This is a genomic window from Sporosarcina sp. D27, assembly GCF_000586555.1.
Taxonomy (GTDB): domain Bacteria; phylum Bacillota; class Bacilli; order Bacillales_A; family Planococcaceae; genus Sporosarcina.
The window spans coordinates 115,344-157,225 of record NZ_AZUC01000056.1 but is presented as its reverse complement, the minus strand read 5'-3'; the positions used below and the strand labels follow the sequence as shown (position 1 = coordinate 157,225).

The following is a 41,882-nucleotide window of genomic DNA, read 5'->3' as shown; positions in this document are numbered from 1 at the left end:
GCAGCTTTTTCTTTCGCTTTTCTTTCGTTCTCCGCTGCTTTTTCCTGTTCTTTCTTCGCTTGCTCTGCGGCTTTGTCTTTCACTTTTTGTTCTTTCCCTGCAGTTTTATCTTGCTCTTTCTTTTCTTTTTCTGCAGCTTTCTCTTTAGCCTTTTGTTGTTTCTCTTCACTCTTCTTAGTCTTCTCTACTGCCTTTTCTTCAGCTTTTTGCTCTTTCTTCACTTTTTTAGCTTCGTCTTTTTCAGCATTTTGTTGGCTCTTATCTATATTTTCTTTAGAAGTCAGTGAATTTTCGTTTTTATCTCCATTTGAACCGGCATATTTTTTGTCTTGATTCATTTGTATTTTTTGTTTGATCCAGTCTGCTTTTTCTTGGGGAATCAGTCCGGCGTCCGCTTTTTGTTGGATTATCGCGAGCTTCCTATCCACACCTCTGAAGTTTTGGCTATCTGATTTATCAATCCCTAAGGCAATTTGCTCATTGGAAATCCCATCTATCGTTTTTCCGATCCGATCGATATCCGATTGGTTGCCAGATAAGACTGCGTTCTCGTAAGCTTTTTCTGCAACTCTTGCTTTTTCAAGGTTTACCTTCTTCCAGATGTCACCTTGTTGGATATTTAATGTTTTTGCAATCGTGCCGAACTTCTGGTGTTTTTCTTGTAGCAACTCGATAATTTCACTTTCACTCTTACCACTTTCTTCTGCAAATGCGATTACTTTGACGATTTCCCCAAAATGCAATCCTTGTTCACGCATTGCCTTAACCTTCTCAAGATCAATATTTTTCATCATATTAGCAACAAGATATCCTTCTTGTTTCTTGTTTTCCAAAGAAGTTCGCTGTTTTTTGTCTAACGAGGACTCTACAGAATCACTTGTAATAATAGTAGTCACTTTTTCTAATTTAGTGGCTAATCGATTTTTCACATCACTTGCAACCTTCTCGTCCACGATGACTTCAGCAATCTTTTCTTGCGCTTTTTGTAGATTAGCAACATAGGCAGTCACTAAATCCTTTGTATACTTGTCCTTTGCATCATCAGTCAATTTAGCTGACTCTGCCAAACGTTCTTCTGCATAGTTTAGATAGAGCTTGGATTTCTTTTCTGCATTATTCGTAAACAACAAGTGGAACTTCTCTCCAAACTTGTCTAGAAAGTAAAAAGTGTTTTCAGGAGTCATCCCAGGATCCTGTAGAGCCTGGTCCACTACTGAATTTTCTTTTTCTGTGCTTTCTTCTGCAGCAAAAGCTGGTGTTGTGAGTAAAGCAGTAGCACCAACAATTCCCATTACAACTAAAGTCTTTGCAAATTTCTTCATCGAACTCTCTCCTTTTTTGAATCTTTTCCTGTAGAGAAATCAGGAGTGAAAAAATGCATTTCGACAACTGGCTGACATAGGAAGTATCCCTTAGTCCCTTCAGTTTTGCGTCACCACTTTTCAATGGCTTTGCCTTTTTCATCGACTCTTATTAATTGAGGGAAACATTTCTTTAGGCTCACTCAATCTATTTTTAGTGTACTCCTAAAGTTTCGTTATTGGTAGTCCTCTATGCTATATATCTCAAATTTACTTTTAAGCCCTTTCACCCAAACCTTGCAACTACATATTATCCCGTCACTTATCAGTAGTGAACAGACAAAAACGAGTGCAGCGATTCACAAAGCTACACTCGTTTTTATTTTGAACCACTCATTCCATCTTCTTACTCAATAATATCGACCCTACATTTTCATCTCGATACATCACCCGAACCTGATAGTCACCAAATTCATAAGATAGAACATCGCCAATATCATAATTGGTTCCTACTAACCATTCATCTTCTTCAGATACTGGATCATTTTTAGAATCATGAAGTGGTTCTCCCAACATCTCTTTCAACTCAGAAACAGTTTCTTTATAGTTTCCACCAGATAATTCAACCGCTTGAATGGCATCGTCTTCGCGATCGAAATAGAACGATTGACCGTCAGGATAGGCATAATACCAGCCACCTTCTGTGTCATACTCACCGAGATGATTCGGGTTTTGTTCTAAATACTTTTTAAGGGAAGAACCTACCGTCCCCTGTTCATCTAACAAATATCCTTTTCCTAATCGACTTGGTAAATCCTCTGGGTAAGTTAGATGAGGAAATGGATACGTGTACTCCTCAATCCGATTCCAATTATCAATCATATGTTGATAGTACTCCCGAATATCCGCTTCCATTTTGTCATAGTGGAACGGCCCTTTTACCAATAATTCGGTTTCATCGAAGAGTGTCAATTCCACTTTCTTAGGATCCCATTCATATGTTCGGAAAGCCCAGCCATTTGGATTCGTAGTGAAATAATCATAGGTCTGGATATAACGATCATCGACACTCTTCAAGTCACTTGTTGACGTTGAAATAGCCGTCTGTCCATCCACAGATATCGGAACAAGTTTACCCGATTGTACTGTCCAAAGCGATAACTCTTTAGATGTAGAAGTGACAGACTCCGACAGCTGAACTATCGCTAAATCGCTCCATTCACGAGCGACGATCGGCTCCTGGCTTACATTCAACATAACATCCTGCGACGCGACATCTTGCAAATATCCTTCTTCCCCATCCGTTTCCGCTAAGTAAAATTCCACCTTTCCTTTGTACAGTTCTTCTCCTTCCTGACCCGTGAAATTGGCATCGTTTTTAGAAATCACAGTCGTTTCACCACTATCCGTAGGCAATACGAACAGCTTTAACTGCTTGCTCTCAGAAGTAAGTGTTGTCGTATATAGAGCTTGCTTTTTCAAATCTTCTACGGGCAATGCTGTGTTTGTCGCCTTCACGTAAGTGTTCGTTGTTTTCTGTAAACTAGTATTGTCCCGCTTTCCATCCGCAGATCCAATCTTTTCGACCTGCTCCTTTTCGGATGGTTCCTCTTGCGCTACACATCCACTTGCTCCAAGGATTGCGACAAACGCGACCATCACGAACAGTGAACGTTTAATAGCAATCTTCTTCCTAGCCCGCTGAAGTCCTATCAACATCTCTTTAAGCTCTTTCCTATCGTTCATATACTTTCCGACCCCCATGTTAGCCCTATCATTCATATAAAATTCCTATTACCCTTAATTCTACCATTTTAGTATAATCAATGACATCATGCATTTGACTCATAACCTTTAGTTTCCAGGCTATATGGCTAATAAAAGAGAAAACCATTCATATACGTACGAGAAAAAACGAATTGGGGTGGATCAGACTGCGGTAACCGTCTGCGTCTACACATTTGAAGTTCATATTAGGCTTCTGCTTGTATGAATACTTTAATTACGCAACCATGGGGCGTATGCTAATTACTACAGCATGTAATTTTATGTAATGGCAAAGCACGGGTCACTCAAGAATTCGAATACCTCGCGCATTCACTTTTTCATTTATATCATTTTGTTAACTTCTTCAAATACCATGCATCCATTGCGCCATGCTCAGACCCTTCCAGAGGTCCTTCAAGGAGTTCAAATCCTAATTTTCTATACAACTGATTCGCTACCGACATTTTCTTTGACGTCTCCAAATAACAGAATTTATAATGTTCCTCTGCAAATTCGAGTGCAGTTCCCATCAATCCTTTCGACACGCCCAAACCTTGAGCTACAGGAGCAATATACAACTTCTGCAGTTCACAAATTCTCTTCTTTTGGTTATAAGGTGCAATGCCTACACCACCCACAACGTTCTCTTTTTCATCCACGACTACCCAGTATTTTGCTTTCTGTTGTAGACTATAAAATTGCGCGAGTTCCCCCAATTGAGGATCATAGTAAGCCGTTCCGGGAATATCCAACCCTACAGATTCCAATGAAACCTTTATGATTTGCTCCATGTCTCTATTATCTTTTGCTTCCATTTCACGAATGCGCATCTCTAATCTCCCTTTTCAGTTTATCGTTCTAACAATTCAATCTGCATATTTTTATTCAGTATCTCTCATATACTATTAGACAAAAACAAACCTAAACAACTGTTCATATTCACAAATACCCAGCAAATTAAAAGGACCCTTAGCCAACTAACAGATAAGGGACCTACTCTTTATGAAAACTTAGCACAGCTCACTCCACATTTACTCCTCTGAATAGTTCAATCCTTTTCCATTTTTCTTAATAACATAAGACTGCGTGTACTTTTCACGAACCTTCATTGCCTGATCAGTATTCATTTCAATTCGGTACTGTAACTTGCATGTACGCAGATATCGATTCTCGAAAATATTACAACTGATTGGCAAGTCCACTCGACTGCCGTTATTTAAGGTAACAGATACTTGGCCGTCATCATTTTTCACGTATTCTTTCACATGTTCAATCGCCACCCAAGTACACTCCTGGTCTTTTGGAGAACAAGTAGGTGTCATGTAAATACCATGTTTCTTGCTAATCGCAACCGGCGAATAGGTGCTACTTCCCAAGATCTCATTCGCGCCTTCAATGGCTCCTTTTAAGCTGGAACCCGCTCTACGCAAGTTAAAATCGACGATTTCCGTTGGCGTACTATTGACGATTAAAATCTGGTCTCCTTCTAAAATCATCGAGAGCAAACGCCCACACTCATTAAAGTATGGAAAAATTACGCATGTTTCCGTTGTAATGATGTACTTGTGATTAGTTTTCAACATACTATCCCCTTTTTTTGGATTTCACTTTATTTTTCGTTAAAAAAGGGTATACTAGCATAGATGCTGGTACACCCAGCTGCACTGCCTTAAGTGATTGGGTCTAGCCGGACTATTATCACTTAAGGCTTTTTTGTGCTCCATTCTCACCTGCTCCTCACCTCCTTAAATGAGCACCTCTTTGAATCCCTTCCTTTATGATACGGTCATATGATTACCGAGTTTTCAAAACTTCTAGCTGCTGTTGTTGCCCCATAATTTTCTATTCAAGCTATACTCAGCGTGTTGATCGTGCTAACCCGTAGTCTATTTAAGTCTGCCATGGCAAATAATCGATACATTTTAACAACAATTAACAGAATTCACTTAATTAATTTTATTATATTATAAACTGAGTGAATAGCAATATAAAATTTGCAATATATAGGAGTATTTGTAGTATTATTGACTATTTTAGTCGAATGAAACCTAAATAGTTCCTAATCCATACACAAATCGTTTGTTTTCACATTAAAATAACTATATGGCACAGGAAAAGTACTACAGGACTCCATGAATTCTTTTATTCCTTACATCAATACTTCTTTTCTTCAAAGACTCCTAGGTAAAACTCGAATTCCCCTGTACAGTTCTTCTAGATTTACCTATTCAAAACTTCAAAAACTATGATTCGTTTTCTTCTTCCTCCCCCTCTATGATGAAGTCACCCAGGGAATACAACGCGTCGTGCACGGCCTTAAAAGGCTGATTGAATTGAAATTTTTTCAAGAAGTACTCGAACAATATACACCTATGCTATCTGCAGTTATTCGAAAATTGCACATCTATCGGGATTTTGAACACTTCCGCCAAGCTGGGCGAGTTGCCCTTTGGCAAGCGTGGCAGCGGTTCGATGAAACGAAAGGAGACTTTGCGCCATATGCCTACCGCTCCATTTATGGAGCGATGCTCGATGAGCTGAAACGTGAAGCCCGTTTCAGTGACATGCATATGCCTGCGGAAGATGACCTTTTGGAATATGTAGGGGCTGATCCTCGAAGTGAGAGGGATTATGGAGGATTGGAAGATTTGCTTTCTGAACTTACGCTTCAAGAACGTGAATTACTGAGTCTATTATTCGTGGATCGTTTTTCCCAAGCAGCATGCGCCACTCATTTTGGAATTTCTGTGCCAGGTATAAAAAAAAGAAAAGAGAAACTCCTACTAAAATTGAGAAAACAGCTAACTAAAAGGAACTCGATGGTTACTTAGAAGTGAACTCTAACAGCGCCCTCTATGTATTGCAGATAGAAAGCGCTGTTTAACTTGTTTGACGTGACCGCGCTATTCTGTTTTTCTTGCAGACAAAAAATATAAAACTGACTGTCAACTTCCCCTTACCTATTTCTATATAGGGCTAAAAGGGGGAGTGACACATGACACACTATCTTTCTCGCTATGCCAATTTCAACACAGTAGAGGTAATGGACACGGCTGCCCACCACATGACGACACCCACTGAAATTCTCTGAACAAAACAGATCGTGTCGTATTGTATATGATTCGCTGTTACTCAGTTAAGTATTTGTAGGCACATTTGAAGCACCAGAAAAATCGAAACAGAGCTTGGGATTTCAAACTCCATAGTGAGACGCGCACTCCTAAAATTAGGGAGGTTCGAAATCATCGATCGCATCCCACATGCGACCTGTGATGAACGATTGTGGGGCAAATGTTTATGTTATTTTGCCTGTTGTTGACCAGAGGAAAGTGCACGATGGAACAACCGATCAGGAAGTTGATGAGAACAAGTTTTCGCTACCACATGCCACTACCTAACCTTTTTTAACTCTCAAGAACCTAAAGAACTAAAGATGTCTCAGCTTCCTGAATAGTTCAAAGAAGTCCTCAACAACTCCTGTTGGAAGAATTGTTCTCAGACCTCTATCAAGAATACAGTGTTTCGGTTGATGAATTTTCCATGCCTAATGTGTGTGTTAATGAATTCCTCTTACTATTCAGTGAAGCCAAACAAATACAAGCCCTTCATCCGAGTTACAGACAAAAGGCTTGTTGCACAATGACTCTATTATATTACTGTTTCGGCGCCCGGTAGCCAGCCTTCTCTGCTTCAGCGGTGCTGCAGAACCAGCGTGCCACATTTTTGGTCCGGCTGTAATACGTACTTCCTGGCACATGGTATATCCCTGAATTGCTTCCTTTAATATCGCATTGACCTTGACTCGATACAGCGGCCGCAGATTGACTGCTCGCCTGTCCGCCAGTGGAACTTTGTGAAGTAGTGCTGGAAGGAGCGGTCTTAGAGGCGGCCGCCTGCTCTTTCATCTGCTGAATGGCTTTATCCTTTTCTCCAACAGAAGCCAGCAGTTCTGTGTTTTTTGTCTTTAATGAAGTAATCGATTCAGTGAGAGCTGTATTCTCTTTTTGCAGAGTCTGTACGGTTTCTTGAATTTTTGACTGTTCATCCGTTTGCCCCTGAAAATCACTTTTCAGCTTGTCCATTTCTTTCTGAAGCGCTGATAATTCCGTTTTAAGAGACTGATTCGCTTCCAAAACAGAGGCATTTTTAGTTTCCAATTTCTCATACAGCTGTGCCTGCTCTTGATCGGCACCACACCCAGCCAGTAGAAGACCTGAAAAACCAATAGCCACAAAAGCTACCATACTATGTTTCATAACCCTGATATTCCAAATTCTACTGCACACCATAAACAATAAGACAATCGCTACTCCAACTGCTGCAATTCCCATCCTTTTCTCCTCCCCATTCTCCGTTTTGATCAGAAGGGTACAAAATAAGCATAATTCCCTAATCCTAACTGTACCTATACAGGAATATTATCGGGTAAAACTACTAGAATTTGTAGCTAGCAGACAAAGATTTTCTTGTCAGGATGCATCGCGCAAAATCCAAAATAGAAACCTTCCGTAGAGAGTAGCATTTAAGGCAGCTAATAAGGATCGGTTCTTTGGGGCACCTGTCTCGTATGGTGCGTTGTGAACATATTTTGCGTCTTCATCTACGTTTAAATAATCAGCATATAGAGCATTGACAATCCAAACTTAGTTAATCTTTGTTTACAATCACTATTAGTGCATTGATAAATTTGTCTTCCCCCTACATATAACAATAAATCGGAATGGACATAGAAAAATCAGAGCATTTTTGAAGCGGAAATATAATATAGAATTGAATCGCAATACCCTTCAAAGCCTTATGTAAAAGCATAACTTACTGTGTCGTATCAAGCCCAAACGAAAGTGGCAATCATAGGGGGAGAGTATCATAATTACCCCGGATTTCGTTAAACGTAATTTCACAGCTAGTGAACCCAACCAGAAATGGGTAATTCCCTTAAAAGGATGGATTAATTGTGTGTTGCACAGATACTTGAATTTCCTTGTAAACGGTATAGAAAATATTTGCTCGTACTCAATGTAAAAAAGCATCTCACAACGAGATGCCTTCTTAGTACAAAACAATTGTTACTTCAATACTGGATTACCTAATATAACACCTGTATAATCCCATTCAGATCCACTTCTTGTTAATCTAATACCTAATTTCTTACCGTTCTTCACACCTATAGTTACATCTTCAGGAAAATCTCCCGCTTTTAGTTCTACTGATTTTATTACTTCTCCATCAACTAAAAAATCAACTATAGCTGTATTCCTGTCATTTTTATATTCATCCTTTAAACCCAATTTCGTAGAAAACTGATTATATTTAAAGTTTAACGGGAACTCTACCAAGGAATTAGATTGGTCACCAGAGGTTTGGTATAAATCCATCACCAAGAAATGTTTATATACTGAACCCAAGTTATCTTTAGATGTCGCTATATCATAGTATCCATTTTGTAGATCAATTTTATTGTTATAAACGAGTATAGCTGAGTTATAGGAATGACTTTCTTGATAATTCATGTATTTCACAGTATCCCCTAAGTAAGTAACTTTTGGTTGAACTGACTTCTTAGTATTTATCAATACTGATTGTGTAGCTTTATCCCAAATTACTTCTTTATTTAAGTTTTCACCTACGAATCTTAATGGCACATATGTTGATCCATTATATACAAATGGCTTGTTAGATGGTGTTTTTGTTACCCCATCGAACTTGATTGCTTTAACGTTCCACAAAACATCAATTTTTGAACTCGTTGCTGCATAAGTTCCGATTCCACCAAAAAACATCGCCGCTGTTACGAAACCCAGAATAAATTTTTTCAATTTACTTCCTCCTAGAACTAATATATTTTTCGAAATAGTACTTTTTTATTATACCAATTTCTCGCATCTTGTCCATCTAATTCCCTAAATTAATTCCAATCATTATGCTTGTTATTCCTATTTTCTATTCAGATCCAAATAATCTAAAAATACTTGTACAAATAATAAAGTAACCTTATCTAGTCAGAAGTAATTTTCGTCAGAATCCGTATCTATAACGGGATAACTGCTAGCATAAACATTTCAATTCTTTGTTTGTGGTTCTCTTTATCCCCAGCTTCAGGGTCACTGAGAAAGATTACCTCTGCTGACTGATAATATCTTTTGATCAAATAATAGAGCCCATTTCCTCGGTGATAATTTGTGGTCTGGCTGTCGAGCGTCTTGCAAGTCCGGCGGCAGGTGTCATTGCAAGTATATTAGACTATCCATGTCCCTGTTTGACCGTCTATAATTAACGTCAGCTAGTCAAATTTGTTGTAAGTGTAACTTGTACCAGGTGTCTTTTGTCCCATTTCCATTTGCATTGTAAGAATAGTTTTGATGATTATTGGTTTTCAGCTGTTTGTTGTCATTGTAGCTATAAGCCGTGTTGGTTGCCACCCCATTTTTCGTTGCGGTACGGCTAGTCCAGTTTCCTGCTTCGTCGTATGTGTAGACTTCATTTAGCTGAGGAGACGAAATCTCTTGGGACAGCAGCTGGTTTCCTTTGTCGTAGCTGAATGACTTATTTCCAGCCGACGAGGTGACCGATTGTATAAGACCGAGAACATCATAACCAAAGGGGCCTCCAACAGTATGGAGGCCCCTTTGGTTACTTTCAAGTTCTCCATTTGTTGGTTGCGTCATACGTATACGTCGTGTGGACGCCATTTACATATCGGCACTGTTGTGGTTCACTATTCGGTTAGTAACCGTATGATTCTACTACTGAGCCATTTCAATAAATAGCCTTAAGCTGATCCGCAGCATCGAATCCGAAGCGCTGCGTAAATGAAGCAATTTTGGAGATACCTTTAATGTAAGTCAACGTTTCTGTGGGAGAATACCCATATTATATTTTCTGGGCACCCGATGTGACGTTCCCATTCAGATCGTATTTGTAGTTCCATTCCAGGTAGTTATTGATACGGACGTTCGTCAGTTAAATTGTCTGATTAATGTACAAACTGTGTTGTGCATAGGTATTCGAATCTATTATATGATTAAAAGTTGTGTAGAAAAGAATAGGATAGAAAAAACTCTCCAACCAGATTTCTCGTTTTGGAGAATTTCTTATTATATTCACCTACATAGTTGTCTGAATTGTGCGAGGCCAGGTGCCTTCTATTAAATTCTCTTAATACAGTTCTTCACTTCTAGCACCCATGATAACTATCTCTTCAATTTGACTATCGGGATCTTCCGTTTCCGTGGAATAACTGATTTCCATATCTCCTAGGTTATAGTTGTAGACATAATAATACTCCTGGATTTCCCACAAATATTTTTCATCTGGTTCTCCAAGGTACTGTTTCACATCTTCAATTGTAAATGTCGGTTCGACTTGCAGGCTGATATGGACAATCTGATTGTCTTGGCCATTGTTACAGAAATTAAAGTCGTCGTATTGTGCACACAGACCGCCCAAGTCATCAGCTTCTATTTGTGGTATTCCGAGTCGGCTCTTTGCTTCCTCATAGCCCTCACCCAAATCTACTCTTGCTTGAAGAATAGTGTGATCACCGAGCATCTCCATGAATGATTCCTCATAGAATGACGGTGTCTGCTTCAGGTAGACTTTTCGGGTATAGCCATTGCCTCTTAGCCAGATAACGTCTTCTCGTTTGTATGTTACTGTATTGCCGTCTTCACTAAATGTCAGCTGATTGTCTTGCAGCTCTACTGGTGACGAGTAGTCCGCTGCGAATTCAGCGCTGTGAATCAGTTTTTGTTCGTCACGGGCCATCTGGAACACATGCACAGCGGTATTGACTGTACTAGCTGAAACAAGTTCTTCGTTCAGGAAGATGACATCCTTCCCCTTCTCTGACGTCATCTTTCCGAGAGGTTGAATTTCATTTATATGCAAACGTTTTTCCTTACACCGATAGTCATCGATCAATGACCAGTCATGAGCTGATTCGTCATAACTGCCTACCAAAACCCCAAACGTGGCTTCTTCGTTGTTTTCCTGCAGAATATATGGAATTACTGCTTCCGGTTTTTGGTCTCCCATCAAGTCAGCCATAAGCAATTCGGAAATGTCGGCACCTGCCGTCAAATCTGGCTCAAACCAGCGACTTTCTTCTGCGAGTGCCTTCCATTCTTCGTCTGATTTAGGCAAATCGATTTCAGTTTTTTGTGCTTCTTTTGCACCGACTTCCAAAGTTTGCGCTTCTGGTTTACCTTCCCCTGATTGGCATCCAGTGAGCAGTAACAGTGTTAGTAGACTTGCTGCTAGGTACTTTACATGCGTCCTCTTGAATATGTAATTTTTCATTTCAGCACCGTTGTTTCAAGTGTGATTTGTTTGCGATGATACTTCATGTATCGAACCGTCTCGGATATCAGATAATACCAGCTAACAATAATATTCTTTGCCAAAAGTACCGACAGCACTAGAACAACACCTAAAAATGCTCCCATCGTCAGAGAGCTGTCCCTCCGATCCGACCAACTGTCAAAGACACTGGCAATTGTGATAGTCGTAATGCCTGCCGCAGCAGCTCCCAGCATTGGTTTTACAGAAGTATAGCGGAAAATGAACAGAATAAAAGCAGCCACCCATACAAATGAAATGCATTTCATGAGAAGAATCGGCTGGATGTTTTCCGGAAAACTCAGAAAGACTCCCAACATGACAAATGACAGAAGACTGGCAGCCACGAGCCCCCATCCATACATGACTGACCATTTCAAAACATCCTCTTCCGTTTCAGCACCGACTTGCTTCAATAAATAAGAAAATATAACAACCTCCACCTTTCTACAAGAACCCTAAAAATTTTGTAAAACATATTCTATTAAGAACTCACTAATATTACCATGTGAGGAATATATTTTATATGAGACTTACCATCGTAATAGTTACAATCTATCAGAAAAACACGAAATAAGTAGGTACTTTAGATACATAGAAGGCGTATTGTTATGTACATCACTCGTTGTTCCAGATCGGCGATACCGTTACCACTAACAACTCTAAAAAAGCGAAACCACTTCATAGAAAATTTTCACGTTTTAAGCTACAAAGCCATCTATCATTCCTAGTGTACATTTTCTTTGGAAACACAGAAACCTTTTGTCATTTACACAAAAGAAGAGATGACAGCTGCCTTCAAGAATGAGAGAGCATTTTATAGGAGGATTGCAAGTCTTTCTGGAATGATAGCCACAGTTTTCTGTAAGTCTCCGTCACTCCTTAATAATTCATTGATAGTGATATCTAATAAATCACTTAACTCGATAATCACTTCAATGCTGAGATAGTTTTTTTCCAGTTTCCCATTTTGAAACCGACTGACGACTAACAAATATTTTTTCAACGAAATCAACTTGTGACAAACCTCTATTATCTCTTTCTTTTTTCAGTCGTTCGCCCAAAAATATATTGTCCATCTCCCTTCCTTATCCTAGTATTATAGGAGTGAAATATCTGTGTAACCTATACAAATATAAGGTGTTGTTACGACACGTTATGGTCCAGATGCGTCATCTGCTTTTACTCCTTCCATCTCTTAACTTCCCTTTGTCCTATTTTTGGGCAAACAAAAAGAACGCCTGTGTGGACGTTCTCTTTAAATTACTGTACTAAGAATTTTTTTGTTTCTCTCAGTTCGTCTGATAATGGTTGTACTTTGATCACTCTGTGCCATTAAATGCTGGATAGCTAAGATGTCCGCTCTTAGCTTCTTAATCAATAAAGTTGATTAGTTCCTTTCCAAGTTCAGTTGCAGATGTTCTATCCGCGTAGGCCATAGCAACAGATTCCTTCTCGGGTTTCGCAATGAAACTAACTTTATTGGCCACTTCTAATAATCCCAGCTTTTCAAGCTTAGATTCGATATATTTAATCATGTTTGAACTTAAGTTTTCCTCTTCTATAAAAGAGCTTTCTTCTATTAAAGAAATCAAGTAACCAATTTCAATACTTCTAAGTTGGTCTAAAATATCGAATACCAATATCAAATGGGATTCATTTAAGTTTGTCCCTTTCACAACTCTCGTGATTCCATTTATCAGGTATTTAATTTTCAGTTCTTCATCTTCCTCTAATAGTTTTTGTAAGAACAAAGGAAATGCAAAGTTCTGGATAAATTCAAACTTTTCTTGATTAGTTTCATTCAGTATTTCAGTTCTCATTTCATCAATCTTGCACTCAATTGAATTTAATCTATTAATTAATCTTTTGTGTTTAATAGCATCAAATATTCCGCCTACTATAGGAACCATGCCAGGTATACTGTCGCTAGCTGCTGCTAAAAGGTCATTAACTTCTAATCCTGTCAGTTCAGCTAAATGTTTTATATTATCTTTCAATACGCTATCCCCCTTTCAATTAATTATTCAATATGAATGGGGAGAAATCCTTTAAAAGAATTCGCGTTCAAGTTTATCCAATAGTTTCTGCATATCATTAAATGCGCCTATTGTAGAATCATCTAGTTTATCTTGACCACAATTTTGTATATAAGTTTGTGTGGATGCAATGGTAGTCACCAAAGAAGTTGCAATTAAAGAATTTTCATTGTCAGTTAATTCCACATTATTCATTTTTATCTCTCCTTTCAATCCTCAATGTGTTTTGTTTACTACGCATTATGGTCCATTAACGAAACTATCAATTGTAATTTCGATACCTAAGAAACTCTGTAATTTTTATTTAACTTCTAATAAATGACGTTTAGCTTCATAACTACCATGAACAGCACTTTTATATCTTTGCCAAGTAGTTATATATTTATTTGTATAAAATATAACTACTACAAATATTATTAGTGCTAACCGTTCACTCATATCGAATTCGAAGTTTAAAGAAGTAACATTTGAAAAGATTTTCGATAAATTTATTTTTAGTATTTTCGTGAAATATTCAACTGATACTATAACTATTGGTATGGGAGAAAAGGTATTGAGATTACTCAATTTTTGTTTCTGAATTTCAACACTTTTTTCATAGGCTAATAAATATTGTTCCAGCATTATTATTTGTGAACCCATTTTAGCTTTATATAGCTTGTCTGATCTCTCAGAATTCTTCATGTAATCTTTGTATCGTTTGATACCTTTAAAAATCATCCCAATTAATATAGCTGATATTACAAATTTAAAACTTCCACTCTTAGTATTAAAGTCATCTCTAAATACTACAAAAAGTGAAAAACCAATTACTAAGGAAAAAGCCCATTCTATAAATATTTTATTAAGAATGTACTTTCTCCTGTCTCGTTTTTCATCACACATTATATACACTCCCTCTTTACCCAATGTATCGGTAAAGAAGGGTGAATTTCAAAGCATAAAAAATAACGGTAGCTTATGCTACGTCTACCTCACAATCTCATTCCGCACCCCGGCCAACTCCTGCTTGGAGATAGAAAAGAGCATCGATAACGACACTCCCGCACGACGCATTATAGTCCAAATACGAAATAAAAAAGACCATCAGTAGACGGATCTCTTGTGGTTCAACTAACTCCCATTTAGTTTAAGTACATTCACAAGGAGCAATAAGTATTAATAATCTCAGAGCTTAAATTGATCGCCAACAACATTTTTCCTTTTTATTCCACCTTTAATTAATTCTTTCAGGTAGACAAGAGTAGTGCTAACGAAAATCATCATGTAAATATAGCTTGTACTATCTAAATAGGCTTGAAATCGATTACTTCCTTTAGGTACTTCTAATGGAAAAGCAATAGAGGCTGCTGCGTCTCCAATTACAAGAATTGTTGTAATCGTTGCTATAATCGCATAGAGCTTCTCTAAGTCGTAGATTTTATTTAATTCTTGTTCAGGTTCTTGTAATTTACTAAGTTCACCTTTTTGTAGTTTTTGAACTGATCTATCAAAAAAATTTTCTAGTTTAGAGTAAAATTTATAATGTATGTCTATAACAAGGATTATACAAAGGGTTATCATCATTATCACGAATATATCGCTTTCTGAAAGCAATGTTTTTTCTATAATTAAAGCAGTTGTAGGTAATCCAATGATGAAATATGCTAAAGTTTGAACAAATGCTCCCAAATAATACAAACATAAAAATAGGATAAAATTTAGCTTGTTAAACTTTATTGAAGAGAAAAATACATATTTGGGACTCCCCAAAAATAGTGCTGCAATAATATATAAGACACAAGCACTAGGAATACTTACCAATGTTATTTCACTCAAGTCCGTGACTATTTCTTCTTGTTTCATCACCCAATCATGACCCTTAATAAAAGCAATTATTATGAGGACAAAACAGATAAACATGATTGTAATTAGTATTTTTCCTATGCGCCTGTATCGTTTGTCAGCTTTGGTATTGAAATCAAGTTTTCCTATGTGAAAACCTCCATATCCTTTTGCATTATTGCACTAATATTTCGACCATAATTTAGTGATTATCTTCTCCTTTAATATCCGTCGAGATTTTAATTAGATAAAAGGTTAATGAGGTCTGCTAACATAATTGGACCACGATAGCGGAACCTCAAACATCACTTTTCATCTAAATTTTATATTAATTAACGAATCATTCAATATGATAGTACCATAATTAACCACTTAGCGGTACGCCCATTAGAAGGTCTACCTGATACGCGCGGTGGTCCGAATGTGCAAGAAAACCCCGCCATAATGGCGAGGTCATTTCTCAACAAATTTAAGGAGCTATAACAGTAACTTTTTGAACGGATTTAGATCCATCTTGCATTACAGAATAGAGTGCGTACGATACTCTTGTGCCAGAAGGATAAGAAGCACCAAAACCATCATTGCCTCTGTGCGTTAAATCAGCATACTTTGGAATAGTATCATCAGCTTCTCCCGTTGGAGAAACTAGAATATACATTTCATAGTGCGACCACTGCAAATCAGCATTTCCGGCCCAAGATACCGAAATATCCCCAGATCCAGCGATACCTGGTATAGCTTGTAGATTAATTGCAGGGTTTTCTGGTACTATATTTTCGCTATTCTCGTCTTATACTTTTCAGTTTTATAACGAGCCTTCACCATGCAGGCGACTTTCATCGCACACGGCGATCCGTCAGCGGTAGATCTTCAAAACTTACTTCCCCGTCAAGTAGAATAATCGATTTTCTTTTAATTGTAAACAAAAAATTAACGCTGGCTCATGTCGCACTTTCGAGAGTGCTGAATCAGCATATTAAGCTACATTTACATACTTCACATCAATGAGTTCCATAAGCTCCGTATACTCATCTACACTCAATTGACCAACTACAAATACGACATTCACACGGCGTTCGGCAACCTCTTTCGTGTACACCTTGGCGTTGATCATCTTTCTCCATAAATCAACTGGTTTCATCTTACATTCCCCCTATCATATTCATTTCAAGTAGTGCCGTTTGGTATTGGTTTTCGGTCAATATTTGTTCTTCAATTGTTGGTGCAGACACAGCGGGTGAAAAGTACTTATCTGATGACCAGGTTCCAGAGTCATATTTTCTATGCAATAAATCCATATCCAAGGAATCCACTGCGATGAGTTTAAGGTCTTCGATTTCTTCTCCAGTGCTACTTACGGCTTCACATATGTTTTCGTTGTTCAAGTGTGCGTAAAAATACATAATTTCATCTCCAATTATTTAATGGAACTCAACGACTTCCCAGAAATAGTTGATATCATCTACCCCAGGGGAGTATATAATCAAAGTCGAGGAGTCCTCTAGGTATGATACCGCTGTGCCATTTATGCCCGCAGCCCCAGAGGTTGTTGCTCCAAATGGTTGAGCATTCACAAAGGTCTTAGCTAAATTTACCGGCGATATTGTGATCACTTTACGATTTAATCTGCTGTTTGCAAACCCCCTCTGGACATTTTTTATTCCCGCATTGGCAGGTCTGCTTAGGAGACTGGCAGTGTCATTTTTTATTGACTGGATTTTATCGGTCTGTAGCTTTATTGCATCCTGCGTGACCTTAGTAGGCAATGAAATTTCCGGCATATCAAATCAACTCCGTGTAAACAAATTTTAATCCTGATAAGTCTGATGTCGGAACCATCTGTCCTTGATAGCGTTTTCCCCCATCAATGAAGATACCGTGCGACGCATCATCCGCCGAATGCGTCATAAAAGAAAAGAACAACTACATTGGAAGACCTTAATATTTCTGTTAATAATTGGAGAATGAAGTTCTATTTCTTTCTTCTAGTACTCTATTGCTGCCAGAATGGTCAATCGTTACAACTATTGTTTCTACGGTTATTTAAAATAGATACGGAGTCGTTACCGAAATCGAAACGGTTCACACCGTAGAATTACTATTACGGGACTTAAGAATGTTGCCGTTGTTCCATGCTCATCTAAAAACCAGTATGTAGCAAACCACTATCCATGCTGAAGCTAGTAGCAATGAATTGTGCGGGGCACATGTTCTTAGCGATAGCTGAACCTGAATTCCATATTATAATTAAGCACGCTATCTATGTCACAACCTACACACAGACAGAAAAAGCCCTCTAATCGATTTCTCGATTAGAGGACTCACTTTTTCATTCCCCCAACAACCTCGGCTGCAACTACAAGAACGACTGGAATAATGATTTTCACCCACATTCTCTTTCACCTCCTAAGAATAAAAAAGACCATTCACGTATTTTCACGTGAACGGCCGCTGTTCGATTTATTCTGTTGATTTGTAAGTGCTCGGAAAGCATGCCAAATCTGTTCCTCATCCACACTCCAGCTTTCTCTAATGTTAGCAGGATCTAAAATGCGGTAATGAAGAGTTAATTTGTTTTTTTGTAGTTCCCATCCATTGGAATAGGTAAGTGTTTCCCAGAAGTATTTCCCTCCGAGAGGTTGGAAAGGTATGTTTGGTAATGTCATTTGGTTATTCGCCTTTTCCGACCGTTCCGCAAGTGTTAAAAACGCTCCAATCCCTTGTCGCGCAAGGGATTGGAGCGTTTGACGGTTTTGAAAAATTCACGTTAAAGTTGGTCTTCGCGATCAGCTCGGGCATAGTACGATAGAAACCACAGTGCTCTATACCAACCTTTCGCAGGATGAACAACGAGAGGTATTAAAGAAAATGGATAAAGAACGCGAAGAGAGAAATGAAGGTGAATAGCTTGAAAAACCTTCTACTTTCGCAAGTGAATCCGAAAAATGGGGCGGAGAAATGAAGCCTCTAGGAATGTCTCGTAACGTCGATGAATTAGGTTGAATTGTGATCCCTAAGGAGTTAAGACGAGCATTGGATATTGATACCGGTACTCCTATAGAGGGATTTGTGGAAGATGATATTCTCATCATTCGTAAATTTTCATCCGTTCGTGCCTACATATTCAAAGAGAAGATTTTAAATGAAAATGAAGAGCATTCGAGGGAATCCCCCTTAGCCTACCAGGAGCGAAAGAATGATTAGAAATCCTTAAAGCGAAACAGTGATCTGCTCGTATCCTCTTCTAGAAACTATACATGTATGTTATCCATAATAAACATAACTATACCCCAAAGCATTGTCTGGATTGGCAGAGGATGCTATGTTGTATATTCACGTTCAAATTTATTAGAAAGGTACTGTGACCCCTGCAGCACCCAATAGTTGGAGAAGAAGCCTAACAATTATCCACATAAAAAGGACCGCCTCAGCAATCCTTTCTTTTATCAGCCATTAGCGCCTTTGATTATGTGCACGGTCAATTGTATTTCGTCATACTCTAAAATTTCCACATCATCTGGAATCAAATGCTTGTATGTTCTTAAATAATATTCACCTAGTGTTTCTTGGCGCTTTACACTGTAATCTCTTAAAATATAAAATACTTTACGGTATTCTGCTGGCGCTAGTAAAAAATAGTACATCGCTTCATTCCACACTGTCAACTTGGCACTTAGTACATTATCCTGGTTTAATAAGAACAGCCACACTTCTTCAACTAAAGTTCTTGTTAGTTTAAGTTGAAGAACCGATTAAAAAATACTATGTAGTCAGAATTTATATTTAAAAATATAATTGGCTATAATAATAGCCAATATATTACCAAGGATATTTAATTAGGAAAAAAACACTATACTAGATGTAACATAACATCTAATAAACTGTTTTATTATTTAAATTTATCAGAATTTTATATTCTGCAATTATATTTCAACCTCTGTTTCAGACAAATTCAATGCTTTTCCGCCCACCTTTACCTCAATAATTTCTTTTTCTTGAGTAGTTAACGCTATAACTATTTCTGAAGGTTTTTTCATAGAGTAACCTTGCTCAACAGATATATTAATAACATGTTCAGGTTTGATTTTACCATATTTATACAGATAACATGAAAGGGCACCATTGGATGTACCAGTTGCAGATTCTTCTGGAATTCCATATAAAGGTGCCAAATTTCTACAGTGAGCATTTGAACCCTTTAGTGATTCAAGGGTAAAAATATGATAACCAATGGTATTATATTTACTGCTGATATTTGTTACTTTTTCAAAATCTGGCTTTATAGAATTTAATATATCTAAGTTTCTAATCGGTACAAGTATATCCCTAAGGCCAGTAGATACAATTTGCACTGGTAGATCCCCCAACATATCATCTATAGTAATATTTAAGGAATCTGCAATTTCCTCCTTGTCTATTATTTCATAATAGCTTGGAGCATTTTGATCCATCATGATTAATAGGTCATCCATTACTTCTACATTTAAAATTCCAGCCTTTGTTTCTTGAGAATATTTTCCTGGTTTAATATATCCTTGGCTTGAAAGTGTATAGAACGCTGCTATCGTTGCATGGCCACAAAGATCAACCTCTTCATTAGGTGTAAAGAATCTAACCTTGAAGTCAGCAAGGTCTGACTTCATGACAAAAGCAGTCTCACTAAAACCGATGATACCTGCTATTTTTTTCATATCCTCATCTGATAGATAATCAGCGCTAAGTACCACTCCGGCTGGGTTCCCTCCCTCAATGGATTTTGCAAATGAATTTAATGTATAAACTTTTAACTTCATAATATGATCCCTCCAAATTGTATATCAATTTTACATTTGCACGATTGTCCCAACATTCATTTCTTCTGCTTTTGATACAATATATTTTGAAACTGCAAGATCCTGCAATGCTATGCCAGTACTATCAAAAATCGTAATTTCTTCATCGCTTGTACGTCCTTTCGCATTCCCAAGTATGAATTGTCCGATTTCAGTCAAATTGTTTTTGCCTAATATACCACCCCTTATAGCACTTTGTGTTTCTCCCACTGTCGATGCTTGTGTAATATCATCTACATATACAGAAGCTACCTCAAAGATCTTTTCATCTATTTCCTGTTTTCCAGTCATGTCTGCCCCCACACAGCTGAAATGTATGCCTGGTTTAATCCACTCCTTAAAAATCAATGGTTTTCGCGAAGGCGTTATCGTAATTACTGCATCGGTTTCTTCCAAAGCTTTCACTGGATTTTCTACGGCCACAAACTGCACTGACTCAATTCTTTGTTTCCAGCTCTTATTATAAGTATCGTTGATATCATTTATGATTTTATCTAGTTCCGTCTTTATTGAATTCTGGAATTTTGATGCATTTTCATATTTTACGGGGTCATATATATATACCTTGTTGATTGTCTGAACTTGAGATAGAGTGGCTGCTATTTGAAAAATCGCCTGAACTCCTGTACCTACAATCATTAGTGTTTTTGAATCTTGTTTTGACAGGTGTTTCACTCCTATTGAACCTGCTGCTCCAGTACGCATTCCTGTCAAATAACTTGCGTTGATCATTGCCTTAGGAAACCCATTCTTCAAATCAAATAACATAGTCAGCCCAGTTATAGCTGGAAGCCCTTGATTTTTATTATCACCAAACCATGAAACGAGTTTTAATCCAAACACATCTTCTTCATTAAGCATCCCTGATTTAATATCCATTTCTGCCCTACCCTCAAAAATCACCTCAGATACCATGGAGAATAGTCTCACCTGATTGTTGGCTTTAAGCGCATAGGCTTTTTCTACACATGCTACTGTATTCTTAATATCAAGAATGTTCTTAACATCATTATCACTTAGAATTCTTATTGGTACCATAGTTATCATTCTCCTTTAAAATTTTAATATCTGTTAATGTAATTGTATTTGAACAACAAAAAAAGTCTCCAACCATTCTTGGTTGTTATTTAACCAACCAAACGATATAGTAAAAGTACTATGATTTCGGAGGGATTTTATGTTGGATATCAACTGGAGACCTGATAGAAATAATCCTATGCGATTGAATATACAGATTGTTAACTTCATAAAAGATAAAATAGCAACTGGAGAATGGCCAGTTGGTTACAAATTGCCAAGTCAGCGGACACTTTCTGAAATTTTCTGCGTAAACAGAAGTACCGTAGTATCTGCCCTTGAAGAGCTGGCAGCTGAAGGCCTTATTAGCGGTAATGCTGGTGGAGGTACAAAAGTAATAAACAATACATGGACATTAATGTCCATTAATCATTCACATAATTGGCTTCCCTATATATCTTCGGGATTACATCAAACAAATCAAAATATAATGCAGCAGATCAATCAGGCTGAATTCCAACCTGATATCATCCGAATGGGGTCCTGCGAACCTTCCACTGATTTAATACCTAACAAAATGATTCAGGGCGTACTAAAAAAACTGTCTAAGTCTATGGCATCGCTAGGTTATGAAGAACCAAAAGGAAATATCTATCTAAGAAGAGAGGTATGCACATACCTTAAAACAATAGGAATAGAAGCTGATCCATCCTCAGTTTTGATTACCTCTGGTGTTTTGCAGGCACTGCAGATTATTTCCCTTGGCCTTTTACACAAGAACTCAGTAGTATATGTTGAAAAGCCATCCTACCTATACTCTCTTAGAACCTTTCAATCGTTCGGAATGCAGCCTTCGGGAATTAAGCTGGATGAAGAAGGTATAGAAATAAAAGAATTGGTTGATCGACATAGGCGGAGAAAAGGAGCAATGCTTTTTACAATACCTACTTTTCAAAATCCTACCGGGAGTGTCATGTCACTTGAAAGAAGAAAAGCGCTTGTTGATGCGTGTGATAGGGAACGTTTGCCTATTATCGAGGATGATGTATATAGGGAGCTTTGGTTTGATGAACAACCTCCACAGCCAATAAAGGCATTTGATAACAATGGACTTGTATTATATATTGGTGGAATATCGAAGAATTTAAGTCCTGGTCTCAGGATTGGATGGATTGTTGGATCAGAAAAAGTCATTGAAAGATTGGCAGATATAAAAATGCAAACTGATTATGGAACCAGCTCACTCTCCCAGAATGTAACCACAGAACTATTCTCTAGTGGTCTTTATTATCAGCATAACGATATAATGAGGAAAAATGTTAAGATCCGAAGAGATGTTGCTCTTGAAGCATTAAAGAAATATTTTACCGGCATCGGTACATGGAATATCCCTAGGGGCGGATATTTCATCTGGCTTAAGTTAAATGAAGGTATATCCATGTACCAGCTTTTTACTAAAGCCTTAAGTCGGAAAATACTTGTTCACCCTGGAGATTTGTATGAGTTTCACTCTGATCAATATTTAAGAATTTCTTATTCTTATGCATCCTTAAATGAAATTGACTATGGAATTAAAACTCTTTCAGAATTGGTAGCAGAACAAATTTTTTAAGTTTCATATAGAGATTTAAATATGGCAAATAAATATAAAAATGAGTATTGAATAACCACTGTATGAGATTCGAAAGCATCATCAACTCCTCTAGTTCCTGAAGTTTTGAATCATTAATCTATCTAATTTTCTAAAAACCAATTGTCTTATAACTCAAATAACCTATGCGCAGAACCCGAACCTTAACTGCGTATTTGTCCGCCATCTAAAGCAAACTTCCATCCATTATATAAAGCAAATAAGAGTCATGAGCAAAAATATGCAATTAGATTTGCTTATCTCAAACGTAACAATATAAAAGGAGCAACATCTTTTATGACGTTGCTCTACTTGACTGAAGCACCCGTTAGTTGAAGTGCATTTTTTCACAACCTTTTGGTCTGAACATTAAACATTTAAGAAACACTCTAAAAATATAATTTCTTTTTAACACATAATTGAGGATTCGTGATTAATTTAGCTTTCGCTATTCCTCGCTTAAATCTTAGATTGTTTAACCATTCACAATTGCTTTTGCATTATAATTAGGGTGAATTCTTTCCCCATTTTCTAAAGCCCAATATTCTGTATTCTTTTCCTCGTCAAAAATCCAATTTAGAAAGTCCTCCTGAATACTGTCCATCTTCCTACCTACTTTTGTAGAACAAGAAATGTATTGAATAAAATCGTCACCAAAGTCAATTTGTATAATCATTAGAGTTTTACTCCTTAATATCGTTTTGAACTTAAGGCTATTATAGCACTCCCTATTAAACTAAACTGCCCCGTTAGTAAAAAATGCTCTACTCCTTATTGAAGGTAAGCATCCATTAGTTTAATAAGAACAGAGACGCTTATTAAACAATCGCTCCCTTTAATGGAATGAATGAATAGATTCTATTAGCTGGTTTAGTTGAACAAGGATTATTAAATCTATTATAACTTCTGATCCCATATATAAATCCTTTCTTATTTGATTAATATATGAGAAAACCATGGGTGAGATTCTGGTATAAAAATTCATTCTTACAGTTATCGCCTGTTTGTTTTGGAGCGTCCTGGTACAAGGGCATGCCTTGTGCCAGGGACACTGGAAGGAACTTCGTGTCTACCACAGGGTCAGCGCACGGCAAAGGCCATGTCAATCTGTCTCCCGTGACAACCTATATAATATAATTTCTTTTCTATTTAACGTTGCATTGTCAGGATGATAACTCGTTGAACTAACGTGCTTAGTACTAATATTAGCTCAAAATCAGACATTTTATTATAGGCCTCTAACACATAATTGATGTTCTGCCATTTGTAGAAGACAAACCACTTATCATTTTAACAAGAAGAAATATCTCGTCCATGTTGTAGTATTGGCTTACGTTAAGCTTGTGAAAAAATCATATTCATGTATAATACAATTGATGTATGATACATCAGTTATAGGAGAGTGACCTTTTTGAAAAGAGAAGATGCCTTAAAACTAAGAACAAATATTAAGAAAATGATTATAATAACTGGGGTTTTTGAATCTCAAAATTTGCCCAATGGACATTTTGAAAAACCTTTACCAGCTTCTCAAATGATGGCGTTAGAGGAACTAGAGGTGGAAAAATTAACTGTTTGGCAACTATCCAATAAACTTAGATTAGAGACTTCAACTGTAAGTAGATTGGTTGACAAGTTAGTAAAAAAGGGGCTTATTTATCGTGAAGTAAATGAAAAAAATAGAAGAGAACTTTATCTGCATCTTACAGAAAAAGGTCACATAACTGTTAATCGCTTAAGAGAGCAATCCATTACATTTTATCAAAGTATTCTCGATAATTTATCAGAATCAGAACAAAAAGTAGTTGTGGATGGTTTTAAATTATTTATTGATTCTATCTCTAAGCCTTTTAATTAGAGTGAGGTAAATAAGTCATAAGATTTGGAGGATAAGATGAGTTTGGATTTTGAACGTCCTATTATGGAATTAAAAGAGAAAATTGATGAATTAAAGAAATTTATGAAAGAAAATAATGAAGATTTATTGCCAGAAATTCATGTATTAGAAAAACGTTTAAATAAAATGCAAGATAAAATTTATTCTAATATTACACCTTTTCAACGAGTTCAAATTTCAAGGCTACGTAACCGGCCCACAACATTGGACTATATACCTTTATTGTTTACAAACTTTCTCGAACTTCATGGTGATCGATTGTATGGTGATGATAAAGCAATTATTGGTGGTATTGCAGAATTTAAAGGCATGCCCGTTACGGTTATTGGTCAACAAAGAGGTAGAAATACAAAGGAAAGTATAGAAAGAAATTTTGGAATGGCACATCCAGAAGGTTATAGAAAAGCGCTAAGACTTATGAAACAAGCTGATAAATTTAATCGCCCTATTATTACATTTATTGATACAATAGGCGCCTATCCAGGGAAAGGTTCTGAAGAACGTGGAATTTCTGAAGCTATAGCTCGAAATCTATTTGAAATGGCTACACTTAAAGTACCAATTGTTTGTATTGTAATTGGTGAGGCATCAAGTGGTGGAGCTCTTGGCATTAGTGTCGGTAACCATATCCATATGTTAGAGAATTCATGGTACTCTGTAATTTCGCCAGAAGGAGCAGCATCGATCCTATGGAAGGACGCTAAGTATGCTCCAAAAGCTGCTGAACATATGAAAATTACAGCAAAAGATTTATATCATTTAGGAATTATTGATGAAATCATTCCTGAAGTTAAAGGTGGAGCACAAAATGATGTAAAATCACAGGCAAAAATGATTGAATCTGTAATCGAATCATCTCTAAAAAAATTGATACTCCTATCCTCGGAAGAGCTAATACAACAGCGATATGAAAAGTATAGACAAATAGGTGTGTAGTGCAAAATAGAAGTAGGCGAACTTTAATATAGGTATTCAGGTGTTATTCAACAATTTGGCGCGATTGCGATATAGAGCGATCACTTATAAAGCAATCGCGCCCGATTGCAGAAAATAAAATACTATAAGATAAATTTACCACCATGGTAACAGTAATAAGTGTCAGCTTCGAGTTCTCTGATCTTTGCCAGAGACTGTTCTGCCTTATCAATATCTAAGCAAAAATGCGGGTTAGCTATAACTAATTCTTGATTTTCTTTAACTGATGCATCGCCTGTGATTACACTTTTTACACTCGGAAAATATAATGAAATATGTCCCGACGTATGTCCTGGTGTTGCTATTACTTTACATTTGTTATCTAATATCCTATCACCATCATGTACCTTTTCATCTATGGGGAGATGTTTTAAATTCTTTAGTTGCTGTACAAACCATTCTCCAAACTCTTTTTCCTCATCCGACATGTTTGCTAGCATCTTTTCAGCTTGAACTAAGCGTTCTGACTTCACTTCACCGCTAATATATCTTGATTCAACTTCACTTGATATAATGTTAATCCAAGGAAACTTTTCTTTAAAATCACATAAAGAGCCTATATGATCATCATCATAATGAGTAATAATTATGTTTTTTAGATTTTTTATTTCATAGCCACTTTTCAAAATTTCATTTTCGATTAAAGGTAAGAAATTTGTATACCCCGTATCGACCAAAGTTAGTTCATTATTCAATACAATTAAACTAGGATAAATCCAATTTGTTTGCCCATTGAACTCGAATTCAATTGGTAGCTCTATTATCTCCATTTTCTTCCTCCATCTGTTTGATAAAATAAGGGGAAGCTTATTAATAACATAACAACACCTAGTGCTAAAAAATATAATGGCATCGCAAGGACTGTTCCGTTATGGAAAACGCTCATACCATAGATTGTAGCGCTGACGAGTAAATAATAACCCAGGCTAAATATCGCACCCGCAGAACCAACGACGTCTTGAAAGTCAATAAGCGCTAAGCTTAAACAGTTTGGTAAAGCGGTACCTGTACCAAATAAAATAATGAACACACTAACAATCATGGTTGACATTTTTAATGAACTCGGTAAAAAATATACCAATGTAGCGAGTAATGTACCGATAAGCATAATAGCTAACCCGCATACGATAATCTTCTCGGGTTTTGTGTGGCTAACGAGTCGTTTAGACAGGATCGCACCTGCTATAGAGGCGAGCGCAACGATAATGCCTAAAAAACCATACATCGCACTTGTTAGTGTAAAGTATTGCGTAAAAATAAATGGTGCTTCGGTATAATAGCTAAATAATACACCATTAATACCGCCAATTAATACGCCGTAGCGCCATAGACGCGCATTTGTAATCATTCGCTTTACTATTGGTAGTAAAGGCTTCATTTCGATTGTAGTAAGAGATGTTTCAGGTAAACGTAAAAACGTATAGCAAAATACAAAAATGCTCATAGCCACTAACACTAAAAATACAACTTTAAAGCCATAATAATAATCGGTAAAGCCACCGATTAACGGGCCAATGGCAGGTGTGAAGGAAAGCGCAGCTGAAATTTGAGCAAACAATTCATGACGCTTAACACCAGAAAAACTTTCGCGTAAAATCGTTTGTGTCACGACAGAGCCAACACTTGCACCAAACGCTTGAGTAAAGCGTGCGACTAATAAAACCGTCATTTCATTAGCTACTAAACAAAGTACGTTACCAACAAAATATAAAAACACCCCATAAAGTATTGCCTTGCGACGACCGATTTTATCGGATAAACGCCCAAAGAAAAATACTCCGATGGCAAAAGCGATAAAATACACACTCATCGTAAGCTGTGCATCACTCATAGAAGTTTCAAACGCTTCTGCGATAGAAGGTAATGATGGGCTAAAAATAGTTTCACTAATTTGTGGGAAGCCTACTAATACAATTAGTAATAATAAGCTAGGTGTTTTGTTTCCGATGTTTTTCTTCAAAATAATCCTCTCCTAAATAATTATAGGTTTGAAAGAAAAACATCGTAGCTTGGGAAATGGTGGCTTCACGAGTTTAATTTTTTCTAATTCACTCATGAGTTCACTTCCTTATAAATTAAAAATACATAAAATATTATACCATCAAAAGAGATAAAACAGATTACAATAAATCTCACAATTAGGGAATTTATTTTTCAACAATATGGCCCGATTAAGGAATACTTATTACTTTTTTGATCTTATTAACTTAGTAATGACTAGAAGGATAACTACAATTATTAGAAACAGACCTAAGTAGAATAACCCGGTTCTGATGGGATAGTTTATCGCATATTCTTTTTGAAGCTCCAATAGCTGTTTACTACTTACAAGATCTATATCTTGTATAGGGAAAAATATGGCTCGTAATATAAATCCTATTACTATTAAACAAAATGATAAAAAAGTTAAGCTGTAAAGCGTTATTTTATTGAACATCAATTGCATAATAGCACCTCAGTTTTCTTCCCTACACTTCAAAATGGCCCGTTTGAGGCAATAACCTTTTGCAGTTCCCCTCCCGATAGTAGAATTCATTGGTATAAGTTATGCTATTCGATTGACTTCTCTTTTTTTAAAAAAATTAAAATGACATTCCAAATCAATCCAATAACAATGCATGATATTGAAATGTAAAGTATAAGCCAATAAAAGCCTCCTGCTTGAACCGTGAACTCTGCCAAAATAAATACTATGATTCCAAAAAACAAATACATGTGAGGCAATACAAATCTATCCATTGCTCTTGCCCCTTCCTGATTACCTAGAATGTTCTTATTTAACTGGCCTGTTTCGACGCAGAGGAAGCCTTTCAGAGCGTTACCTCCTCATTCGACTTCTCGATATAACCCTTCCGTTTTCAGGAAACCTAAAACTGACAAATCTTTACCGAAATTGTGTGGCCACTTTTCATTTGAGTTAGGAACATTTCGCACCAATTATCGCTCCCTATAACATAACAAGTCAGTCAATTTGTCTTTAAAAATGTTACTACAACTTTTATAGACCAAATAAATCTGAGGTTTTTATCTTTTTTAAGTCTTTTAAAGTAACAGAACGTCCAGCGTGCCGCGGATCCCCATGCTCAGTAAAAGTGCTAATAGCATTCTTAATGTCTAAAACATATAGATTGTCTTCATGTAATGTAGAAAGTAAATCAACAATGCGCAGAACTTCTTTGTAATAAAACAAATTAGGAATAGTTTTAACTTCTGGTTTCCCCCAAGCTAATACTATTAGGCTCTTATTCTCCATTTTAACTTTCAGCTTGGCTTCATTTAGTTTTTGAACTCTATCTAGAACATTTGCTACGTGTAAATCCCTAATCTTTGTTAAAGTCGATTTTGTATTACTGGCATAAACGGGTAAAACATTACAAATGGTAATATTTTTAATTGGGTGTTTATGTACCTGATAGTCATAAAAAAAATCTATTAGTTTATTAACGGTACTATCTGATATATTCGCGTTGGCTTCTGATGGGTTCATTAATACAATACCTACTGACAAATCCTCTCTTCTGTTAAGAAATGGAATTGTTAAAGAATATCGGACATCTACATCTCCTATAAAAGTTTCTTCATCAATAGCAATTTCAGTTTGATCAACTTTTGTTAAGTCGTACGTTTTAGCCATTTCCCCACTCCTATTTGGTTACTATAAGAAATACAAATTGCTTCACAAAGTAATCTATTTTAATACTTAAACCCTATAATAAAAAATAAATTGAGGAATTAAACTATTCAATTAACTATAGATAGGAAGTACAACCGAGAAACAAATTAAAGAATTCTTAATTTCAAAATAAATATTGTTCAGTATTTATTTTCTACGCTATTTAAAAATTGTTCTATAAATACACGGCCCAATTGTTGAATACTGTGATTAATCTCTTTTATTAGTATTATACCAGAATTGTCCATTTATAAATATTAAAAGAACCTTCATATCAAATGTATCCTTCCCCCCCTATAATCCCAAGACATTAAAATAGATTGTCAATGACTTAATCGCCAAATACCTCAAGTTTTCAACCGTCTTCCTCTGATATGATACTGTTCCTGAAAACTTACAGCATTGTTAAAACTGAAAATGAGAATCACTTGAACCTACTGAACTACCTCATACAATTCCCCAGAAGGGTTCTACAGATCCACAGGCGTTGGATTCATTATTTCCCCGATCAGATAGTTTTGCCAGATGATTGTCACGTGTCAAAGAAATTTAAATAAATCATAACTTAGAGCCCGCATAACAATCTAAGTGGACTCTATTTGGTGCTTGCTTGTCTACAATACTTCCTAAATTAGAAATCGTCCTCACCCGGTTGAATGGATGAGGACGTTACGTGTATTCATGATTATTATATCTACTTGAAATGCTGGTTGATTCGCATGTGAAGGCAAATGAATAGTCCTCTAATAAATGAAAGTAGAGTTGTAAAGGCAAAAAAGAAAAGCCCTAGAACCGATTTCTCGATCAAAGGACCTTCCCTTTCATTCATCTATCAAAATAACTGATCAGTGTCTGAATCGTGCAGTGCGCGTGCTTTTATAACAATATTATGGTCTTGCAAAACCTGTGCCGTCCGCATCAACCTAATGATGCCGTTGAAGAATGACAATGTAGAAACCTAAATAGCTGTTCCTTGCATGCGTCTTCAACTTACATCCATTTGTCATACATTTCTTTTCGTGCGTGGTTAAACAATCTGGCGTACAGTTGAGTGGTCGCTGGCCTCTGGTGTCCAAGCAGCTGTTGAATTGCTTCGCCCGGCATCCCTTTTTGAGCAAGGTGTGCAGCGAACGTATGCCGCAGCATATGTGGATGTACATGAAACCCCAACCGTTCGGAATAGGACTGGAAGTTCGCATTGATCTTTTGATGGCGTATCCGATTAGTTGCGTCATGATTAACGAATACATACGGCAATTCATCGGTCCGACTCGCTAAGTATGCCTGAACATACTGAAGGCTTTCAAGGCTAATCAAGACGATTCTCCCTTGGTTTCCTTTGCCATCCGGGATATGAATACTTCGATCCGTTTCATTGATGTCTTCTTTTTTCATTGCGACCAGCTCACTCATTCGAATCCCTGTCGAAACAAACATTTCGACGATGGCGCGTTCCAACAAACTATGTTGGACACAGGCGCGGAATTGCACAAGTTCAGGTTTCGATAAATAGATTGGTACTTTGTCGGGAATCTTTGGGTACGGGATCGACTGGACGGGATTCGCGGTAATCCAACCTTCTTCCAAACAATACTTAAAATAGGTTTTGACCCCGATTAACTTCGTGCAGATGGTCGTGGGTGTGTACCCTTGTTCCTCCAACCACATCAACCAGTTTCGAATATCCTTTCGGGTGATCTGTTGAAATGGTATCCCCGTCTGTTCGAAAAGTTGAAGAATGTTACTCTGGTACCCCCGGATTGTGCTAGGTGTCAATCGAAGCTGATAATCTTTTTGGAATTGCTCAAGAGTGTCTATCGACATGATTTCCCCCACTTTCTTAACCCACATATCTTCTGTATAAACAAATTAATTTCCACTTTGGAATCCGCGCATAAATTTTCGTCGTTTCTAAGTTCGCATGCCCAAGTTCATCCGCAATAAAATCAAGTTCAGCACCCTTAGTTAATAACTCGGTCGCAAATGTGTGACGGAAGCGATGCGGATATAAGGAACCCTTAATTCCTGAATCTTCCCCAAGTTGTTTGATGATTTTCCTCATACGGGATATGCCGAGCCTTGTTCCTATTCTTGAAACCAATAAGTCAGGATGTTCTTCTTCCTTTACCTCTTCCATCTCCCAATACCGTTCCAATAAAAGTGCACACGTTGCAGAAAAATGCACCTCACGAATTTTTCCTCCTTTGCCCAACACGCAAGCGGTTCGAGTGTCTACGTCCACGTCTTTTTTATCCAATAGATGGAGTTCGCCTATGCGACACCCTGAAGATAGAAGAAATTCTATAATAATCCGATTTCGAAGGAGTTCCTTTTCCGCACATTGTCGTACTTTTGCCAGCTCTTCTTTTTCAAGATACCTAGGTATCGACCTCGGTTCCCGCATATACCATCTCGTCTTAATGGGAACGCACTCCATATAGCCCTCCTCCACACAAAATGTGAAAAAAGCAGCAAGCACTGATAATCGTCCGTTCACCGTTGTCGCTTGGACAACCTTTTGTTGTTGGATGACCCATTGCAAGATTTCATCAAACGATATCGTTGAAAAGTCTTCCTCTTTCTGTACAAAGTAGGTTTCTAACGTGCGCTTGTAGAGAATGATCGTCAGTTCACTCATATTCGAAATTTTCATCGACTGCAAGTACTCATTCACGACTTCCTTGTTGGTTGGGTTACTAAAAGTCTTATCTGTCACCCAGAACTTTTTTGACGCATTTTTCTCCACCCAGAATAAGTCGATGGGCGATTTCGCCATATACTCCTTACGGACACAAAAGAAATAAAATGAACGTAACACCTGCTTGTAGTTGTTGATGGTTCGAATGCTCCAGTCGGGATCTTGAAGAGAAAACCACTCGTCAATCTGCTTCCGATCCACTTGTGAAAAATGGACAGGATTCGTACCAAAAAATCGGTGCAGTACAATCCCATATTCAACAATCGTCTTTTTCGTTCGCTTCTTATTCTTCAGATACAATAAAAACGCATTGATTACTTCCTTGTTCTCTTCAAGAGTGAATCGTCCTTTTGCTTCCCAGTAGAGATCGGTAACTTCGGCATACTTTCTTTTGTTACGGAGCGGTGTATCTTCCAGAATTTCATTCTCCCAACAATACTCATAGAGGGACCGAAGTGTACTCCACATCCCATTCCTCGCCGATTCGCTGCGTTGTTGATGCGTATCTATCACCCGTTGTTCAATTTCTTCCCGTGTTAGCTGACGAAGCGATTGATCGATTTCCTTGAAAATTCGTTGTAAATAAGTTCGCATCGACACAATCGTATGCTCCGTCCTTCCTAGCGTTTTCATATGAAGCAAGAACTGATTCACGATTAGTTGATTGTCTGGATTCGGAAGCGTGCTTTTCAATTCCCAGTACCGCTCTTTACTAGATATGACCTGCAGATTCGCATCGAGCGGAAAGGTTACTAGATGCGAATCCTGAACACAAAAGTTATAGAAAGCACATAGTATTTTTAAGTAATCTTTCACCGTCCGCTCTTGTTTTTGCGTTCTTTGTTTAGTAAGCCACACGTCAACCTCTTCTCTAGTAATCGACTTATACGAAACTCGATGGGCTAAGAAAAAAGATTGTAGAGCAGTTCGGTAGCGCTTGACAGTTTCAATACTTTTATCCTTCTCTTTTAGGCTCCCTAAAAATAAATTGAGAACGATGTGAGTGTCTTCCGACAGCCCTTTACAATTCACCTCCCAATATCCTGCCATCTTAATCCTCCTATTTCTTACTGTTGGTATTGATCATACTTTTTCTTCCGTTCAGGATTCATCAAACGCGTATAGATTCTAGTACTATTGATATTCGAATGCCCCAGTAATTCTTGAATACACGTGAAATCCATTCCCTTTTCCGCTAAGTTTGCTGCAAATGTATGCCTTAATGTGTGCGGGCTCACTTTGAAACCGAGAGCTTCTGAGTACTCTCGAAACTTCGTTTGAACTAAATCGCGACTGATGGGTTGTCCTCTTTTATTCGAAAATAGGTAGTCACCTTCATACTTCCTAATTTCGAGATATCGTTCCAATCGCTCTGCACAGGCATGACTAAAGAGGACAATTCGACCTTTATTTCCTTTTCCTTTTCGAATCGTTATCTGTCTTGTTTCCCATTTGATATCTTCGAGTTTAATATTCAGTAATTCAGTTACTCGTACCCCCGTGGCATACAATGTTTCAATAATTGCCCGATCTCTTATATTGTCCTTTGTGTGCTCCTGCAGCATGGCCAGTTGTCGCTTTGATAGATAGTAAGGAAGAGAATCGACCTTTTTCGGTGTAACGACTTTCAAAGTCGGATTCTTATTGATTTTGTTTTCTTCCATACAATAGCGATAAAAGGATTTCAGCGCGACGAGCTTAAGTTGGATACTACGTGGTTGAAGACCATCATTCGTCATGACTTCTAACCAGTTCCGGATATCTCTCGCTTTTACTTCTTCCACGCTTTTTCCGCACACGGTGAAGAATTGAGAGAGCGCTAACTTGTACGCACGAACGGTCTCTGGACTAAATTGATTGTGGTTATCTAGAAAGAATTGTTTAATGACTTCTTGATTCATGTTTTTCACCCCATAATATTTTGATAGGTTAACAGCATCTCTTCTGTTGGGATTTGCGCATAGATCCTTGTGGTGTTGAGGTCCGCATGCCCCAATACGTCTGCGATGAACTGTAAATCGGCTCCTCTTGCGAGCATATTGGTCGCAAATGTATGGCGACACATATGAGGATGAAAGGATTGAACGAGCCCTGCTTCACCGCCCACTTTTTTTAATACTTTTCGAATCCCCTGCACTTGAAGGCCATCACCAAACTTATTCATAAATAATGGATCTGATGGTTTTGCTGAACGCTTATCCAAATAGTCTTGAACCACAAGTCCACATTCTTCGGAAAAGTAAATTTGCCGGATTTTTCGTCCTTTCCCCGTTACGTCCACTTTTCGTTTGTCAAAATCAATATCCTGAACGTGTAAACTGGCTACTTCTGATACACGGCAGCCCGTTGAAAAGAGAAACAACAGCAAGGCTCGGTTTCGAATCGGTAACTGTTCAGAACTCACTTTTACACGAGCATATTCAAATTCATCCAAGTACTTTGGCAATGAGTGAGGTATTTTGGGGCGCCATCGTTTTTTCACGACCGTTTTCTCCATATACTCTTCTTCTAAGCAAAAGCTGAAAAATGAAGAGACAGCTGATAGATACAAATCAACCGTGCGCGCTTTCTTTCCTTTCGAAATGGTCGTCAACCACGTTAATACATCGTCACTCGTAATCTCTTCTAACGGAATCGTACACTGTTGAAAGAACGCTTCGATAATCCTGCGATACTTCTCAATGGTTGCTTCCGCTTTATCTGCCAACTTCAAGCTGAGTAAATACTCACTTAATGCTTGTCGAGTTTCTTCTAGTAAATGGCCAGCGGTACTTTCCCAGTAGATTTTCGTTTCACTCAGTTTGGTTCACCTCTTTTCATCTCGCAATCTCCGTTACTATCAATATGACCAATTGCCGTGGTATTTATACTAACGGGAATTTTATTAGATTAATTACTTGGGCAAGAGCGGTTGGGAAAGCAAAAGAAAAGCCCTCTAACCGATGAGTGATCGATTAGAGAGCATTTTTCTATTTGTATCAATATAAGACAATATAACTTCATATCCTGAATGAAATTCATCCATACTAGAAGAGTTATGGAAGAGCAATAATAGATACAGTTCCATTTTGGTACATTGCTATTTTAGCAATTTTAGACGTTTTGTCTTTGTTTAATACAGTAATTTGGTAAGGAGCCACTTTATTACCATTCATTTTTACTTTATTCCAGTTTTCAGTAGTCAATAGACCATCAGCAACTGTAATTTTACCATCAACAACAGTTATTTTTGTCGTATCAAGAATTGCACCGTATTGATTCGATACGAAACTTTTAACTTCTTCTAAAGTTGATATCTTTTGTGCACTCTCTGTCCCTGGTCCATTATTGTTCAAGTTGAATGCTAAATACTTAATATCACTCGCTAATAAACCATTAACTACAATTTCTTTTACAGCATTTTCAGGAGCTGATGGTAGAGCATCACCAGTAATAGTCCCTGTTCCATATACTGTACTTGGTGCAGTCCCTTTTAATGAAGTGTTACCATTTGCAGTTACCGTAGTAATTGTACCGGAATTTGAGATAGCTGTGTTAGCAGCTCCAGCTTCAACAGTTAAAGCAGTTACAGTAGCACCTGTTGAAACAGAAACCTTTGCAGGCGTCTTTAGAGTCAGACTAGAAACTGTTTGATTTGCACCAATTACAAGATTAGTATCCGCATTTGGATCATTGAAAACAATATTGTTATTAGATGCATTTTCATTCCATGTGTTGCCACTAACATTATTAATAGTAATTGTACCACTTACAGTTGCCGCATTGTTTACTGTTGCATTTGCAGCATCCACAGTTAGATTACCTGTTATAGTACCTGCTGAAATGTTCAAAGTTCCTGAAGTTCCACTAGTAATCGTTACATTGCCTGTTAAATTTTGACCGTTCAAATCAAGGTTTACTAGTTTGTTAAGTGTTACAGTATTTGCTGTAGCACTGATCGGACCTGTCAACTTAATTGTATCTCCATCATTTGCTTTTGAAATTGCACTATTTAATCCCGTTGCGGTACTTACATTATGTGTTAATACTGTGCTATTCCCCTCTTATACTACATTTCTGTAGCTTTCGATTAGGGCCTACACCGGACAAGCGGCTTTCACCGCATACGGCGTGCCATCAACAATAGTATTCATTCCCTGCCAATTCCCTTGGATTTAAATGATTCTTTTGAATCCGTTAAAATATACCTACTAATTTTACAAATAGATGGGCCAATCTCGTATAAGCGATTGGCCCATCTATTCTATTGGAAAGCTGTATTTTTAGGGAAATAAGCTTTTCGAATACGTACCACTGACTAGGTTCCTTCGCTCCTGCTGGTTTTATCCTCCCCATAGGTTACCCTACAAGTACAAACGGCCAACAATCCACACTACTATGAACCTGCTGCCATCTTCATGAGGTCATGGGTACTGACTTACCTCGCTCACAAAGACTTCAAACGTTCCGTTACATCCGTCCCTTGTTTTGACAGCCTTAGATCTCCACTATCCAGGAGTGAGAAAGAACAGGTTAACAGTCAATTGTACTGATCTCCTAACTACATTTCAGAAGAAAGGATGAATACCGAGGTCCTAGCAATGTCGCGATATTCACTACCTCATCCTGCCTACATGGATTCGTCTACCTAATCATAGCTGTCTTTTAAGGAGCCCCGCCTCAATTACGCTTGAGTACGACTTCACCTGACTTAATCCCTTTTGCGAAAATATCAGCGCATCACTGGATCCAGGAGGATTAGGCACTTGCATAAAGACTGTTTAGCAAGATTCGGAATTACACCGAATAAATAGACGATAACAGTTAGAATTAAACCCCATGGCTAAATCTTGTTAAAGAAATGCCATAGGGTTTAAATCCACTAACTTCACTAGTAACCTAGCTTATATAGTAACGTTTCGTTTATTTTTATTAAGAACCAGCGATAACCTTAACAGTTTGTAACAAACCGTCGATACGTACATTTAATTGTAATGACTTACCAGCGTCCGCAGGAATGAAGCCTGATCCAAGACCATCTGAATCAAATGTACCAGTAGTTTCTTTATTTGTAACGATTACATTATAGTCAGTTCCAACGCGCTGTACACCGTATTGATCCTTAGCAACGAACTGAAGTTTACTTGCAGTACCAACACCAGGAACTACAGACTTGGCGTTTAACTCAGTGCTAGGGACCTGAACAACTCCACCTTTAACTTCAACAGAATCATATTTAGTAACAAGTGATTGTGAAACAGGTGCAGCATCGCTGTAAAGTACTTCTTTCTTAACTGTGTAAGTATTGTCTTTATTAGCAACCAATACAGTCAATGTAGATGCAACGTCTTTAGAATCAGTCACAATTTGTTCTGCTGTATATTCACCATTAGCAGCAATCTTCAATCCATTAGTTGCAGATACATCTTTAACCATATCTTGATTAACTTCCACTCTCTTACCATTATATAATCCGTGAATAGTTACTTCCTGGTCGTGTGCTGCTGATACATCACCAGTATAGAACTTATTCAAATCATCAATACCAAATGAAGTCAGTTTGTCTGCATCTACTACAGAAACTGTTACGTCTTTAGTGTCAAGAACTTTACCAGTAGCATCTTTTAAGATGATTTCATAATCTTCAGTACCAGCAGTTGTACTTGCTGTAATTTTACCATTTGTATAAGTTGTTACATCATTGTTAACATCTTTTGGTTTAATAGTAAAGTCTAAAGCATTAGTAGCATCTGTAGCGTCGAATGTTGGAGCAGCAATTTCTTCACCATATTGGTCGACAAATTCAACAGCAGTATCTAAATCAGTGCTTAATGATACATCATTAGCCAATAAAGAAACGAAGTCCTCTGATACACCTTTAATACCTGAAACTACAGGTGCTTCATCAGCAGTTAAGTTTAAGACTTGTGATTTACCAGTTGCAGTTACAACAGTAATATTAACATTCTTTTGTGATGGAGTTAATTTAAGAACTGCTTTTTTGTTCAAGTAATCTTGTTCTACTTTCAAAGTACCGCCAATTACATTAATTGTTGTATTAGTATCTAGTGTAAGTGCGTTAGAGTTATTTCCTCCAACAGTTACATCTTTAAGTGCAACTTCTTCACCGTATGTGTTTGTAATTGATAAAGGAAGTTCAGCAGCAACACCATTTTTAAGAACTGTTGAAGGCGTTTGAAGTGCTACAGTATCTAGTTTAGAGTTTTCTTTAACTACGATTGATGTATTAGCAGTTTTGCCAGTTCCAGCAGCAATTACTGTAAGTACAGCTGTACCATGTGTTGCTGTCGGAGTAGGTGTTTGCAACTTAATTACAGTTCCATTTTTCGTATCTGCGAAACCATTAGTTTTAACAATGCTACCATTAGAAGATACAACAGATACACCAGCTAATTCAGTAGCCTTAAGTGTATTACCGTATTGATCTTTAATTGTTACAGGAACATAATATTTAGGTGCATTTGCATTCATGTTAGCAACATTCAAAGGCTTTTTAGCTAGTTCTTCATCATCTGTCTTAATTTCACCTAAAACAATTGACTCTACAGCAGCAGCTTTTGCAACTGTTACGGTTTTAGTAGCAGTAACACCAGTAACTGAATCGACTACTGTTACAACGACTTTATCGTCGACATTAAAGGTACCAGCAGCACCACCAACAGTTAAGTTGCCGTCTTTATCAATTGAGTTGGTACCATTTCCCTTAGACGCAGTTACAGTAATATTAGAATTTGAAGCTGTTGTCAATTTAGATGTGATATCTTCACCATATTGATTTTCAGCAGAAACTTTACCAATAATATCATCGTTATTGATAACCGCAACTTCACTCAAGAAAGAAATTTTTGTTAGTTTCTCAGCAGCAACAGTTGTTTTACCTGTGATAGCTTCATCTGATATACCAGTAACAGTAACTGTGTAATCTCCAGCAGCTAATGCAGTATTAGCTTCAATTGTTACAGTCTTTTTATCTTCAGAGAAGACAGGTGCTTTCACTGTTGGTTTAACTGTTCCACGCTTAAGTTCAAACTTAGCCTTTTCCGTATCGATAGCTTTATTAAATTTCACTTCGATAGTTTTAGCGTTAATCGCCTTTACTGATTCAATTGTAGCTTCTCCTGCTGGTGCTTCAATCTTGTCTTTCAAAGCAAACAAGAACTTAGCGAAGTCTCCACGCTTGATGTTGTTACCTGTACCGAATTGCTTGTCATTGATACCGCTAGTCACTTTGTTAGCAACTAGAGCGTCAACTGCTGCATCGTAACGGTCAGAAACATCAGTGAAAGAGTTCTTTGTGTCGCCAGCTTCAAGTTTAAATGCTTTTTGTAGCATAAGAGCTGCTTCTCCACGTGTAACGTTATCTTCAAATCCGAACTTTGTAGCTGTTTTACCATTGATTACTCCAGCAGCTTTCAAAGAGTTGATTGCCAAAGCTCCACGTTTTGGAACGTCTGAGAATCCAGAAGCTGGTGCTTTTTCGTCGTTCAAGCCAGCTGCTGCAGCGATCATGATTGCTACGTCGCCACGTTTGATTTGTTGGCTAATGCCAAATTGAGTTTCAGAAATCCCTGAAGCGATATTGTTTTTTACTACGAAATCTACAGCTTCCTTATAAGAAGCAGGTACGTCCGTGAATGCAGAAGTAGATACGCTTGCCGCTGATGCAACTGGAATAAGTGCAGATGCAACTAGAGTCGCTGTCGCAGCTGATGCTACGAACTTTTTGTAAGATTGTTGAGCCATTGTGTAGTATTCCTCCCTGTTTTAGGTAATCCAATTTCATTGGTGTTTCCACCAATGGTGAAACACAGTTTAACTATAACATTACTTACCATATAAATCTACAAATCTTCAAAAAGATTTCAAGAATTACAGACAAATAGTTATAATTTAACTCTTATTCTATTATACATAACCCCAAGTCTATTGCAACCAGTTTGGAGAGACTTTAAACATTTCTATTTCGTTACAAAAACGAAGAAATGTATCTATTATACTTCAAAACGTTGTCGTGGATGTAATAGAATTACTTTTTCATCCCCAAATAATTGTCATCATTTTTTAAATTTTCATTCCACTACCTATATTAAACAGCCCCGAATCGGAAAATACCGATTCGGGGCTGTTTTAGATTCGTTTACAATTCAGGTCGTATATTGCCATCGCGCGAAACTACTGTGACAACAGCTAACAAGAATGCTAACCAGATTGAAACAGATGGTGCTGTTAGGACGTGACCTGCTGTATAACTGATGCCGATCCCAACCAGGAAGGAGATTCCTGTAAGGATACTAAAGTAATTAAAGTTTTGTTTTAAATTCATAACTAGTTTCACGATGAAACTACCTGCAAACCAAATGATCGGCGCGACCATATAAATGAAGCCTAGTATTCCAAACGAGAAGAACCAATCGTGGAAATCCATTTCTATCATCTTCAATGGTTTGTGTGGTTCAGGTGCGTCATAGTTTCCTGCAAAGCCCATTCCAAATAGTTTCTGACTAATTGGTGCGTCTTTGAATTGCTCTACATAATTCGCTTTATAGGTTTCTCGACTACTGAATACTAGATTCTCGAATTGCTCGCCTGTAATGAGCGGTTCATCTTCATCCCCATCTTCAGGCGGTATTTCGTTTCCGTCGTCATCCAGTTCGACAGGTGGCTTTTCGAGTGATATGCCTAGAATGTCGAGGTGGGCATACATATTACCGAATACTGGCGTAAACGGTGTCGCCACAATGAGCACGATCAATAGAATTAAAGAAATGAACGAATTAGCCTTTACGCGTTGTCGAGCCGGATATTCTTTTGTCGTAAGTAGTAATAGTAGACTTCCGAAGAAGATACTCAATAATACGATTAAGATTCCGCCATAACCGACCTTCGTTCCAAGGCCAAGCATTGCTATAGACAACAAGACGAATGGTAACCAGTGTAAGAGTTTGCGCGTCGTTGTTGTTTTATAAACTGCAAAGAGTGCTGTGATCGGTAGTAACATCGACATCGAAGCCCCAATTTCGTTTCCTGCATAGAACCAGCCTGTCCATCCTTCTTTCGAACGTGCATAGTTTGCCATGCTTGTACCAGTCAGGTGTGCGATGATGAATACTACACTGATTGTGAGTGATGCAATTAGGAAATAATTGACGAGCTGTCGAGCGTTGTCGGAGCCATTTTCTTTTTTCATCGATTCTAGTAATAATATGAAACCGAAGAGCAATACATGGAAGTAAACGACTTTGTTGTAGTAGGTCAGCTCTTGCATAATATAAAACGGTTCTTTGACGGTGTAGCCAACAATGAAGTTGATGATTACGAATACGGCTAGACCTGATAGGTAGAGTAAATAAAGTCTGGCACGTTTGCTTTTCCGTGATTCGTTGACGATCCAGATTGCCATTATGGCTAGATAGGCGAGTCGAATGATGACGCCAATTGTCAACGGAAGGTCGATGAACAAGAGCGACGCTGTCGTTAGGACGTCAATGATCGGTTGGATCATGACGAAGGCGACGAGCGCGAGCATGATGTTGTGTCGGTTAAGTTCCATTGGGGCAGGTTCCTCTTTCATATATGGTTTAGTTTAATTATGAGTTCATGGTCTATCGGGTACAGATGACGGTGTCAATCTACGCTGCAGGCGGACGCTTTCCTAGGGGCTCGATCTCAGCCGCTTCCCTCGCTACGCTCAGTCCAGGGTCTTCGATCTTCGCTGATCCCTCAGGAGTCGCCGCCTTCCGCTTCGATTGACGGTGCTTCTATTTAGAGAGACGTTCATTGAATTATAAAAGCAATAAACTGCTCTAAAATTAGTTCTTCGAGTTTCCTAGTACGTGTGTGCGGAAGCCAGCTTGTTCCCATTTTGTGCGCTCGATGCAGTTTTTGGCGTCGA

Annotated in this window: 36 protein-coding genes, 1 pseudogene and 1 riboswitch (1 of these 38 only partly in view); of the genes and pseudogenes, 5 read left to right on the top strand and 32 right to left on the bottom strand. The window is 37.7% G+C overall.

What is annotated here, in order from left to right; all coding sequences use genetic code 11:
• From N693_RS19720 to N693_RS0115215, 4 genes are all read right to left on the bottom strand, one after another.
• Positions 1 to 1,322 (bottom strand): DUF5667 domain-containing protein (locus N693_RS19720; RefSeq protein ID WP_253271209.1); only part of this gene is annotated, 1,322 nt, incomplete at its 3' end.
• A 59-nt stretch (positions 1,323 to 1,381) separates the two neighbouring features.
• Positions 1,382 to 1,466, bottom strand: a riboswitch (cyclic di-GMP riboswitch).
• Positions 1,467 to 1,694: 228 nt separating this feature from the next.
• Entirely contained in the window at positions 1,695 to 3,047 is a 1,353-nt protein-coding gene (locus tag N693_RS0115225) for a hypothetical protein (RefSeq protein ID WP_025785692.1), read from the bottom strand.
• A gap of 368 nt (positions 3,048 to 3,415) precedes the next feature.
• On the bottom strand, positions 3,416 to 3,898 hold the full coding sequence (locus N693_RS0115220) for a GNAT family N-acetyltransferase (protein ID WP_025785691.1): 483 nt from the start codon (positions 3,896 to 3,898) through the stop codon (positions 3,416 to 3,418).
• 201 nt (positions 3,899 to 4,099) lie between these two features.
• A complete protein-coding gene (locus tag N693_RS0115215; RefSeq protein ID WP_172643601.1) occupies positions 4,100 to 4,648 on the bottom strand; it encodes a competence protein ComK in 549 nt (182 codons plus the stop codon).
• 753 nt (positions 4,649 to 5,401) lie between these two features.
• Here N693_RS0115215 and N693_RS0115210 point away from each other — a divergent pair.
• Complete coding sequence (locus N693_RS0115210; protein ID WP_025785689.1) at positions 5,402 to 5,899, top strand: sigma-70 family RNA polymerase sigma factor; 498 nt, start codon at positions 5,402 to 5,404, stop codon at positions 5,897 to 5,899.
• Positions 5,900 to 6,721: 822 nt separating this feature from the next.
• On the opposite strand, the gene N693_RS19375 is transcribed toward N693_RS0115210, so the two are convergent.
• The 14 genes and pseudogenes from N693_RS19375 to N693_RS19365 form a co-directional block, all read right to left on the bottom strand.
• The gene (locus N693_RS19375; RefSeq protein ID WP_025785688.1) at positions 6,722 to 7,399 is read right to left on the bottom strand and encodes a hypothetical protein; all 678 of its coding nucleotides are present in this window, start codon (positions 7,397 to 7,399) and stop codon (positions 6,722 to 6,724) included.
• A gap of 735 nt (positions 7,400 to 8,134) precedes the next feature.
• Positions 8,135 to 8,884: a copper amine oxidase N-terminal domain-containing protein gene (locus N693_RS19715; RefSeq protein WP_025785687.1), complete on the bottom strand. Its 750-nt coding sequence runs from the start codon at positions 8,882 to 8,884 to the stop codon at positions 8,135 to 8,137.
• A 468-nt stretch (positions 8,885 to 9,352) separates the two neighbouring features.
• The gene (locus tag N693_RS0115185; RefSeq protein ID WP_025785686.1) at positions 9,353 to 9,733 is read right to left on the bottom strand and encodes a hypothetical protein; all 381 of its coding nucleotides are present in this window, start codon (positions 9,731 to 9,733) and stop codon (positions 9,353 to 9,355) included.
• 490 nt (positions 9,734 to 10,223) lie between these two features.
• Entirely contained in the window at positions 10,224 to 11,366 is a 1,143-nt protein-coding gene (locus N693_RS0115180; RefSeq protein ID WP_025785685.1) for a hypothetical protein, read from the bottom strand.
• Positions 11,363 to 11,848, bottom strand: a complete 486-nt coding sequence (locus tag N693_RS0115175; protein ID WP_156028939.1) for a hypothetical protein — start codon at positions 11,846 to 11,848, stop codon at positions 11,363 to 11,365. The genes N693_RS0115180 and N693_RS0115175 overlap by 4 nt, the downstream gene beginning before the upstream one ends.
• 386 nt (positions 11,849 to 12,234) lie before the next feature.
• Positions 12,235 to 12,475, bottom strand: a pseudogene (locus tag N693_RS0115170) (helix-turn-helix domain-containing protein); the annotation flags it as partial.
• A 303-nt stretch (positions 12,476 to 12,778) separates the two neighbouring features.
• On the bottom strand, positions 12,779 to 13,405 hold the full coding sequence (locus N693_RS0115165; protein ID WP_025785682.1) for a hypothetical protein: 627 nt from the start codon (positions 13,403 to 13,405) through the stop codon (positions 12,779 to 12,781).
• A gap of 51 nt (positions 13,406 to 13,456) precedes the next feature.
• Complete coding sequence (locus N693_RS0115160) at positions 13,457 to 13,639, bottom strand: hypothetical protein (protein WP_025785681.1); 183 nt, start codon at positions 13,637 to 13,639, stop codon at positions 13,457 to 13,459.
• A gap of 105 nt (positions 13,640 to 13,744) precedes the next feature.
• Positions 13,745 to 14,329 (bottom strand): hypothetical protein, encoded by a 585-nt coding sequence (locus N693_RS0115155; protein WP_025785680.1) that lies wholly within the window; start codon positions 14,327 to 14,329, stop codon positions 13,745 to 13,747.
• 282 nt (positions 14,330 to 14,611) lie between these two features.
• Positions 14,612 to 15,292, bottom strand: a complete 681-nt coding sequence (locus N693_RS0115150; protein ID WP_156028938.1) for a hypothetical protein — start codon at positions 15,290 to 15,292, stop codon at positions 14,612 to 14,614.
• Between the two features lie 952 nt (positions 15,293 to 16,244).
• Positions 16,245 to 16,409, bottom strand: coding sequence for a hypothetical protein (locus N693_RS20290; RefSeq protein ID WP_156028937.1), 165 nt, complete (start codon positions 16,407 to 16,409; stop codon positions 16,245 to 16,247).
• Position 16,410: 1 nt separating this feature from the next.
• Positions 16,411 to 16,671 (bottom strand): hypothetical protein, encoded by a 261-nt coding sequence (locus N693_RS0115135; RefSeq protein WP_025785677.1) that lies wholly within the window; start codon positions 16,669 to 16,671, stop codon positions 16,411 to 16,413.
• Positions 16,672 to 16,689: 18 nt separating this feature from the next.
• Positions 16,690 to 17,049 (bottom strand): hypothetical protein, encoded by a 360-nt coding sequence (locus N693_RS0115130; RefSeq protein ID WP_025785676.1) that lies wholly within the window; start codon positions 17,047 to 17,049, stop codon positions 16,690 to 16,692.
• Between the two features lie 645 nt (positions 17,050 to 17,694).
• Positions 17,695 to 17,934 (bottom strand): hypothetical protein, encoded by a 240-nt coding sequence (locus tag N693_RS19365; RefSeq protein WP_025785675.1) that lies wholly within the window; start codon positions 17,932 to 17,934, stop codon positions 17,695 to 17,697.
• Between the two features lie 340 nt (positions 17,935 to 18,274).
• On the opposite strand from N693_RS19365, the gene N693_RS20035 reads away from it, so the two are divergent.
• Positions 18,275 to 18,472: an AbrB/MazE/SpoVT family DNA-binding domain-containing protein gene (locus N693_RS20035; RefSeq protein ID WP_256378142.1), complete on the top strand. Its 198-nt coding sequence runs from the start codon at positions 18,275 to 18,277 to the stop codon at positions 18,470 to 18,472.
• 719 nt (positions 18,473 to 19,191) lie between these two features.
• On the opposite strand, the gene N693_RS0115105 is transcribed toward N693_RS20035, so the two are convergent.
• On the bottom strand, positions 19,192 to 20,061 hold the full coding sequence (locus N693_RS0115105; RefSeq protein ID WP_025785673.1) for a PhzF family phenazine biosynthesis protein: 870 nt from the start codon (positions 20,059 to 20,061) through the stop codon (positions 19,192 to 19,194).
• Positions 20,062 to 20,091: 30 nt separating this feature from the next.
• The gene (locus N693_RS0115100) at positions 20,092 to 21,138 is read right to left on the bottom strand and encodes an ornithine cyclodeaminase family protein (protein WP_025785672.1); all 1,047 of its coding nucleotides are present in this window, start codon (positions 21,136 to 21,138) and stop codon (positions 20,092 to 20,094) included.
• 139 nt (positions 21,139 to 21,277) lie between these two features.
• Here N693_RS0115100 and N693_RS0115095 point away from each other — a divergent pair, with 139 nt between their 5' ends.
• Positions 21,278 to 22,729 (top strand): PLP-dependent aminotransferase family protein, encoded by a 1,452-nt coding sequence (locus N693_RS0115095; protein ID WP_025785671.1) that lies wholly within the window; start codon positions 21,278 to 21,280, stop codon positions 22,727 to 22,729.
• A 493-nt stretch (positions 22,730 to 23,222) separates the two neighbouring features.
• Here the strand turns inward: N693_RS0115095 and N693_RS0115090 are convergent, their stop codons facing one another.
• Positions 23,223 to 23,423, bottom strand: a complete 201-nt coding sequence (locus tag N693_RS0115090) for a hypothetical protein (protein ID WP_025785670.1) — start codon at positions 23,421 to 23,423, stop codon at positions 23,223 to 23,225.
• A 735-nt stretch (positions 23,424 to 24,158) separates the two neighbouring features.
• On the opposite strand from N693_RS0115090, the gene N693_RS0115085 reads away from it, so the two are divergent.
• Both N693_RS0115085 and N693_RS0115080 read left to right on the top strand, forming a co-directional pair.
• Positions 24,159 to 24,605 carry a MarR family winged helix-turn-helix transcriptional regulator gene (locus N693_RS0115085; protein ID WP_025785669.1) on the top strand — a complete coding sequence of 149 codons (447 nt, stop codon included), beginning with the start codon at positions 24,159 to 24,161 and terminating at the stop codon, positions 24,603 to 24,605.
• A gap of 36 nt (positions 24,606 to 24,641) precedes the next feature.
• Complete coding sequence (locus tag N693_RS0115080) at positions 24,642 to 25,580, top strand: acetyl-CoA carboxylase carboxyltransferase subunit alpha (protein WP_025785668.1); 939 nt, start codon at positions 24,642 to 24,644, stop codon at positions 25,578 to 25,580.
• 122 nt (positions 25,581 to 25,702) lie between these two features.
• Here the strand turns inward: N693_RS0115080 and N693_RS0115075 are convergent, their stop codons facing one another.
• From N693_RS0115075 to N693_RS0115015, 11 genes are all read right to left on the bottom strand, one after another.
• A complete protein-coding gene (locus tag N693_RS0115075) occupies positions 25,703 to 26,389 on the bottom strand; it encodes an MBL fold metallo-hydrolase (RefSeq protein WP_025785667.1) in 687 nt (228 codons plus the stop codon).
• Entirely contained in the window at positions 26,380 to 27,579 is a 1,200-nt protein-coding gene (locus tag N693_RS0115070) for a multidrug effflux MFS transporter (RefSeq protein WP_025785666.1), read from the bottom strand. The genes N693_RS0115075 and N693_RS0115070 overlap by 10 nt, the downstream gene beginning before the upstream one ends.
• Positions 27,580 to 28,617: 1,038 nt before the next feature.
• On the bottom strand, positions 28,618 to 29,253 hold the full coding sequence (locus tag N693_RS0115055) for a DUF1643 domain-containing protein (RefSeq protein WP_025785663.1): 636 nt from the start codon (positions 29,251 to 29,253) through the stop codon (positions 28,618 to 28,620).
• Positions 29,254 to 30,282: 1,029 nt separating this feature from the next.
• The gene (locus N693_RS0115050; protein ID WP_025785662.1) at positions 30,283 to 31,116 is read right to left on the bottom strand and encodes a tyrosine-type recombinase/integrase; all 834 of its coding nucleotides are present in this window, start codon (positions 31,114 to 31,116) and stop codon (positions 30,283 to 30,285) included.
• 16 nt (positions 31,117 to 31,132) lie between these two features.
• Positions 31,133 to 33,040: a tyrosine-type recombinase/integrase gene (locus N693_RS20650; RefSeq protein WP_025785661.1), complete on the bottom strand. Its 1,908-nt coding sequence runs from the start codon at positions 33,038 to 33,040 to the stop codon at positions 31,133 to 31,135.
• A 17-nt stretch (positions 33,041 to 33,057) separates the two neighbouring features.
• On the bottom strand, positions 33,058 to 33,891 hold the full coding sequence (gene xerA, locus N693_RS0115040; RefSeq protein WP_025785660.1) for a site-specific tyrosine recombinase/integron integrase: 834 nt from the start codon (positions 33,889 to 33,891) through the stop codon (positions 33,058 to 33,060).
• A 5-nt stretch (positions 33,892 to 33,896) separates the two neighbouring features.
• On the bottom strand, positions 33,897 to 34,775 hold the full coding sequence (locus N693_RS0115035; protein WP_256378143.1) for a tyrosine-type recombinase/integrase: 879 nt from the start codon (positions 34,773 to 34,775) through the stop codon (positions 33,897 to 33,899).
• Positions 34,776 to 35,025: 250 nt separating this feature from the next.
• Entirely contained in the window at positions 35,026 to 35,940 is a 915-nt protein-coding gene (locus tag N693_RS0115030) for a hypothetical protein (RefSeq protein WP_025785658.1), read from the bottom strand.
• A 961-nt stretch (positions 35,941 to 36,901) separates the two neighbouring features.
• The gene (locus tag N693_RS0115025) at positions 36,902 to 39,733 is read right to left on the bottom strand and encodes an S-layer homology domain-containing protein (RefSeq protein WP_025785657.1); all 2,832 of its coding nucleotides are present in this window, start codon (positions 39,731 to 39,733) and stop codon (positions 36,902 to 36,904) included.
• A 394-nt stretch (positions 39,734 to 40,127) separates the two neighbouring features.
• Entirely contained in the window at positions 40,128 to 41,540 is a 1,413-nt protein-coding gene (locus N693_RS0115020) for an O-antigen ligase family protein (RefSeq protein ID WP_025785656.1), read from the bottom strand.
• A 259-nt stretch (positions 41,541 to 41,799) separates the two neighbouring features.
• A protein-coding gene (locus N693_RS0115015) for a nucleotide sugar dehydrogenase (RefSeq protein ID WP_025785655.1) crosses the window boundary here: on the bottom strand, positions 41,800 to 41,882 show its end. The gene runs 1,192 nt beyond the window's last position; the window shows 83 of its 1,275 coding nt (coding positions 1,193-1,275); its start codon lies off the right edge, out of view — the gene reads right to left on this strand; it ends in the stop codon at positions 41,800 to 41,802.

Bases quoted from the DNA above. Each gene is read 5' to 3' on its own strand.
- N693_RS0115225 (WP_025785692.1), bottom strand. From the start codon at position 3,047: ATGAACGATAGGAAAGAGCTTAAAGAGATGTTGATAGGACTTCAGCGG.
- N693_RS0115220 (WP_025785691.1), bottom strand. From the start codon at position 3,898: ATGCGCATTCGTGAAATGGAAGCAAAAGATAATAGAGACATGGAGCAA.
- N693_RS19375 (WP_025785688.1), bottom strand. From the start codon at position 7,399: ATGGGAATTGCAGCAGTTGGAGTAGCGATTGTCTTATTGTTTATGGTG.
- N693_RS0115185 (WP_025785686.1), bottom strand. From the start codon at position 9,733: ATGACGCAACCAACAAATGGAGAACTTGAAAGTAACCAAAGGGGCCTC.
- N693_RS0115180 (WP_025785685.1), bottom strand. From the start codon at position 11,366: ATGAAAAATTACATATTCAAGAGGACGCATGTAAAGTACCTAGCAGCA.
- N693_RS0115160 (WP_025785681.1), bottom strand. From the start codon at position 13,639: ATGAATAATGTGGAATTAACTGACAATGAAAATTCTTTAATTGCAACT.
- N693_RS0115155 (WP_025785680.1), bottom strand. From the start codon at position 14,329: ATGTGTGATGAAAAACGAGACAGGAGAAAGTACATTCTTAATAAAATA.
- N693_RS20290 (WP_156028937.1), bottom strand. From the start codon at position 16,409: ATGAAACCAGTTGATTTATGGAGAAAGATGATCAACGCCAAGGTGTAC.
- N693_RS0115135 (WP_025785677.1), bottom strand. From the start codon at position 16,671: ATGTATTTTTACGCACACTTGAACAACGAAAACATATGTGAAGCCGTA.
- N693_RS0115130 (WP_025785676.1), bottom strand. From the start codon at position 17,049: ATGCCGGAAATTTCATTGCCTACTAAGGTCACGCAGGATGCAATAAAG.
- N693_RS19365 (WP_025785675.1), bottom strand. From the start codon at position 17,934: ATGACATTACCAAACATACCTTTCCAACCTCTCGGAGGGAAATACTTC.
- N693_RS0115105 (WP_025785673.1), bottom strand. From the start codon at position 20,061: ATGAAGTTAAAAGTTTATACATTAAATTCATTTGCAAAATCCATTGAG.
- N693_RS0115100 (WP_025785672.1), bottom strand. From the start codon at position 21,138: ATGGTACCAATAAGAATTCTAAGTGATAATGATGTTAAGAACATTCTT.
- N693_RS0115095 (WP_025785671.1), top strand. From the start codon at position 21,278: ATGTTGGATATCAACTGGAGACCTGATAGAAATAATCCTATGCGATTG.
- N693_RS0115090 (WP_025785670.1), bottom strand. From the start codon at position 23,423: ATGATTATACAAATTGACTTTGGTGACGATTTTATTCAATACATTTCT.
- N693_RS0115080 (WP_025785668.1), top strand. From the start codon at position 24,642: ATGAGTTTGGATTTTGAACGTCCTATTATGGAATTAAAAGAGAAAATT.
- N693_RS0115075 (WP_025785667.1), bottom strand. From the start codon at position 26,389: ATGGAGATAATAGAGCTACCAATTGAATTCGAGTTCAATGGGCAAACA.
- N693_RS0115055 (WP_025785663.1), bottom strand. From the start codon at position 29,253: ATGGCTAAAACGTACGACTTAACAAAAGTTGATCAAACTGAAATTGCT.
- N693_RS0115050 (WP_025785662.1), bottom strand. From the start codon at position 31,116: ATGTCGATAGACACTCTTGAGCAATTCCAAAAAGATTATCAGCTTCGA.
- N693_RS20650 (WP_025785661.1), bottom strand. From the start codon at position 33,040: ATGGCAGGATATTGGGAGGTGAATTGTAAAGGGCTGTCGGAAGACACT.
- xerA (WP_025785660.1), bottom strand. From the start codon at position 33,891: ATGAATCAAGAAGTCATTAAACAATTCTTTCTAGATAACCACAATCAA.
- N693_RS0115025 (WP_025785657.1), bottom strand. From the start codon at position 39,733: ATGGCTCAACAATCTTACAAAAAGTTCGTAGCATCAGCTGCGACAGCG.
- N693_RS0115020 (WP_025785656.1), bottom strand. From the start codon at position 41,540: ATGGAACTTAACCGACACAACATCATGCTCGCGCTCGTCGCCTTCGTC.